Origin of the sequence: Rhodovulum kholense (assembly GCF_003053725.1) — a bacterium.
Taxonomy (GTDB): domain Bacteria; phylum Pseudomonadota; class Alphaproteobacteria; order Rhodobacterales; family Rhodobacteraceae; genus Rhodovulum; species Rhodovulum kholense.
On record NZ_QAYC01000022.1, the window covers coordinates 1 to 52,765 of the forward strand.

The 52,765-nt window shown below is 67.5% G+C and carries 57 protein-coding genes and 1 pseudogene; 38 read left to right on the forward strand and 20 right to left on the reverse strand.

Translation table 11 applies throughout. The features are described 5' to 3' along the window. Window positions 1-526: 526 nt before the first annotated feature. Window positions 527-969 (reverse strand): annotated as a pseudogene (locus C8N38_RS18970) (transposase family protein); the annotation flags it as partial. A 141-nt stretch (window positions 970-1,110) separates the two neighbouring features. On the opposite strand from C8N38_RS18970, the gene C8N38_RS18975 reads away from it, so the two are divergent. Genes C8N38_RS18975 through C8N38_RS18995 form a run of 5 tightly spaced genes read left to right on the forward strand, consistent with a single transcriptional unit; the run spans window position 1,111 to window position 6,331 of the window. Then, entirely contained in the window at window positions 1,111-1,827 is a 717-nt protein-coding gene (locus C8N38_RS18975; protein WP_342750315.1) for a response regulator, read from the forward strand. A gap of 58 nt (window positions 1,828-1,885) precedes the next feature. Continuing rightward, window positions 1,886-3,001, forward strand: coding sequence for an FIST N-terminal domain-containing protein (locus tag C8N38_RS18980; protein ID WP_245895806.1), 1,116 nt, complete (start codon window positions 1,886-1,888; stop codon window positions 2,999-3,001). After that, window positions 2,998-5,244: an ATP-binding response regulator gene (locus C8N38_RS18985; RefSeq protein ID WP_108028709.1), complete on the forward strand. Its 2,247-nt coding sequence runs from the start codon at window positions 2,998-3,000 to the stop codon at window positions 5,242-5,244. The genes C8N38_RS18980 and C8N38_RS18985 overlap by 4 nt, the downstream gene beginning before the upstream one ends. Before the next feature lie 47 nt (window positions 5,245-5,291). Continuing rightward, a complete protein-coding gene (locus tag C8N38_RS18990) occupies window positions 5,292-5,972 on the forward strand; it encodes a hypothetical protein (RefSeq protein WP_245895807.1) in 681 nt (226 codons plus the stop codon). Further along, window positions 5,969-6,331: a hypothetical protein gene (locus C8N38_RS18995; RefSeq protein WP_108028710.1), complete on the forward strand. Its 363-nt coding sequence runs from the start codon at window positions 5,969-5,971 to the stop codon at window positions 6,329-6,331. The genes C8N38_RS18990 and C8N38_RS18995 overlap by 4 nt, the downstream gene beginning before the upstream one ends. A gap of 124 nt (window positions 6,332-6,455) precedes the next feature. On the opposite strand, the gene C8N38_RS19000 is transcribed toward C8N38_RS18995, so the two are convergent. Then, a complete protein-coding gene (locus C8N38_RS19000) occupies window positions 6,456-7,271 on the reverse strand; it encodes a quinoprotein dehydrogenase-associated SoxYZ-like carrier (RefSeq protein WP_245895808.1) in 816 nt (271 codons plus the stop codon). A 140-nt stretch (window positions 7,272-7,411) separates the two neighbouring features. Here C8N38_RS19000 and C8N38_RS19005 point away from each other — a divergent pair, with 140 nt between their 5' ends. Continuing rightward, window positions 7,412-8,446: a quinoprotein relay system zinc metallohydrolase 2 gene (locus C8N38_RS19005; protein ID WP_108028711.1), complete on the forward strand. Its 1,035-nt coding sequence runs from the start codon at window positions 7,412-7,414 to the stop codon at window positions 8,444-8,446. Here C8N38_RS19005 and C8N38_RS19010 read toward each other — a convergent pair. Further along, complete coding sequence (locus tag C8N38_RS19010; RefSeq protein ID WP_108028712.1) at window positions 8,424-9,059, reverse strand: hypothetical protein; 636 nt, start codon at window positions 9,057-9,059, stop codon at window positions 8,424-8,426. The genes C8N38_RS19005 and C8N38_RS19010 overlap by 23 nt on opposite strands. Window positions 9,060-9,210: 151 nt before the next feature. Here C8N38_RS19010 and C8N38_RS19015 point away from each other — a divergent pair, with 151 nt between their 5' ends. From C8N38_RS19015 to C8N38_RS19040, 6 genes are all read left to right on the forward strand, one after another. Then, window positions 9,211-10,323: an S-(hydroxymethyl)glutathione dehydrogenase/class III alcohol dehydrogenase gene (locus C8N38_RS19015; protein WP_108028713.1), complete on the forward strand. Its 1,113-nt coding sequence runs from the start codon at window positions 9,211-9,213 to the stop codon at window positions 10,321-10,323. Window positions 10,324-10,334: 11 nt separating this feature from the next. Further along, on the forward strand, window positions 10,335-11,171 hold the full coding sequence (gene fghA, locus C8N38_RS19020) for an S-formylglutathione hydrolase (protein ID WP_108028714.1): 837 nt from the start codon (window positions 10,335-10,337) through the stop codon (window positions 11,169-11,171). Between the two features lie 318 nt (window positions 11,172-11,489). Further along, window positions 11,490-13,292: a lanthanide-dependent methanol dehydrogenase XoxF5 gene (gene xoxF5 / locus C8N38_RS19025; RefSeq protein ID WP_108028715.1), complete on the forward strand. Its 1,803-nt coding sequence runs from the start codon at window positions 11,490-11,492 to the stop codon at window positions 13,290-13,292. Window positions 13,293-13,388: 96 nt separating this feature from the next. After that, a complete protein-coding gene (locus tag C8N38_RS19030; protein WP_425440062.1) occupies window positions 13,389-13,910 on the forward strand; it encodes a c-type cytochrome, methanol metabolism-related in 522 nt (173 codons plus the stop codon). Beyond that, a complete protein-coding gene (locus tag C8N38_RS19035) occupies window positions 13,894-14,736 on the forward strand; it encodes a substrate-binding domain-containing protein (RefSeq protein WP_108028717.1) in 843 nt (280 codons plus the stop codon). Before C8N38_RS19030 ends, C8N38_RS19035 begins: the two co-directional genes overlap by 17 nt. Further along, a complete protein-coding gene (locus C8N38_RS19040; RefSeq protein WP_108028718.1) occupies window positions 14,733-15,284 on the forward strand; it encodes a PQQ-dependent catabolism-associated CXXCW motif protein in 552 nt (183 codons plus the stop codon). The genes C8N38_RS19035 and C8N38_RS19040 overlap by 4 nt, the downstream gene beginning before the upstream one ends. 9 nt (window positions 15,285-15,293) lie before the next feature. Here C8N38_RS19040 and C8N38_RS19045 read toward each other — a convergent pair whose 3' ends face one another. From C8N38_RS19045 to C8N38_RS19060, 4 genes are all read right to left on the reverse strand, one after another. Continuing rightward, entirely contained in the window at window positions 15,294-16,100 is an 807-nt protein-coding gene (locus C8N38_RS19045; RefSeq protein ID WP_108028719.1) for a quinoprotein dehydrogenase-associated SoxYZ-like carrier, read from the reverse strand. Further along, entirely contained in the window at window positions 16,100-17,053 is a 954-nt protein-coding gene (locus C8N38_RS19050) for a YncE family protein (protein ID WP_108028720.1), read from the reverse strand. Before C8N38_RS19050 ends, C8N38_RS19045 begins: the two co-directional genes overlap by 1 nt. Further along, window positions 17,022-17,507, reverse strand: coding sequence for an SRPBCC family protein (locus C8N38_RS19055; protein WP_215731180.1), 486 nt, complete (start codon window positions 17,505-17,507; stop codon window positions 17,022-17,024). The genes C8N38_RS19050 and C8N38_RS19055 overlap by 32 nt, the downstream gene beginning before the upstream one ends. 69 nt (window positions 17,508-17,576) lie before the next feature. Continuing rightward, window positions 17,577-18,101: a DUF3280 domain-containing protein gene (locus C8N38_RS19060; RefSeq protein ID WP_108028721.1), complete on the reverse strand. Its 525-nt coding sequence runs from the start codon at window positions 18,099-18,101 to the stop codon at window positions 17,577-17,579. Between the two features lie 124 nt (window positions 18,102-18,225). On the opposite strand from C8N38_RS19060, the gene C8N38_RS19065 reads away from it, so the two are divergent. The 7 genes from C8N38_RS19065 to C8N38_RS19095 are packed head-to-tail and all read left to right on the forward strand — an operon-like array spanning window position 18,226 to window position 24,276. Further along, window positions 18,226-19,410 carry an ABC transporter substrate-binding protein gene (locus tag C8N38_RS19065; protein WP_108028722.1) on the forward strand — a complete coding sequence of 395 codons (1,185 nt, stop codon included), beginning with the start codon at window positions 18,226-18,228 and terminating at the stop codon, window positions 19,408-19,410. Between the two features lie 10 nt (window positions 19,411-19,420). Further along, window positions 19,421-20,410: a YVTN family beta-propeller repeat protein gene (locus tag C8N38_RS19070; RefSeq protein ID WP_245895809.1), complete on the forward strand. Its 990-nt coding sequence runs from the start codon at window positions 19,421-19,423 to the stop codon at window positions 20,408-20,410. A 35-nt stretch (window positions 20,411-20,445) separates the two neighbouring features. Then, the gene (locus C8N38_RS19075; RefSeq protein ID WP_108028724.1) at window positions 20,446-21,414 is read left to right on the forward strand and encodes an ABC transporter substrate-binding protein; all 969 of its coding nucleotides are present in this window, start codon (window positions 20,446-20,448) and stop codon (window positions 21,412-21,414) included. Between the two features lie 6 nt (window positions 21,415-21,420). Next, entirely contained in the window at window positions 21,421-22,170 is a 750-nt protein-coding gene (locus C8N38_RS19080) for an ABC transporter permease (RefSeq protein ID WP_108028725.1), read from the forward strand. After that, window positions 22,167-22,760 carry an ABC transporter ATP-binding protein gene (locus C8N38_RS19085; protein ID WP_108028726.1) on the forward strand — a complete coding sequence of 198 codons (594 nt, stop codon included), beginning with the start codon at window positions 22,167-22,169 and terminating at the stop codon, window positions 22,758-22,760. Before C8N38_RS19080 ends, C8N38_RS19085 begins: the two co-directional genes overlap by 4 nt. 5 nt (window positions 22,761-22,765) lie before the next feature. Beyond that, window positions 22,766-23,491 (forward strand): ABC transporter ATP-binding protein, encoded by a 726-nt coding sequence (locus C8N38_RS19090; protein ID WP_108028727.1) that lies wholly within the window; start codon window positions 22,766-22,768, stop codon window positions 23,489-23,491. Continuing rightward, window positions 23,488-24,276, forward strand: coding sequence for an ABC transporter permease (locus C8N38_RS19095; RefSeq protein WP_108028728.1), 789 nt, complete (start codon window positions 23,488-23,490; stop codon window positions 24,274-24,276). Before C8N38_RS19090 ends, C8N38_RS19095 begins: the two co-directional genes overlap by 4 nt. Window positions 24,277-24,281: 5 nt before the next feature. Here C8N38_RS19095 and pqqE read toward each other — a convergent pair whose 3' ends face one another. The 7 genes from pqqE to C8N38_RS19130 all read right to left on the reverse strand — a co-directional run bounded on the left by pqqE (window position 24,282) and on the right by C8N38_RS19130 (window position 29,727). Further along, complete coding sequence (gene pqqE, locus C8N38_RS19100; RefSeq protein WP_108028729.1) at window positions 24,282-25,367, reverse strand: pyrroloquinoline quinone biosynthesis protein PqqE; 1,086 nt, start codon at window positions 25,365-25,367, stop codon at window positions 24,282-24,284. Beyond that, the gene (gene pqqD / locus C8N38_RS19105; protein ID WP_108028730.1) at window positions 25,364-25,642 is read right to left on the reverse strand and encodes a pyrroloquinoline quinone biosynthesis peptide chaperone PqqD; all 279 of its coding nucleotides are present in this window, start codon (window positions 25,640-25,642) and stop codon (window positions 25,364-25,366) included. The genes pqqE and pqqD overlap by 4 nt, the downstream gene beginning before the upstream one ends. Beyond that, window positions 25,639-26,394 carry a pyrroloquinoline-quinone synthase PqqC gene (gene pqqC / locus C8N38_RS19110; protein ID WP_108028731.1) on the reverse strand — a complete coding sequence of 252 codons (756 nt, stop codon included), beginning with the start codon at window positions 26,392-26,394 and terminating at the stop codon, window positions 25,639-25,641. Before pqqC ends, pqqD begins: the two co-directional genes overlap by 4 nt. Beyond that, window positions 26,391-27,287 carry a pyrroloquinoline quinone biosynthesis protein PqqB gene (gene pqqB / locus C8N38_RS19115; RefSeq protein WP_108028732.1) on the reverse strand — a complete coding sequence of 299 codons (897 nt, stop codon included), beginning with the start codon at window positions 27,285-27,287 and terminating at the stop codon, window positions 26,391-26,393. Before pqqB ends, pqqC begins: the two co-directional genes overlap by 4 nt. Before the next feature lie 24 nt (window positions 27,288-27,311). Beyond that, window positions 27,312-27,410, reverse strand: a complete 99-nt coding sequence (pqqA, locus tag C8N38_RS19120; protein WP_075784616.1) for a pyrroloquinoline quinone precursor peptide PqqA — start codon at window positions 27,408-27,410, stop codon at window positions 27,312-27,314. Window positions 27,411-27,522: 112 nt separating this feature from the next. Further along, on the reverse strand, window positions 27,523-28,209 hold the full coding sequence (locus tag C8N38_RS19125) for a response regulator transcription factor (protein WP_108028733.1): 687 nt from the start codon (window positions 28,207-28,209) through the stop codon (window positions 27,523-27,525). Between the two features lie 9 nt (window positions 28,210-28,218). Next, on the reverse strand, window positions 28,219-29,727 hold the full coding sequence (locus C8N38_RS19130) for a sensor histidine kinase (protein WP_108028734.1): 1,509 nt from the start codon (window positions 29,725-29,727) through the stop codon (window positions 28,219-28,221). A 252-nt stretch (window positions 29,728-29,979) separates the two neighbouring features. On the opposite strand from C8N38_RS19130, the gene C8N38_RS19135 reads away from it, so the two are divergent. The 8 genes from C8N38_RS19135 (at window position 29,980) to C8N38_RS19175 (ending at window position 36,789) form a co-directional block, all read left to right on the forward strand. Next, window positions 29,980-30,183: a hypothetical protein gene (locus C8N38_RS19135; protein ID WP_108028735.1), complete on the forward strand. Its 204-nt coding sequence runs from the start codon at window positions 29,980-29,982 to the stop codon at window positions 30,181-30,183. A gap of 376 nt (window positions 30,184-30,559) precedes the next feature. Further along, window positions 30,560-31,360 carry a S49 family peptidase gene (locus tag C8N38_RS19140; protein ID WP_108028736.1) on the forward strand — a complete coding sequence of 267 codons (801 nt, stop codon included), beginning with the start codon at window positions 30,560-30,562 and terminating at the stop codon, window positions 31,358-31,360. A gap of 192 nt (window positions 31,361-31,552) precedes the next feature. Continuing rightward, the gene (locus C8N38_RS19150) at window positions 31,553-32,533 is read left to right on the forward strand and encodes a calcium/sodium antiporter (RefSeq protein WP_108028738.1); all 981 of its coding nucleotides are present in this window, start codon (window positions 31,553-31,555) and stop codon (window positions 32,531-32,533) included. Continuing rightward, the gene (locus C8N38_RS19155; RefSeq protein ID WP_108028739.1) at window positions 32,530-33,306 is read left to right on the forward strand and encodes an SDR family NAD(P)-dependent oxidoreductase; all 777 of its coding nucleotides are present in this window, start codon (window positions 32,530-32,532) and stop codon (window positions 33,304-33,306) included. Before C8N38_RS19150 ends, C8N38_RS19155 begins: the two co-directional genes overlap by 4 nt. 328 nt (window positions 33,307-33,634) lie before the next feature. Continuing rightward, on the forward strand, window positions 33,635-35,512 hold the full coding sequence (gene uvrC / locus C8N38_RS19160; RefSeq protein ID WP_108028740.1) for an excinuclease ABC subunit UvrC: 1,878 nt from the start codon (window positions 33,635-33,637) through the stop codon (window positions 35,510-35,512). A gap of 17 nt (window positions 35,513-35,529) precedes the next feature. Continuing rightward, a complete protein-coding gene (gene pgsA / locus C8N38_RS19165; protein WP_108028741.1) occupies window positions 35,530-36,096 on the forward strand; it encodes a CDP-diacylglycerol--glycerol-3-phosphate 3-phosphatidyltransferase in 567 nt (188 codons plus the stop codon). Next, a complete protein-coding gene (moaD, locus tag C8N38_RS19170; RefSeq protein ID WP_108028742.1) occupies window positions 36,093-36,341 on the forward strand; it encodes a molybdopterin converting factor subunit 1 in 249 nt (82 codons plus the stop codon). Before pgsA ends, moaD begins: the two co-directional genes overlap by 4 nt. Before the next feature lies 1 nt (window position 36,342). Continuing rightward, on the forward strand, window positions 36,343-36,789 hold the full coding sequence (locus C8N38_RS19175; RefSeq protein ID WP_108028743.1) for a molybdenum cofactor biosynthesis protein MoaE: 447 nt from the start codon (window positions 36,343-36,345) through the stop codon (window positions 36,787-36,789). 108 nt (window positions 36,790-36,897) lie between these two features. Here C8N38_RS19175 and C8N38_RS19180 read toward each other — a convergent pair whose 3' ends face one another. Further along, window positions 36,898-38,496, reverse strand: coding sequence for a phosphoenolpyruvate carboxykinase (locus tag C8N38_RS19180; RefSeq protein WP_108028744.1), 1,599 nt, complete (start codon window positions 38,494-38,496; stop codon window positions 36,898-36,900). 330 nt (window positions 38,497-38,826) lie between these two features. Between C8N38_RS19180 and C8N38_RS19185 the strand changes: the two genes are divergently transcribed. Genes C8N38_RS19185 through C8N38_RS19215 form a run of 7 tightly spaced genes read left to right on the forward strand, consistent with a single transcriptional unit; the run spans window position 38,827 to window position 44,236 of the window. Then, complete coding sequence (locus C8N38_RS19185; protein WP_108028745.1) at window positions 38,827-39,528, forward strand: response regulator transcription factor; 702 nt, start codon at window positions 38,827-38,829, stop codon at window positions 39,526-39,528. 44 nt (window positions 39,529-39,572) lie between these two features. Continuing rightward, window positions 39,573-41,264 (forward strand): sensor histidine kinase, encoded by a 1,692-nt coding sequence (locus C8N38_RS19190; RefSeq protein ID WP_108028746.1) that lies wholly within the window; start codon window positions 39,573-39,575, stop codon window positions 41,262-41,264. A gap of 33 nt (window positions 41,265-41,297) precedes the next feature. Then, window positions 41,298-41,726, forward strand: coding sequence for an HPr kinase/phosphorylase (locus C8N38_RS19195; RefSeq protein ID WP_108028747.1), 429 nt, complete (start codon window positions 41,298-41,300; stop codon window positions 41,724-41,726). Further along, on the forward strand, window positions 41,726-42,652 hold the full coding sequence (gene rapZ, locus C8N38_RS19200; protein ID WP_108028748.1) for an RNase adapter RapZ: 927 nt from the start codon (window positions 41,726-41,728) through the stop codon (window positions 42,650-42,652). Before C8N38_RS19195 ends, rapZ begins: the two co-directional genes overlap by 1 nt. Further along, entirely contained in the window at window positions 42,649-43,041 is a 393-nt protein-coding gene (locus C8N38_RS19205) for a PTS sugar transporter subunit IIA (RefSeq protein WP_075784632.1), read from the forward strand. The genes rapZ and C8N38_RS19205 overlap by 4 nt, the downstream gene beginning before the upstream one ends. Before the next feature lie 7 nt (window positions 43,042-43,048). Further along, a complete protein-coding gene (locus C8N38_RS19210) occupies window positions 43,049-43,330 on the forward strand; it encodes an HPr family phosphocarrier protein (RefSeq protein WP_245895810.1) in 282 nt (93 codons plus the stop codon). A 21-nt stretch (window positions 43,331-43,351) separates the two neighbouring features. Further along, the gene (locus C8N38_RS19215) at window positions 43,352-44,236 is read left to right on the forward strand and encodes a lysophospholipid acyltransferase family protein (protein ID WP_425440063.1); all 885 of its coding nucleotides are present in this window, start codon (window positions 43,352-43,354) and stop codon (window positions 44,234-44,236) included. 66 nt (window positions 44,237-44,302) lie between these two features. Here the strand turns inward: C8N38_RS19215 and C8N38_RS19220 are convergent, their stop codons facing one another. Next, window positions 44,303-45,178, reverse strand: a complete 876-nt coding sequence (locus C8N38_RS19220; RefSeq protein WP_108028760.1) for a 3-hydroxybutyryl-CoA dehydrogenase — start codon at window positions 45,176-45,178, stop codon at window positions 44,303-44,305. 151 nt (window positions 45,179-45,329) lie between these two features. Here C8N38_RS19220 and C8N38_RS19225 point away from each other — a divergent pair, with 151 nt between their 5' ends. Further along, window positions 45,330-46,163: a DUF6473 family protein gene (locus C8N38_RS19225; RefSeq protein ID WP_108028750.1), complete on the forward strand. Its 834-nt coding sequence runs from the start codon at window positions 45,330-45,332 to the stop codon at window positions 46,161-46,163. An 80-nt stretch (window positions 46,164-46,243) separates the two neighbouring features. Here the strand turns inward: C8N38_RS19225 and C8N38_RS19230 are convergent, their stop codons facing one another. From C8N38_RS19230 to C8N38_RS19245, 4 genes are all read right to left on the reverse strand, one after another. Continuing rightward, on the reverse strand, window positions 46,244-47,170 hold the full coding sequence (locus tag C8N38_RS19230; RefSeq protein WP_108028751.1) for an electron transfer flavoprotein subunit alpha/FixB family protein: 927 nt from the start codon (window positions 47,168-47,170) through the stop codon (window positions 46,244-46,246). After that, window positions 47,170-47,931, reverse strand: coding sequence for an electron transfer flavoprotein subunit beta/FixA family protein (locus C8N38_RS19235; protein WP_108028752.1), 762 nt, complete (start codon window positions 47,929-47,931; stop codon window positions 47,170-47,172). Before C8N38_RS19235 ends, C8N38_RS19230 begins: the two co-directional genes overlap by 1 nt. 191 nt (window positions 47,932-48,122) lie before the next feature. Then, complete coding sequence (locus tag C8N38_RS19240; RefSeq protein ID WP_108028753.1) at window positions 48,123-48,950, reverse strand: SDR family NAD(P)-dependent oxidoreductase; 828 nt, start codon at window positions 48,948-48,950, stop codon at window positions 48,123-48,125. A 51-nt stretch (window positions 48,951-49,001) separates the two neighbouring features. Continuing rightward, window positions 49,002-49,346, reverse strand: a complete 345-nt coding sequence (locus C8N38_RS19245) for a hypothetical protein (protein ID WP_108028754.1) — start codon at window positions 49,344-49,346, stop codon at window positions 49,002-49,004. Between the two features lie 136 nt (window positions 49,347-49,482). On the opposite strand from C8N38_RS19245, the gene C8N38_RS19250 reads away from it, so the two are divergent. The 3 genes from C8N38_RS19250 to C8N38_RS19260 all read left to right on the forward strand — a co-directional run. Then, a complete protein-coding gene (locus C8N38_RS19250; RefSeq protein WP_108028755.1) occupies window positions 49,483-51,786 on the forward strand; it encodes a DNA topoisomerase IV subunit A in 2,304 nt (767 codons plus the stop codon). A gap of 70 nt (window positions 51,787-51,856) precedes the next feature. After that, window positions 51,857-52,582 (forward strand): hypothetical protein, encoded by a 726-nt coding sequence (locus tag C8N38_RS19255; protein ID WP_245895811.1) that lies wholly within the window; start codon window positions 51,857-51,859, stop codon window positions 52,580-52,582. A gap of 88 nt (window positions 52,583-52,670) precedes the next feature. Continuing rightward, window positions 52,671-52,765: GTP-binding protein (locus C8N38_RS19260; protein WP_132693438.1), on the forward strand; the 95-nt coding region annotated here is incomplete at its 3' end.

Consider the following 52,765-nt stretch of genomic DNA (forward strand, 5'->3'; position numbering starts at 1 on the left):
AAGCCCCGAAACAGGACCGACCTGACGGCGACCCAGCCTGGAGCGGTGGCGCCATGACCTTGGCCCGGGCCGCCCGCCAGCCGTGGCGAACGCCGCGGCGGAAGTCTCCGCTGCACGTCTCGAAAGGCGGGGCCGGCGCGCCCGACGATGCGTGCCTTTGTCCGACGCCGACAGCATGCTGTGGATACCGGCAGCATCACGCAGGCTGCCATTCGGCCGGTGCGGCCGACCCCGCGGCAGGCCAGTGAAGCGCATCCCGCAATCTGCGGGTAAGGCAGCGGACGGCCGGGACTTGATTCCGAAAGAGAATTTCCGGTTTCGCCGCCGTGCTCTCATGACACGGACGGTGGACTGGCCATATGGCATGTCTGGCGGTCCGCGGACCGGACGTCGCGTTCTAGGATCCGGGGCCATGGCTCGGATACGGCCGAGGGCATCGAAATGCCCGGTGCATTGGCCGCACAGGGGCAGCAAGCGATTTCGAGGATGAACTTGAGGTCCAGCTTCGAGGGCTGCCGGATCGCTGACTGTCGCAGATGGCGTGCGGCTTGGTGTTCATCCCGCCTTTGGTTCGTCCGATCAGGCGACCACGCTCCCCTTTTGGGCGGCCGTGCTGGTCGCCGTTCGATGGGCCTTGAGGTCTGTCGCGTCGAGCATCACGGTCTTCTCTTCGCCGTGTTCCGCCGCCAGCCCTCCCATCATCCGTGCGAAGGTCCTTTTTTCGCTCCATCGCTTCCAGCGGCTGTTAAGCGTTTCCAAGGCTTGCGCGGCCCCACCGCGACCACGGTCCTTTTCAACTGTGTGGACCATTGGCAGAAAGAGCATCTCGCCAGCGTAAGTCATTGCGGTTGGTGAAGAAAACCCCAATCAATACGCGCCTGCCGTCGACCTGCGGCTCACCATGAGACTTCAGAAAGAAACGGGCAGACGTGCCATCTGCGCGTCGGTCAGCCAGAAGAGATCGCTCATGTCACCTCTCCGTTATCGGAGTCGTGAGGTCATGCTGCGCGACCGAAATCAAAGCACCCTGACCCGAAACCGTTGCCTTCCCGTTGCGCGATTTGGTAGCGTCCGGGCAGGGAGGAAAGACCAATGAGCCATGAACCGGTTATGCCGGCGGTGACGGCCATAGAGTCCGTTCTGGTCGTTGACGATCACCCGCTCTATTCCGATGCATTGGCCGTCGCCCTTCGACATGCTTTTCCCGATGCCGAGATCCAGACGGCCACGACGCTCGCCGAGGGATTGGGGACGCTAGGCTCCGGGTTTCTGCCGGACCTTGTGATGCTTGATCTCAAGCTGCCAGATGTCGCGGGGATCAGTGGCTTTGCCCGGCTGCGCGAGCGACTGCCGCAGGTGCCGATTCTGGTGATTTCGGCGCTGACCTCGGTCGAGGTGGTGACGGCGCTGATGGACGGTGGTGCGGCCGGTTTCGTGCCCAAGGATGCCTCGATTGACGATCTCAGACTGGCCCTGGCCGAGATCCGCGCCGGCAACCGGTATCTGCCGCTGGCCTATCGCCGCGCCTGCAGGTCGGCGGCGCGCGCGCCGCGGGCTGCCAGCGCGCAGGAAATTGGCCGCCGCATTGCCGAACTGACGCCGCAGCAGGCCCGTATCATGCGGCTGATCTGCGCGGGCAAGCCCAACAAGCAGATTGCCTATGAGCTTTCGTTGGCCGAGGCCACCGTCAAGGCGCATATCACGGCGCTGTTGCGACGGCTTGGGGTGCAGAACCGGACCCAGGCGGCTGTGCTGATCGAAAGCGCCACGGTCGATGTCGGGGCGGGGTTCTCGGAGGCCGATGCGCGGTCCTTCCTCAGCCAGTAGCGTCCGGGATGGCGCCGCGCCGCGGCCGGACCCCGGTCCCGGGACCCCCGGCGTCGGCTTGTCGCGGTCGGCCGACCCGGCGCGTGCCGCGTCCGAGGCGGCAGCGCAGATCGACCGGACCCAGGCGCGCTTCGTGCTGGCCTTCATTCCCGACCGGCTGGCATGCGCGTCGCTGGCCGAGGCTCTGGCGCAGCAATTGCCGGGCCTGCCCGTTTTCGGATGCAGCTCGGCCGGGCAGATCACGCCCGAGGGCTATGAGGACGACGCGCTGCTGCTGCTGGCCTTTCCGCGCGCCCATTTCCGCTGTGCCACGCGACTGATCCGGCCACTCTCGCCGTTTTCGATCGAGGAGGTCTCGACCGAGGCCCGCCGTCTGGCCGCCCAATTTGCCCATAGCGCACGGTGGAACCGACTGGCGCTGATCTTCGCCGACGGCCTGTCCAAGCAGGAAGACCTGCTGGTCGCCGCGCTGGCGGCGGGGCTTGAGGACGTGCCGGTCTTCGGCGGGTCGGCCGCCGATGCGCTGCGGTTCCGGGAAACCGCGATCCTGCAGGACGGGGCGCTGCACCGCGATGCCGCCCTGCTGGTGCTGATCGAGACCGATCTGGAGTTCCGTGGCCTCGGCTTCGACCATTTTCTTCCGACCGAGCACCTGATGGTGGTGACCGAGGCCGTGCCCGAGGAACGGCTGGTGCTGGAACTGAACGGTGCGCCCGCGGCCGAGGAATACGCCCGGCTGGTCGGCTCCCCGGTCGAGGCGCTCAGCCCGCAGGTCTTTGCGGAACATCCGGTGCTGGTGCGCAACAATTCGATCTACCATGTCCGGGCGATCCAGAAGGTGACCGAGACCGGCGCGCTGTCCTTCCTGTCGGCAATCGATGACGGGCTCTTGCTGACGCTCGGACGCGGGCGCGAGATCCTGCGGACGCTTGAAGACGAACTTGCCGTGACCGATGCGGCGGGACGGGGGCCGGAGTTCATCCTGGGCTTCGACTGCTTCCTGCGAAAACTCGAGATCGGTCAGAAACAGCTGACCGCGCCGGCCTCCGAGATTCTGCGCCGCCACCGGGTGCTGGGCTTCAACACCTATGGCGAACAGCATTGCGGGGTGCATGTGAACCAGACCTTCGTGGGCGTCGCCTTCTTCGAGCCGCGCACCCGGGGTTTGGCATGATCGACCCGGACGCGCCGCCAAACGTCATCATCGCCCGGCAGGCGCGCATCATCGACGCTTTGATCCGGCGCAGCAACCGCCAGCACGACATGACCGGCAGCGCCTACGGTCTCTTCCAGTCGGCCGTCGCGCTGCAAGGGCAGGTCTGGGCCAAGACGCGCGATCTGGAACGGACCTCGACCGAGCTCGAGCGCGCCCGGGTCGACCGCGAAGAGACGCGCCTCAGGCTGAGCGAGGCGCTTGACGCGATGGAGGGCGGGTTCGCGCTGTTCCACGAGGGGCGGTTGCAGGTTTGCAACGACCTTTTCAGGTTCATCCTGCCCGATATCTCTGCCCGGATCCTGCCCGGTCTGACGGTCGAGGACTATTTCCGCGCGGTGCAGTCAAGCCGGGCGCTGGCCGATCCCGACCGCGCCTGCCGCGACCTGGCCGAGGCCATCACCCGGCGCACCGCCGAGGGCGCGAGCCTGACCTTCGTGCTGGAATTGCAGGGCGACCGCTGGTTCCAGATCGCGCGGCAGCGCACCCGGTCGGACAACCTGATCCTGACCCAGACCGAGATTACCGACATCGTCCGCAAGAACCGGATGGAAAAGGATCTGCTGATCGACATGCAGGCGCATTACCTTCAGGCCGCCTTCGATCACATGACGCTGGGGATCTGCACCTTTTCGCGAACGGGCGAGGTCACGATCCGGAACGGCCGGTTCCGCGAGCTTCTGGCGCTGCCCTACACACTGGTGCAGGACGGCACGACCTTCAGCCAGATTCTGCGCCACGTGAAGGAGAACCGCCTGGTCGCCGAGGCCGACATCGCCGATATCGACCTCTGGCTGACGCGGCTGCGGGCCGAGGGGCAGTTGCGCCGGCGCCTGCGCCACGCCAGCGGCCGGGTGCTGGACCTGCATGTGCATCTCTTGCCCGATCGGGGCTTTCTGGCCGACATCTCGGATGTGACGCTGGAATCGCGGGCGACCGAGGTGCTGGAAAAGCGGGTCGAGGAACGCACCTACGAGCTGACCGAGGCCAACCGGCGGCTGCGCGACCAGCATGCGGCGCAGACCCGGGTCGAGGAAGAACTGCGTCAGGCCAAGGCAGAACTCGAAGCCGCGATGAGTTCCAAGACGCGGTTCCTTGCCGCCGCGAGTCACGATCTGTTGCAACCGGTCAATGCCGCCAAGCTGATGATCTCGACACTGCGCGACACCGCGCGCGGCAGCGGGTTAGAGCCGATGGTCGAGCGGTTGCAGGGCTCGTTTGCCTCGATGGAGTCGCTTCTGCGGGCGCTGCTGGATCTGTCGCGGCTGGAAAGCACCGGGGCGGCGCTGACGCCGGGGCCGGTCTGTCTGGGGCCGATGATGCGGGCTCTGGGCGAGGATTACGCGATGGTCGCGGCCGAAAAGGGCATCCGGCTCGATGTGATCCCGGCCGCGCTCTGGGTCGAGAGCGATCCGCAATTCCTGATGCGGTCGCTGCAGAACCTCCTGGTGAACGCGATCCAGTATACCGAGACCGGCCGGGTTCTGGTCGGCTGCCGCCGCCGTCGCGGCCGGGCGCTTTTGCAGGTCTGGGATACCGGGATCGGCATTTCCAGCGAGGATCAGGCGCGGATTTTTGAGGAATTCACCCGGGCGGGCAACGCGCTGCCGGGCTCGGGCATGGGGCTGGGCCTGTCCATCGTCGAGCGGACCTGTCGGCATCTGGGCCATGATCTGAGCGTCCGGTCTGCACCCGGGGTGGGATCGGTCTTCTCGATCGCACTTGACCGGGTGGACCCGCCCGAGGAGGTCTGCCGGACGGGCTGCGACGAGCGGGCAGGCGGCGCGGGCGGCGGGATCGACGGGCTGATCGTTCTGGCGGTGGAGAATGACAGCGATGTGCTTTTCGCCATGACGCGCGCGCTCGAATCCTGGGGGGCGGGGGTGCTGGCCGCGCGCTCGACCGCCGAGGCGCTGGGCCTCGTGGCCGAGATCGGCATGGCCCCCGACCTGATCCTGGCCGACTATCAGCTCGACGGCGAGGATAATGGCGTCCTGGCCATCGACGCGCTGCGCCGCGCCGCGGGCGTGCGAGTTCCGGCGATCATGATCACCGCCGATGCCAGCGAGGACCTGCCGCGGATCGGGGCGGACCGGGGCTTTGCGGTGCTGAGAAAGCCCGTCGATCTGGTGCGGCTCCGGCCGCTGATCGGCCGGACCCTGCGGGAGGGCGCTCCGGTCATGGCCGACGAAAGTCTGGCGTGACAGGCAGGGCCGCGTGGGTAGGCTCGGTGGCAAAGGGAGGACAGGCGATGCGCAGCAGGATGGTGGGTCTTCTGGCCGGGCTTTTGCTGGCGGGGGCCGCAAGCGCGGTATCCGCGGCCGATACGGCGCCCGGCGAGGCCTATGACCTGATCTTCCGGACCGGCACGCTTGACGGGGCGTCCCGCGACGCGGGGCTGGTCTACCAGCGGTCCTTGCAGAACGAGGCCCTGCCGGACGAGGAGGCGGCCGAGACCGGAGAGGTGCGACTGATCTTTCCGCCCGGATCGCCCGATACGGCCGATCTGCGGCTGGTTCAGGGCGAGCGGTTTCGCGCCATCGGCAGCTTTCCGGCCAGGGTCGGCAACCCGGTCGCGATGTATTTCGTCGAGAGCGTGGTGCGCGACATGGCCCGGACCATGGGCGGCAGCCCGTTCTATATCCGCAACCGCCTGAAGGAGGCGCTGATGCGTCCGGCCGAGCGGCGCGCGGTGCAAGTGTCCTGGGGCGCGGGCGAGGTGGCCGCCGAGGTGGTGGTGCTGCATCCGTTCGAGGACGACCCGGCGCGCGCCCGGATGGGGGCCTTCGCCGATATGGAGATCGCGGTGACGGTGTCGGAGGCGGTGCCGGGCTGGTATCGCAGCCTTTCTGCGACGGCCCCTGGACCCTCGGGCGAGGTTTATGCCGCGCGGCTGACCCTGAGCGTGCCGGCCGCGGAGCCCGCGCGATGAGGCGGGCTGTGTTTCTTCTTGCGGCAGCGCTGGGCACCGGGGCGGCCGGGTCGGTGGCGGCCGAGGATGTGGCGGCCGCGCTTAACGACTATCCGACCGCAGTCCGGGCCGATTACGTCTTTGCCTGCATGGCGGTAAACGGGCAGGGGCGCGACGTGCTGCAGAAATGCGCCTGTTCGATCGACACCATCGCCTCGATCCTGCCTTACGAGGACTATGTCGAGGCCGAGACCGTGCTGTCGCTGCAGCAGGTGGGGGGCGAGCGGATGTCGATGTTCCGGACCGCGCCTTCGGCCCGGGCCTTCGTGGCCGAGTTGCGCCGCGCCCAGGCCGAGGCCGAGATCGTCTGTTTCGAGTGAGGGCGGGGCTCCCGCCCCCGGCCTGCACGGGGCTTCGCCCCGCTTGTCCGGCGTTGGGCCGGGCCGCGCGCGAGGCGCGCGGCGCCTCCGGCGGGGGTATTGGGGCCAAGAAGAAGACGGGGGATCAGATCTGGCCGTCTTTGGGCAGGTCCTGTTCGAAGACATGGCCGTCGGTATCCTCGGCCCGGACATGCAGGCTGGCGGCGCCATTATCGGAATAGGAGAAGCGGAAGACCGGGTTTTCGCTGATCGAGATGCCGCCCTCGACGCGGAACAGAAGCTCGTCGCCCTGACGCACCTCGATCCGGTCGAGATAGAGCGGCGGGATGAAGAGCTGGGTCACCTGATCGCGTTGCAGGCCGGAATAGTTCGGGTGGCGGATCATGATCTGGGTCTCGCGCCGGGGCGTTGAAAGCGCGGGGGCTGTGTCGGCGAAGGGTTTGAGCCGCATCCGGCCGATATCGGCCAGCGCCAGATCGGGGCTCTTGCTGGCCGGGGCCGAGCAGCCCCCCGAGGCCTTGACGAAGCGGCCGTCCATGAAGAGGCCGGTTTCGGTATCGGCGATCACCCGGACGTTGGAATACTGGTTGACGCGCGCCCGAAGCTCGAGATCGAGCGGCGCCATGGCCGGGCCGAAGACGATGTCGGCGGCCAGCGGCATCGGGTTTTCGTCGATCACCAGGCGGGCGCGGGAGATATGCGCCTCGGGGTCGGTCTGGCGGATCCGGATCGGGACGGTGGCGGCGTCTTCGGCGCGGTAGGGCGCCTCGATCTCGAAGGGCGCGGGACCCTGGGCGAGGGGCGCGTCCTGGCCGAGGATCTGCGGCCGGATCTCGTCCCAGACCGGGCTTGCGGTCAGCGGGTTGGCGCGGAGGCTGTCTTCGGCGGCTGCGGGCATGGCGGCCAGCGCGGCCAGCGCCGTGGCGATGACGGTCTTCATGGGAACCTCCCTTTTCCGCATGAGATGCCGTTGAGGATGCCATAGCGGCAGGGTTCTGCCCATCGGCCAATGGTCGGTGTCGATCACGGTTGCGGGATCGGGCAGGGTCGGTGCCGGAGGCCCATCGGCAGGGAGGGGGCATGTTCGAGGCGGTCATGACGTTGTGTCTGGCGCTGTCGCGCGAGGTCTGCCGCGAGGTGGTGCTGCCCGGGATCTGGGCGGCCGGGGACAAGGAGTGCCGCGCGGCGCTGGCGTCAGCGCCCGGGGCGTTTCCGGGGCTTGTGGCGGAGGGGCCGCCGCGCTGCCGGGAGGCGGGGCCCGCGCTGGCCTTCGACGAGATCGCGCCGGGGGTGCTGGTGCATCGCGGTCAGGTGGCCGAGGCCGATGGGGACAACCTTGGCGACATTTCCAATATCGCGGTGGTGATCGGCACGCGCTCGGTTGCGGTGATCGACAGCGGATCGGCGCGTTGGATCGGCGAGGCGGCCTGGCGGGCGATCCGAGCGCGGACCGCGCTGCTGGTCAGCCATGTGATCCTGACCCATGTGCATCCCGATCACGTCTTCGGGGCCACGGCGCTGACCGAGGCCGGGGCCGAGGTGGTGGCCCATCAGGGGCTGGCGCGCGCGCTGGCCGACCGGCAGGCGGGGTATCTCGAGAGTCTCGGCCGGCTGATCGGGTCTGCCGCGCTGATCGGCACCGCCCCGCCGCCGGTCGACCGCGCGGTTTCCGGCGAGGCCGAGATCGACCTTGGCGGGCGGGTGTTGCGGCTTCGGGCCTGGCCGCCCGCCCATAGCGGCACCGACCTCACCGTTCTCGACAGCGCAAGCGGCATCCTTTTCGCGGGCGATCTGGTCTTCGACGATCATCTGCCCGCGCTCGACGGCACGGTGCGGGGCTGGGCCGCGGTGCTGGAGGAGATGGGGCAGGACGGCGCCGCCTTCGTCGTGCCCGGCCATGGCGGGCCGGTGCTGCCCTGGCCCGCGGGCGGGGCCGCGACCGCGCGCTATCTGGAGGTTCTGGCGCGGGATGCGCGGGCGGCGGTCGCGACAGGCGAACGGTTGGGCGACGCGATCGGCCACATCGCCGGGGAAGAACGCGGGCACTGGCGCCTGTTCGACGCCTTCAACCCCCGGAATGCCACGGTGGCCTTCACCGAGATGGAGTGGGAGTGACCGCAGCCGCCTGCAGCATCTGCGCGATGGCATAAAGCCGCTTTTCCAGCAGCACCGGCGTTTCGCAGACATAAGTCAGCGATTTCTGCCGGTCGGTATAGATGCGTTCGTCCCAGGCGATCTGTTCCTCGAGACTGTCGGCGCGGTCGTAGTCCGGCGGGTCGGCCTCCATCGCTGCGTCCATCTCGGCGCGCGCCGCGTCGATCCGTTCGGCAAGGGCGGTCTGTTTCAGCGCGTAGGATTGGATCCCCTTCATGATGGTGCGGCGCTGGGCGGCGAGCCGGTCGAAGCTGGCCTGGAACAAAAGCCCCATAAGGTCGGGCCCGGCCGCCTGCGCGGCTGCGAAATCGGCGACCCGGGGGCCGAGGTCTTCAAGCGAGAGCCGCCGGAGCGCGAGCCGGGCGGCAAGATCGGTCACGGCCGAGCGGGTGTCGGGGTCGAGGGCGGCGAGCCCCTCGGGGTCGATCGGTTCGGGCCACATCAGGCCCGGCGAAAGCCGGTCGACCTTGCGCTGGATGCAGGGCCAGGTCGGGTCCGAGAAATCGGCCGCCGCCGCGGGCAGCGTGCCTGCCAGCGCGCACAGCGCCACCGCCATCGTCGCAATGGTCCGCATGTCAGATCCTCCCGTGAGGAACTTTATCGGACCCGCGTCGCCTGTCCACCGGGTCGCATACCAACCAAGGTCGCAATTGCCGGTGGAAGGGGGGGCTTTCATACTCGTAACATAAGAGAATTCTAAGAACCGTCTCCGGAGGAACTATCCCATGAGAACCCGTGCCGCCGTGGCCTTTCAGGCGGGCAAGCCGCTTGAAGTGACCGAGGTCGAACTGGACGGCCCCCGCGAGGGCGAGGTCCTGGTCGAGATCAAGGCGACCGGCATCTGCCATACCGACGAATTCACCCTTTCGGGCGCCGACCCGGAGGGGCTTTTCCCGGCGATCCTCGGCCATGAGGGCGCGGGCGTGGTGGTCGAGGTCGGCCCCGGCGTGAAAAGCGTCAAGCCGGGCGATCACGTGATCCCGCTTTACACGCCCGAATGCCGCGAATGCGACTATTGCCTCAATCCCAAGACCAATCTCTGTCAGTCGATCCGCACGACCCAGGGCCAGGGGCTGATGCCCGACGGCACCTCGCGCTTTCGCACGCTCGATGGCGACCCGATCCTGCATTACATGGGCTGTTCGACCTTCTCGAACTACACCGTGCTGCCCGAGATCGCGGTGGCGAAGATCCGCGAGGATGCGCCCTTCGACAAGGTCTGCTATATCGGCTGCGGCGTGACCACCGGCGTCGGCGCGGTCGTCAACACCGCCAAGGCCGAACCCGGCTGCCGGGCGGTGGTCTTCGGGCTGGGCGGGATCGGGCTGAACGTGATCCAGGGCCTGCGGATGATCGGCGCCGACCAGATCGTGGGGGTCGATCTGAACCCCTCGAAGAAGGCCATGGCCGAACGCTTCGGGATGACCGATTTCGTCAACCCCTCCGAGGTCGAGGGCGATCTGGTGCCCTATCTCGTGAACCTCACCAAGGGCGGGGCCGATTACAGCTTCGACTGCACCGGCAACGTCAAGGTGATGCGCACCGCCCTGGAATGCGCCCACAAGGGCTGGGGCGAGTCGATCATCATCGGCGTGGCGCCGGCGGGGGCCGAAATCTCGACCCGGCCGTTCCAGCTGGTCACCGGGCGCACGTGGAAGGGCACCGCCTTCGGCGGCGCGCGCGGCCGCACCGACGTGCCGAAGATCGTCGAGTGGTACATGCAGGGCAAGATCGAGATCGACCCGCTGATTACCCACACGCTCAGCCTCGACGAGATCAACAAGGGCTTCGACCTGATGCATTCGGGCGAGAGCATCCGCAGCGTGGTCCTGTACTGAGGCCGCTCGGGATGGATGTGGTCACCCAGAACAGATGCTTCGACGGGGTGCAGATGGTCTGCACCCACCCGTCCGAGGTCTGCGGCACCGACATGACCTTCGCGGTCTACCTGCCGCCCCAGAGCGGGATCGGCCCGGTGCCGGTGCTGTGGTATCTGTCGGGGCTGACCTGCACCCATGAGAACGCGATGACCAAGGGCGGCTTTCAGGAACATGCCGCCGCCCATGGTCTGGCCGTGGTCTTCCCCGACACCTCGCCGCGCGGCGACGGTGTCGCCGATGACGAGGCCTACGATCTGGGCCAGGGCGCGGGATTCTACGTGAACGCCACCCGCGCGCCCTGGGCCACGCATTACCGGATGTACGATTATGTGCTGACCGAATTGCGCGATCTGGTGATGGACCAGTTCCCGCTGGCCGACCGCCACGGGATTACCGGGCATTCGATGGGCGGGCATGGCGCGCTGACGCTGGCGCTGCGCAACCAGGACCGGTTCGACTCGGTTTCGGCCTTCGCGCCGATCGCCAATCCGACCCAGTCCGACTGGGGCCGCAAGCAGTTGAGCGCCTATCTCGGCGATGACGAATCCGCCTGGGCATGCTACGATTCGAGCATTCTTCTTGAGGAATACGGCTGGAAGGACGCCATCCTGATCGACCAGGGCGCGGGCGACCAGTTTCTCGATCTGCTGCGCCCCGAGGCGCTGGCGGGCGTTCTGGCCCGCCGCCGGCAGGCGGGGCTCGTCCGGATGCAGCCGGGCTATGACCACAGTTACTATTTCGTCGCCAGTTTCGCAGGCGAGCATGTCGCCTGGCATGCCGACCGGCTGCACCGGCCGCAAAGCTGACGGACCAGAGGGAGGAACCGGCCATGACAGGAGGGGATCGCAGCACGGGACGGCGCGCGGCCCCCGGCTCTGGTCGGCCTGCCTCTCTCGCCGCCGTCGCCGTCGATGACGGACCCGCAGCCGCCCTGACCCGGCGGCGGCGCCGGTCCCGGACCATTTCAGCAGAGGAGGGCAACGCCTGACATTTCCGAACGTGGCGTCGGAGGGAGGACCAAGACACCCGATCGCCGCGCATTCCGGTTTCGAAACGCCAGGACGCTGAGCCCGTCACGCGGCCGAGGCCGGAACAAGGACAAGACCAACGCAAGGGAGTTGAACATGAGAACGATCTACGCCTTGACGTCTGTGATCGCCCTCTCGACGGGGACGGCGGCGCTGGCCAACGAAGCGCTGCAGCAGATGATGGACGACCCGACCCAATGGGCGATCCAGATGGGGGACTACTCGAACCACCGCTATTCCGAGCTCGATCAGATCAACGCCGACAACGTGGGCGATCTGAAGGTGGCCTGGACCTTCTCGACCGGGGTCCTGCGCGGCCATGAGGGCTCGCCGCTGGTGATCGGCGACACGATGTACGTGCATACGCCCTTCCCCAACATCGTCTATGCGCTTGATCTGAACGACAATGGCCGCATCAAGTGGCGCTACGAGCCCAAGCAGGATACCAGCGTCATTCCGGTGATGTGCTGCGATACCGTCAACCGCGGCGTGGCCTTTGCCGACGGCAAGATCATCCTGCATCAGGCCGATACCACCGTCGTGGCGCTCGACGCCAATACCGGCGAGGTTCTGTGGTCGGTCAAGAACGGCGATCCCGAGAAGGGCGAGACCAACACCGCCACGGTGCTGCCGGTCAAGAACAAGGTACTGGTCGGCATCTCGGGCGGCGAGTTCGGGGTTCGCGGCTCGGTCACGGCCTATAACCTGGAAACCGGCGAGCGGGAATGGCGTGCCTATTCGATGGGCCCGGACAGCGACACACTGATGGACCCCGAGAAGACCACCATGCTGGGCAAGCCGGTCGGCGTCGATTCCGGCACCGCGACCTGGGAAGGCGACCAGTGGAAGATCGGCGGCGGCACCACCTGGGGCTGGTATTCCTACGACCCCGAGCTGAACCTCGTCTATTACGGCACCGGCAACCCCTCGACCTGGAACCCCAGCCAGCGCCCGGGCGACAACCGCTGGTCGATGACCATCATGGCCCGCGATCCCGATACCGGAATGGCGAAATGGGTCTATCAGATGACGCCGCATGACGAATGGGACTTCGACGGCGTCAACGAGATGATCCTGACCGATCAGGAAATCGACGGGCAGATGCGCAAGCTGCTGACCCATTTCGACCGGAACGGCCTGGCCTACACGCTTGACCGCGAAAGCGGCGAGTTGCTGGTGGCCGAGAAATACGATCCGGCGGTGAACTGGACCACCGGCGTCGACATGGACCCGAATTCCGACACCTATGGCCGCCCGGCCGTGGTGGCGGAATATTCGACCTCGCAGAACGGCGAGGACGAGAACACCACCGGCATCTGCCCGGCGGCGCTGGGCACCAAGGACCAGCAGCCCTCGTCCTATTCGCCCAAGACCGGGCTCTTCTACGTGCCGACCAACCATGTCTGCATGGATTACGAACCGTTCCGCGTCAGCTACACCGCCGGCCAGCCCTATGTCGGCGCCACGCTGTCGATGTATCCCGCACCCGACAGCCATGGCGGCATGGGCAACTTCATCGCCTGGGACAACATCAAGGGCGAGATCAAGTGGTCGATCCCGGAACAGTTCTCGGTCTGGTCGGGGGCGATGGCCACGGCGGGCGACATCGTCTTCTACGGCACGCTCGAAGGCTATCTGAAGGCGGTCCGGGCCGATACCGGCGAAGAGCTTTACCGCTTCAAGACGCCCTCGGGCATCATCGGCAACGTGATGAGCTATGAACATGGCGGCAAGCAGTATGTCGCGGTGCTGTCGGGGGTCGGCGGCTGGGCCGGGATCGGGCTCGCGGCGGGGCTGACCAACCCCAATGACGGGCTCGGCGCGGTGGGCGGCTATGCGGCGCTCAGCGACTACACCGCACTTGGCGGCCAGCTGACCGTGTTCACCCTGCCGGATTGATCCGGCAGCGCTTGCCACAGGGACCGGCGCTGCCATGCATGCGCTTCGGGCGCGCCGGTCCCGACGATAACAGAACAGGGTGCGAAGATGACGAAGATGAAACGCCTGCTTCTCGCGGGCCTTGTGACCGGGATCGCCAGTGCGGGCGCCGCGACCGACAATGCGGCGCAGGAGGCCCGCGGCGACAGTGCCGCCGTCACCGAAGAGAACGGCCGCTATTTCACCGCAGACGGGATTCCCACCTACAAGGTGGCGGCCGACGGCACGGTCGACTGGATGACCTATTCGGGCTTCCGGCGCTACCATTCGGAATGCCATGTCTGCCATGGCCCCGACGGCATGGGCTCGACCTATGCGCCGCCGCTGAAGGATGCGGTCGAGCAGATGGATTATTACGATTTCGTGTATACCGTCTCGAACGGGCGCGAGAATGTCGATGTCTCGCATCAGAAGGTGATGCCCTCCTTCGGGCACAACAAGAACGTGATGTGCTATCTCGACGACATCTACGTCTATCTCAAGGCGCGCGGCGACGGCGCGATCCCGCGCGGCCGACCGGCCAAGAAAGAGGCGAAATCCGATGTCATCGCCGAGGACGTGAATGCCTGCATGGGCTGACATTTTCGCGGCAGCGTCCTGCGCGGCCCTGCTTTGCTCCCTGGCGGGCGCCGGGCAGGCGCAAACCTCGGACCTGGTCTCGAAGACCGCGTTCCGGGTTTGCGCCGATCCGGCCAATCTGCCGGTGTCGGACGATCAGGGCGAAGGCTACGAAAACCGGCTGGCCGACCTCTTCGCCCGCGAGCTGGGGCTGCCGGTGGACTACACCTGGTATCCGATGGCGACCGGGTTCATCCGCAACACGCTTCGGGCCAATCGTTGCGATGTCGTGATGGGCTATGCCCAGGGCGACGAGATGGTGCTGAACACCAACCATTACCTGACCTCGTCCTATGTGCTGGTGGTGCCGCGCGCGGGGCCGCTGGCCGGGGTCGAGACGCTGTCTGACCCCGCGCTGCAGGGCCGCCGGATCGGCATCGTCGCGGGCAGCCCGCCCGCCACCCATCTGGCGCGCGCCGGGCTGATCGGCAGTGCGCATTCCTATCCGCTGATGGTCGACCGGCGCTATGAATCCCCCGCCGAGGACATGCTGAACGATCTTGCATCGGGCGAGACGGCGGCGGCGATCCTCTGGGGACCGATCGGCGGGCCTCTGGTCAAGGCGGGCTATCCCGGGCTGAAGGCGGTGCCGCTGATCCATGAAGAGCTGCCGCCCCGGATGGTCTACCGCATCACCATGGGCGTCCGCCCCGGCGAGAAGGTCTGGCAGCGCAAGCTGAATTCGCTGATCCGCCGCAATCAGGGCGAGATCGACGCGATCCTGCGCGAGGCCGGGGTGCCGCTTCTCAACGACATGGGAACGGCGGTTCTGGACGCAAGCCAGTGAGACGCGGCGCGGCCGCTGTCCTGCTGGCTGCGCTGGCCCTGCCCGCGCTGGCAGGCGTGCGGGAACCGTCCGGCTACAGGATGGACGACTACCGCGCGCCGGTGCCCGACACGCTGCAAGGCGCCCGTGTGGTTGGCCCCGAAGAGGCGCATGCGCTTTGGGCCTCGGGCGAGGCGGTCTTCGTCGATGTGCTGCCGCGCGCGCCCCGGCCCGCGAACCTGCCCGAAGGCGCGTTCTGGCGCGACCGCCCGCGGCTCTCGATCCCCGGCGCGGTCTGGTTTCCGAATGCCGGCTATGGCGCCATCGCCCCGGTGACCGAGACCTGGTTTCGCGACGGGCTGCGCGCGGCCACCGGCGGCGACAGCGCCCGGCCGCTGGTCTTCTTCTGTCTCGACGCCTGCTGGATGAGCTGGAACGCCGCGAAACGGGCGCAATCCTACGGCCATACCCAAGTGATCTGGTTTCCCGAGGGCTCCGATGGCTGGACCTTCATGGATTACCCGGTCGAGGCGCTGACCGCTGCGCCGGGCGAGCCCGTCACGCAGTGACCGCCCCCCTCAATAGCCCGGGAAATCTTTCCCCGCATGGGTGATCGTGCCCTCGGTATCGGTCATGGTCGCCTCGGCGTGCCGGGTGCCCGCGGGGACGTTCAGCCCGATCTCGGGGTTTTCCGACAGCGAGATCGATCCGGTGAGCGCAGCGTAAGGCTGGCCGTCAAGTTCGACCTCCAGCCGTTCGACGTAGCGCATCGGAATGAACAGAAGCGTCACCTGATCGCGTTGCAGCCCCGAGAGGCTCGGATGGCGTATGCCGATCCCCAGCCGCGCCTCCGGCCCGGCATGGGCGAGCGCGGCCAGCCGCCCGGCGGCGCCAAGGGGCGTCATCTCGAGGCTCATCTCGCCCAGCCGGGCCAGCGCTGCCTCGGGGTCGGTGCCGGGCGGCGCGGCGCAGGCGCCTTGGCCCGAGGTCTTGACGAAGCCTTCGGCCAGATAGACCTCGCCATCGGCGGTTTCGGCCAGCACATGCAGGGGTGTCGGTCCGTTGATGCGGAAGGTGACGTCGAAGGCCAGCCGGGGTTCGGGCCGGGCCAGCTCCAGCACCGCCGAGACCGGCATCGGGTTCTCGTCAAGAACGACCGTGACGCGTGCGATCAGCCGCCCGCCCGGGGCTTCGGCCTCGATCCCGATCACGGTGCGGGCGTCGTTCTCGGTGCGGTAGGGGCTGGCGATCCGGATCGCCTCGCCCGCGGGCAGGGGCGTGCGACCCTCCAGCAGCATCGGCGCGATGGCATCCCAAGCGGTCTCGGCGGTCTGGGCCGGGACGGGCGCCGCGGCCAGCAGAAGGCACAGCAGGATCGGGCGCATCAGGGAGCCTTTGCGACAAAGCGCCCGAAGGCGCGGGGGCCGTCGCCGGTTTCGATCTCGCCGGTGGCGGTCAGGGTTTCGGCGTCGATCAGGCTGACGCTGTTGGAAAACCAGTTGGCCACGACGACGGTGCGGCCGTCGCCCGTGCTGTCGATGCCCTCGGGGTATTCGCCGACCGCGATTTCGGCCAGGGGCGCCAGCGTGGCAAGGTCGATGACGCTGACCGTATCGGCATACTGGTTGGTGACGAAGGCGCGCCCGGCCGCGAAGGCCACCCCATAGGGGCGGGCGCCGACCGGCAGCGTCGCGAGGACCTTGCCCGCTTCGGGGTCGAGGACGCTGACATCGTCCGAGCCGACATTGCCGGCGAAAAGCCGCCCGTCGGGGGCAAAGCCCAGCCCGAAGGGGCGGCTGCCGACCGGGATACGGGCGTGAAGCCCCAGTGTCGCCAGATCGAAGACCGAGACCTGGTCGGCATCGCGGTCGGCCGAGGCAAGCCAGCGCCCGTCGGGCGAGACCGCAAGCCCGGCGGGCGCGCTGCCCGTGACAAGCTCGGTCGCGACCGTCATCGCGGCCCCGTCGACCGCCCAGATCCGGGCATTGTACCAGTCCGACACGAAAACCCGTCCGCCCGCCACGGCAACGCCCATCGGCCCGCCCTCGAGCGCAAGCCGCCCGGTCTCGGCGCCCGCCGGATCGAACCGGCGCAGCGTCTTGCCCTCGGGCGAGACGACGAAGACCGCGCCGGGCGCCACGGCCACCCCGGCTGGCTTGCCGGGCACGTCGATCCGGGCGCGTTCGGTCCCGGCCGCGAGATCGAGGATCGACAGCCCGTTGCCGTTCTGCACCGTGACATAGGCCAGATCCTCCGCCGCGGCCGGGACGGCGAGGGCCAGCAGGGCCGCAAGGGCGGCAAGGGGCCTAGGGCGCGCCAAACCGCGCGACCAGCGCATCGAGCCCCGCCTGATAGACCGCCGAGACGGCGGCGATGGCGGCCTCGTCGTTCAGCTCGGGCGGCGGGTCGTTGTTGGGATAGCCGCGGTAGAAGGCACCGCGCCATTCGACCTCGGACCCGCCGCCCTCGCGCGGCTTGACCGTCAGATGCGAGGAATAGTTGGTGACCGGCAGAACCTCGACCTTCACGTCGGTGATCCGGTAGGAATAGCTCATCTTGGTGGCGTCGTACTTGTAAAGCACCTCCGAGATCGTCGGCCCGTCGGCCGTGCCCAGATGCAGAACGCGGGTCGCGTCGATGGCATTGCCGCCCTCGCCGTCGGTGGTGGCGACAGCCGGATGCCAACTCATGTCCTGGAAATTGCCGATGGCGGCCCAGACCTCTTCGGGCGGGGCGGCCAGGTCTGTCGTCAGGGTGATCTTCTGGCGCGTCGGCCCATGGGCCAGTGCCATGGCGGGTATCAGGGCGACAAGGCCCGCCAGGGCCGCGCGTCTTGCGATGGATGTCACGAGTTTCCTCCCTCACTCTTTCCCGAAATAGTGGTTGTCCAGAATGTAGCGGATGCCGCGCAGCCAGGACTCGTCGGTGTTCGACCGGATATCGACCGACCGGCCCCGGACCATCCGGCCCTCGGGCAGCTCCAGCAGCACAAGATTCATCGACAGGATCAGGTTCGAGACCTTCTGGACCTCGCCCTCCAGCACATAGGCGGCGCCCAGCTTCCGCCCCATCCGCAGATCGCAGCCATAGCATTTCGCCGGGTTGACCGTGGCCTCCAGCTCGGCGGCGACCGGGGGCAGGTCCATCAGGGTGAAGCCCTCGGAGCGGAAGCGGCGCGCGACCTCGTCCCGCAGCAGGGCGAGCCGGGCCGTTTCGTCCTCGCGAGCGCCGAAATAGGCGCCCTCGGTCGAGGTATCGAGGAAGGCCAGCCCCAGAAAGGCCACGGGCCCCTTGCGGTCGAGCGGCGGCGCCTCGGGTGCCCCGGCATGCGCTGCGCCGAAGGGCAGGGCGGCAAGCAGGATGGTCAGGGCGAGGTGGCGCAGCATCGTCCCAGCTTAGGAAGGGCCGGAACCGCTTCAATGCGCCTTTAGTATCGGTTTCCCCCGGCCGGGATCGTCTGCCACAGTCGGGCTGCGGGGCCCGCCAAGAGGCCCGACCGGGAGGATACCCATGCTGCGCCCGATCTGCCTGCTGCTTGCGGCGGCGCTTGCGGTCCTGTCCGCGGGCGGTGCCTTTGCACTTGAGGTCCGGGTGGGCGTGATCCGTGTCGACCGGCCGCAGCTGGCGCCGATCTCGCGCCTTGAAGCATGGCCCCGCGACCTCGGCTTTGCCGGGGGGCGGCTTGCCGACGAGGACAACGCCACCACCGGCCGGTTTCTCGGCCATGCCTATATCACTGAAACAGAAGCGGTTGTGCCGGACGCGGCCCTGGCCGCGCTCGACCGGATGCTGGGCGAGGGCCTTCGGCTGTTCGTGGTGCTGGGGCAGGCCGACGATCTGCTGGCGTTGGCCGACCGGGCCGGGGACGGGGCCTTGGTGCTGAATGCGGGCGCGCGCGAGACACGGCTGCGCGATGCCGATTGCCGGGCCAATCTGCTGCATGTGGCGCCGAGCGAGGCGATGCTGGCCGATGCGGTGGCCGAATTCGCGATCTGGAAGAAGTGGACGCGCTGGGCGCTGATCTCGGGCTCGCATCCCGAGGACCGCGCGATGGCCGAGGCCTATCGCCGGGCGGCCGCGAAATTCGGTGCAAAGATCGTCGAGGAGCGGGTCTTCGAGGATACCGGCGGCGGGCGGCGCACCGATACCGGCCATGTCCTGGTGCAGCGCCAGATCCCGGTCTTTTCCGAGGGGATGAGGGACTACGATCTGGTGATCGCGGCCGATGCCTCGGACGTTTTCGCGCCCTATCTGCCGTTTCACATGTGGGACCCGCGCCCGGTGATGGGCGCGGCGGGGCTGCGCCCTGTCAGTTTTCACGCCGCCACCGAGGCCTGGGGCGCGACGCAGTTCCAGCGCCGCTTCGAGGCGCTCACCGGCCGTCAGGTCCGCGAGGAGGATTATCAGGTCTGGCTGGCGCTGCGGGTCGTGGGCGAGGCCGTGACGCGGACCGACAGCGCCGATCCGGTCGCACTGCGCGACTACATGCTGGGCCCGGGGTTCGAACTGGCCGCCTTCAAGGGCCAGAAGGTGACGTTTCGCGACTGGAACGGCCAGCTGCGCCAGCCGATCCTTCTGTATGACGGGCGGATCAATGTCAGCGTCTCGCCGCAAGAGGGCTTTCTGCACCAGCGCTCGCCGCTTGATACGCTGGGGCTCGATGCGCCGGAATCGACCTGTGCGGCATTCAGATAGGGGGATGGACATGAGAGCGATACCGATCGCGCTGGCGCTGGCGCTGGCGCTGGGGGCAACCGGCGCCGAGGCCAACAAGGTCTTCGTCTCGAACGAGAAGGGCAACACCGTCACGGTGATCGACAGCGACAGCTGGCAGGTCATCGACGAATTCGCCGCCGGCAACCGCCCGCGCGGCATCACTATCAGCCCGGACGGCACCAAATTGTACGTCTGCGCCTCGGACGATGACACGGTGCGGGTCTTCGACACCGCCACCCATGACGAGCTTTATACCCTGCCCTCGGGCCCCGACCCCGAGCTGTTCGTGCTGAACCACAGCGGCAACCCGCTTTACATCGCCAACGAGGACGACAACCTGGTGACCGTGGTCGATACCGAAACCCATGCCGTGCTGGCCGAGATCCCCGTGGGGGTCGAGCCCGAGGGCATGGCGATCAGCCCCGACGGGCGGGTCGTGGTCAACACCTCGGAAACGACCAACATGGCCCATTTCATCTCGACCGAGGATTACCAGATCCACCACAATATCCTGGTCGATCAGCGCCCGCGTTATGCCGAATACACCGCCGACGGCCGCAAGCTATATGTCAGCGCCGAGATCGGCGGCACGGTCAGCGTGATCGACATCGCCGAGGACGGCACGCCCGCGCTGGTCGATACCATCCGCTTCGACGTGCCGGGCGTGCTGCCCGAATGGCTGCAGCCGGTGGGCATCCGCGTGACCTCGGACGGCAAATGGGTCTTCGTGGCGTTGGGCCCCGCCAACCGGGTTGCGGTGATCGACGCGGCGACCGACGAGGTGGTCGATTACATCCTGGTGGGCCAGCGGGTCTGGCAGATGGCCTTCACCCCCGACGAGGCTTTCCTGATCACCACCAACGGCAATTCCAACGATGTCACCGTCATCGACGTGGCGCGCCAGAAGGCGGTGCGCTCGATCCAGGTGGGCCAGCAGCCCTGGGGCGTGGCGGTGACCCCGGACGGAACCCCCGACTGAGCATGTGGAAACGCGCAGCGAGAGGGAGGAGAACGATGCTGAAACGACTGACCGGCGCGGCGCTGGCGGTTCTGGCGCTGCTGGGACCGGCCCGGGCCGAGGATCTGCCGCAGCTGCGCGCGGCGGTGCTGAAGATCGGCACCGTGACCTGGGAGCTTGAGACGATCAAGGCCCATGGCTTCGACCGGGCGCATGGCTTCGAGCTGGTGCTGGCGCCCTATGCCGACAATGGCGCGACCCGGGTCGCCTTCGAGGGCGGCGCGGCCGAAACCATGGTCGCCGACTGGATCTGGGTCGCGCGTCAGCGCGCCGCGGGCCGACCCTATGTGGCGATCCCCTATTCCACAGCGGTGGGCGGGCTGGTGGTGCCTGCGGACAGCGATGCCGAAACGCTGGCCGATCTGGCGGGCGGCAAGATCGGCATCGCAGGCGGGCCTTTGGACAAGTCCTGGCTGATCCTGCGCGCCTATGCGCAGGCCGAATACGGCATGGATCTGGCGGCCCGGACAGAACAGGTCTTCGGCGCGCCGCCGCTGATCTTCAAGGCCGGGATGTCGGGCGAGCTGCAGGGCGCCATCAACTTCTGGCATTTCCTCGCCAAGATGCGCGCGGGGGGCATGCGCGAACTGGTTTCGGTGTCGGAGGCCTCGGCCGCGCTGGGGCTCGATCCGGGCACGCCGCTTCTGGCCTATGTGCTGGACGAGGGCTTCGTCGCCGCCCATCCCGGGATCGACCGCGCGCTTTATGCGGCCTCGCGCGATGCCAAGGACCTGCTGGCGACCGACGATGCCGCCTGGGACGAGATCCGGCCGCTGATGAACGCCGGGACCGACGCCGAATTCGAGGCGTTGCGCGCGGACTGGCGCGCAGGCGTTCCCGCGCCCGGCAATGTTGCGCCCGAGGCCGCAGACCGGCTGCTGCGGCTGATGGCCGAGCTTGGCGGCGCCGATCTGGTGGGGGAGGCGACGACGCTGCCCGAGGGCACCTTCGCCGTGGTCGAGTGACCCGCGATGCCGGACCGGATCGTCGTGCCCCTTGTCTCGATCCTGGGGCTTCTCGCGCTTTGGGCGGGGGCGGCCGCGCTGACGGCCGACCCGCAGATCCTGCCCTTTCCCTGGGCGCTGGCCGAGCCCTTCGGCCAAGCGATCCGGTCGGGCGAGCTGCCCTATCATCTGGGCCGGACGCTGACCCGGGTGGCCTGGGCCTTCTGTCTGGCGATGGGGGGCGGGGTTGCGCTGGGGCTGGCGATGGGGCGGCTGCCCCGGCTCGACCGCTGGCTCGATCCGTGGCTGGTGGTGTTCCTGAACCTGCCTGCGCTGGTCCTGATCGTGCTGTGCTACCTCTGGATCGGGCTGACCGAGACCGCGGCGATCGTCGCGGTGACGCTGAACAAGATCCCGCAGGTGACGACGGTGATCCGCGAGGGCGCGCGGGCGCTGTCGCGCGATCTCGACGCCATGGCGCAGGTCTACCGGATGCCGCCTCTGGCACGGCTCCGCCATGTGGTGTTGCCGCAGCTGGCGCCCTTCATGGTGGCGGCGGCACGGTCGGGCATCGCGGTGATCTGGAAAATCGTTCTGGTGGTCGAGTTTCTCGGCCGCTCGGACGGGATTGGGTTTCAGATCCACCTGTATTTCCAGCTCTTCGACGTGACCAGGGTGCTGGTCTACGCGCTTTCTTTCGTGGCGGTGATGCTGGCGGTCGAATGGCTGTTCCTGCAACCCTGGGAACGCCGCATCCGGCGCTGGCGCGCGGCATGATCCGTCTGCATCTTCTGTCGAAACGCTTCGGTCCGGCCGAGGTTCTGGGCCGGATCGACCTGCAGATCGCGGCGGGCGAGACCGTCGCGCTGCTGGGGCCTTCGGGGATCGGCAAGTCAACGCTTTTGCGGATCGTGGCCGGGCTCGATTCCGATTTCGAGGGCCGGGTCGAGCGCCCCGGGCGCATCGCCATGGTGTTTCAGGAGCCGACCCTCCTGCCCTGGCGGACGGCGCTTCAGAACCTGCGGCTGGTGCATCCGGGCCTGAGCCGGGCCGCGGCGCAGGACATGCTGGCGCGCGTCGGTCTGACAGACAAGGGGCGGGCCTATCCGGGGCAGCTGTCGCTGGGCCAGCAAAGGCGGCTGGCGCTGGCGCGGGCCTTTGCGGGGCAACCGCAAGCGCTGGTGCTGGACGAACCCTTCGCCTCGCTCGACCCCGAGACCGCCGAAGCGATGCTGGCCCTGACCGAACGGCTGATCGCCGAGGCGCGGCCCGCGACGCTTCTGGTCACCCATGCCCGGGCCGAGGCCGAGCGGCTGGCCTCGCGCATTCACGTCCTTGACGGCCAGCCGGCCGTGCTGCGGCGGTGAGTGCGATGGCCGAGGCGCTGCGGCTAGAGAATGTGAGCCTCTCCTACGGGGCGCGGCAGGCGCTGGACGATGTGTCCTTTTCGGTCGCGCCGGGGCGGTTCTGCGCGCTGCTGGGGCCGAACGGGGCGGGCAAGTCGACGCTGTTCGGGCTGATGACCCGGCTTCTGGTCACCCGCACCGGCCGGATCGAGATCGCGGGCCATGACATCGCCCGCGCGCCGCGTCAGGCGCTGGCCCGGATCGGGGTGGTGTTCCAGCAGCCGACGCTGGATCTCGACCTCACGGTCGCGCGCAACATGCGCTATTTCGCGGCGCTGCACGGGCTGTCGGGGCGCGAGGCCGCGATCCGGATCGACGCCGCGCTCGACCGGCTGGCGATGCGCGAGCGGGCGGGCGAGAAGGCCCGCGCGCTCAATGGCGGGCACCGGCGGCGGATGGAGATCGCGCGCGCGCTGGTGCATGAACCCGACCTTCTGCTGCTGGACGAGCCGACGGTGGGGCTCGATGCGATGAGCCGCAAGGCGATCACCGCCCATGTCCACGATCTGGCCGAGGACGGGCTGAGCGTGCTGTGGGCCACCCATCTGGTCGACGAGATCGCGCCCGGGGACGATGTCGTCGTGCTGCATCGGGGCCGCGTGCTGCGGCAGGCCCAGGCCTCGGACATCGCGGGGCCCGCGGGTCTGGCCGAGGCGTTTCTGGCGATGACCGCCGAGGGGGGCGGGGCATGAGCGGCTGGTTTTCTGCGCTCAGGGCCATCGTCGGGCGCGAGGCGTTGCGCTTTCTGCATCAGCGTGGGCGGTTCCTGTCGGCGCTGGTGCGGCCTCTGGTCTGGCTGGTGGTCTTTGCCGCCGGGTTTCGCGCGGCGCTGGGCCTGTCGATCATCCCGCCCTATCAGACCTATATCACCTACGAGGTCTACATCGTTCCGGGTCTTTGCGGGATGATCCAGCTTTTCAACGGGATGCAATCCTCGCTGTCGCTTGTCTACGACCGCGAGATGGGGTCGATGCGGCTTTTGATGACCTCGCCCCTGCCGCGCTGGTGGCTGCTGTTCTGCAAGCTGACGGCGGGCGTCGCGGTGTCGATCCTGCAGGTCTATGCCTTTCTGGCCATCGCCGCCGGTTTCGGCATCGTGCTACCGCCCCTGGGCTATCTCTGGGCCTTTCCGGCGCTTGTTCTCAGCGGGCTGATGCTGGGCGCGCTGGGGCTTTTCATCTCGTCGACGGTGCGCCAGCTGGAAAACTTCGCGGGCGTGATGAACTTCGTCATCTTCCCGATGTTCTTCCTGTCGACCGCGCTTTATCCGCTGTGGAAGATGGCCGAAAGCTCGCGGCTTCTGCGCGACATCTGCGCGCTGAACCCCTTTACCCATGCGGTCGAGTTGATCCGGTTTGCCCTCTACGAAAGTCTGAATGGCTGGGCGCTGCTTTGGGTGGCCTCGGGCTTTCTCGTCTTCTTCCTGCTGGCGCTTTGGGGCTACGACCCGGCGCGCAGCCGCCCCGGGCGGGACTGAGGCGGTCAGCCCGCCGCCGCGCGCCAGAGGATCTCGGAGGCTTCCGCGGTGGCGAAGGCCTCGGCCCGGGCCTGAAGCGCTGCGTGATGCGGTGACTTGATGCAGACCGGGTCGGCCGCCGCCGGATCGCCCGCCAGCGCCATCGCCTGACAGCGGCAGCCGCCGAAATCGACGGTCTTGCGCTCGCAGCCCGCACAGGGCTCGCGCATCCAGTCGGTGCCGCGATAGGCGGCGAAGGCGGCGCCCTCATACCAGATTTCGGCCAGCGGACGGTCGCGGACACTGTCGAAGACCAGGCCCGGGATGGTCTGGGCGGCATGGCAGGGCAGCACCGTGCCTTCGGGCGTGACGTTCAGCCCGGTCGTCCCCCAGCCGCCCATACAGCGCTTGGGATAGTCCGAATGGTAATCGGCCCGGACATAGTCGATGACCAGCACGCCCTTCAGCCGGGCGCGGGCCTCGGCCACGGTGGCATCGGCGGCGCGGGCCTGGGCGCGGGTCGGCATCAACGCTTCGCGGTTCTTCAGCGCCCAGCCGTGGAACTGGACGGTTGCGACCTCGATCCGGCGCGCGCCCATCTCGACCGCCATCTCGATGGCGCGCGGCAACTGGTGCAGGTTCTGGCGGTGCAGCACCGCGTTCAGGGTCAGCGGAAAGCCGATCTTGCCGATCAGCCGCGCGACCTCGAGCTTGCGGTCGAACCCGCCGCGATAGCCGCCGATCCGGTCGGCCATGGCGGCATCGGTGCCCTGCAGCGACAGCTGGATATGGTCGAGCCCGGCCGCATCGAGCGCGCGCAGCCGCTTTTCGGTCAGCCCGATCCCCGAAGTGATGAGGTTAGTGTAAAGCCCCGCCGCCCGGGCCTCGGCCACCAGCTCGGTCAGATCGCGCCGGGTCGCGGGTTCGCCGCCCGAGAGGTGCAGTTGCAGGACCCCCAGATCGGCCGCCTGCCGGAAGATCCCGGCCCAGGCGGCCGTGTCGAGTTCGCTGTCCTTCCGGGTCAGCTCCAGAGGGTTCGAGCAATAGGGGCAGGCCAGCGGACAGCGGTGGGTCAGCTCGGCCAGCATGGCGATGGGGGGCGGAACACTCACCGGCGGATCTCCAGAAAGCGGCGGTCGAGAAGCGCGCCCAGAAAGCCCTGGCTGTCGGCGGCGATGGCGGCCTCGGGGGCGTCATAGGTTGCCGCCAGCGCGGCCGCGATGGCGGCGAAGCTGCGGATGCCGTCGATTTCGGCCAGGATCGCCCGGCCGGTCTCGTCAAGCGCCAGCGTGCGTTCGGGCGCCAGCAGCACCCAGCCGCCCCGCACCCGGTCCCGATGCAGACGCACGCCCCGCGGCAGGACGGGAATGTCCTCGGGTCCGATCATGATGCCCGCGCAAGTGCCAGCCCCTCGCCCGGCCGCCAGGCGCCGGGCGGGATGCGGGCGGGTGCGACATAGGCCGAATGCAAAGCGTCGAGCTGCGACCAAAGCACATCGGTCTTGAAGATCAGCGCATTGGCGGCGGCATCCTGACGGTCTGCGGTATCGGCGTGATCCAGCACCCAGGCCAGCCCGAAGGCCACGTCCTTCGGCGCCTCGGTCAGGCGCTTGCGGAAATAGGACAGGCTGCTGTCATCGGCAAACTCGTAGTTCCGCAGCAGGCCCTCGATCCGCTCGGCATGGATCTTCGGCGCGAACAGTTCGGTCAGCGACGAGGCCACGGCTTCGAGCAGGGTGCGTTCGCGCACGAAGCGCACATAGGCATCGACGGCAAAGCGGGTGGCGGGCAGCACGCCCGCGCAGGAGGCAACGTAGTCGGGGTCGAGCCCCACGGCCGAGGCCAGCCTGAGCCAGCGCGCGATGCCGCCCTCGTTGCCGTCGCTGCCGTCGTGATCCTCGATCCGCGAGCGCCAGGCGCGGCGCAGCGCCGGATCCTCGACCCGCGACAGGAAGGCCGCATCCTTCATCGGGATGCGGGACTGGTAGTAATAGCGGTTGATGACCCAGGCGCGCACCTGATCGGGGCTGCACTGGCCCCCATGCAGAAGGCCGTGGAACGGGTGCAGGTCGTGATAGCGCTCGGCGCCGATCCGGCGCAGCCGGGCCTCGAAGGCATCGCGTGTCGCGGGGGTGTTCATGGGACGATCTCCAGTCCATCCTGTCCGACGATCCAGCCCGCCGCCTCTGCCTCGGCCCGTTCGGGGCTGGAGGGATCGAGCACCGGATTGGTGTTGTTCATGTGCACGAAGACCTTCTGTCCCACGTCGAGTCCGGCGAAGGCCCGGATCGACCCCTCGGGACCGCTCATCGAGATATGGCCCATCCGCCGTCCGGTCTTCTCGCCAAGCCCGGCCCGGATCATCTCGTCGTCGCGCCAGAGCGTGCCGTCGAAGAAGACCAGCGCCGCGCCGGCCAGCCGGGCCGCCAGATCGGGGGGGACGGCGGCGCAGCCGGGGATGTAGAAGGCCTTGGTTCCGCCTGCCTCGAGACGGACGCCCACGGTCTGTTCGCCGACGAGGTCGGTCTCGACCCTGTCGCCCTCGAGATAGAGCGGCACCTTGCCCGGCACCGGGAACAGCTCGGCCGTGAGGCCGGGTGCCAAAGGGAAGGGGCGGTCAAGTGCCACCGTCTCGCGCCGGACGAGGCCGGGGTTCAGCGCGCCGAAGATCGGGTTGGCGTCCAGCACCTCGTGGATCGCGGCCGTGGCCATCAGCGCGAAGGGCTGCGCCTCGCGCAGGGTCAAAAGCCCCGCGACATGGTCGATATCGCCGTTCGTCACCAGCACTGACCGCAGCGGCATCTCGCGCAGCCCGGTCGGATGCAGGTCGGGGCAGTTGGCCAGTTGCTGGCGGATATCGGGCGAGGCGTTCAGCACCGCCCAGTCGCGCCCGTTGCCGGTCACCGCCAGCGAGGACTGGGTCTGGGACGGAATCCGGCCCGCGCGGGCCGCATCGCAATTCGGACAGCCGCAATTCCATTGCGGCAGCCCGCCGCCGGCGGCCGCCCCGAGAATGCGCGCGCGAAGCGCCATCGTCGCGCTCCGCGCGCCGTCGGGTCAGAACAGGACGCCGTCGTCTTCGCCGCTGTCGGGGCCGTACATGTTGATTTCCATTCCGCATTCGATTTCGCGGATAACAGGGGTCTTCCAGCTCATGTGATCTCCTCCCAGAGTCGGTCTTGGAACAGATCCAGAGTGTCCGGCGGAACCGCATGCCGGTCAAAGACTATGTTCTAAGAAAAATTAAGGATCGGGCGCCGACAGCGGCTTAGTCCGAGGTCAGCTGCAATATAAAGCCGCGATTGCGGAGGGTCTTGATCTCGAGCCCGTAAGTGGCGGCCGGGGCGAGCTTGCGGCGCAGATAGCCGATATAGACATCGACCACGTTTTCCGAACTGGTGCCCTCGCGCGCCCAGAGCCGGTCGAACAGGGCGGCGCGGGGCAGGACATGGCCGCGATGGGTCCAGAGATATTCAAGCAGCGCGAATTCCCGTTCGGTCAGCGCGACGCTGCCCTCTGGGCCGTGCAGGCTGCGCGTGGCCGGATCGAGCCGCGGCACCGGATCGCGCCGCGCCCCGGCGGCACGGCGTTCCTGCACCTTCAGCCGGGTCACCAGCTCGTCGAAGGAAAACGGCTTGGCGATGTAGTCATCGGCCCCGGCATCCAGCCCGGCGGCGCGATCCTCGACCTCGCTCAGGGCCGACAGCATGACGACCGGGATCCGGTTCCCCGCAGCCCGAAGCGCGCGCACCAAGGCGATGCCGCTGTCGGCGCCGATGCTGACATCGACAATGGCAGCGGCGAACGGGGCGGCGTCGAGCCTCGCCCGCGCCTCGTCGGCGCGGTGGGTGCAGACCGCGTCATAGCCATGCAGGGCCAGCCCGCGCGCAAGCGCCGAGGTGATTTCGGGGTCGTCGTCGACAATCAGGACAGAGGGCCGGGAGGTGGCGGTCATCGGCGGGGCTCAGTCGGCAAGGGGCACATAGGCGCGGATCAGCGTACCCGGGGCCGTTCCCAGGCGAAAGCCGTCCGGCACCGGGCTTTCGATCGCGATCCGGCCGCCTTGCTGGTCCAGCACCCAGCGGGCCAGCGCCAGACCGATGCCGAAGCATTCGCCGGGCGCGGCAGCGCTGCCGCGGCCGAACCTTTCCAGAACACGGGTGCGCTCTTCTTGCGGGATGCCGGGGCCATTATCAACCACCCGGACGCAGCCAAAGCCCGCCTCGGTCCCGACCGAGACCGCGATCCGGCCGCCCTCGCGGGCGTGGTGCAGGACGTTGCGCGCAAGACCCGCGATCACCTGGCGCACCCAGTTGGGATCGCCCGTCACCTGAAGCGCCGGGCCCGACGTCACGGTCACCTCCAGCCCGGCTGCCTCAAGCTCGGGCCGGGTTTCTGCCAGCGCTTCGGCCAGCGCGATCCGCAGATCCATCGGCTCGGGGCACAGCTCGATCCGGCCGCTTTCGGACCGCGCGACCCGCAGCAGATCGTCGATTCGTCGGCTGAGCCGCTGCGCCCGCCCCTGGATGGTGGCGAAGGCGTCCTGCGGGGCAGCCCCCTTCAGGCCCAGTTCGGCCTCCATCAGGATCACGGTCAACGGCGTGCGCAGCTCGTGGCTGATATCGGCAAAGAACCGGCGGCGGTCCTCGTCGATGCGGGCCAGCGCGGCATTGGCGGTGCGCAGGTCCTCGGTGCGGGCGCGGATCGTGTCGTTCAGTCGGGCGCGGTCGCGGGCCAGCGCTGTCGCCGCGCGGTTGGTCTCGGCGAAAAGCTGGCCGATCTCGTCGGCGGTGCGTTCCGGCAGATCGGCGGCGAAATCGCTTGCGCCGATCCGGCGGGTCGCATGACGGGCGCGGTCGAGCCGGGCGAATTGCGGGCGCAGCAGGCCCAGATAGAAGCCGCCCACCATCACCGCCGCCAGTGCCGCGACCGCGAGGGCAAGCCCGGTCAGTGTCCGGCGCAGGGCGGCGATCCGGGTCAGGATCGCGTCGCGGGTGCGGATCTCGTCGCCGACGGCCTCGTTCAGCAGCGGGTCGAACGCATGGGCAAAGCCGTTCAGGACGCCCTGCAGCCGCTCGCGGTCCCGGGTCTCCGAGGTCAGCCCGGCGCGGGCCGTCCGGAAGAGGGCATCCATCCGCGCGATGGCAATGCCCTGGGTGGCGCGGCGCGATTGTTCGGCAAGCCCGAGTGCTGCGGCCTCGTCGACGGCCGCCGCAAGGTCCTTGCGCATCAGGTCGAACGTCCGGTCAAGGTCCGCGGACACCGGCGAGAGCCGGGCCGCGCGGGCCTCGGGGGGCAGGCCGGACTGGATCGCCTCGGCCGCCACGACGAGGAAGGTCGAGACCTCGGTCGACAGCACCGCGTAGCGGGCGATCCGGCGTTCAGCCTGCAACGATGCCGCGATCCGGTCGCCGACCCGGTCCATGCCGACTACGGTCAGCGCGCTCGACAGAAGCGCGACCATTCCGATCATGCCGGCCCCGGCCGCGAGTCTCGTTTTCAGCGAAACAGCCCGGCGCGGCGGCGCGGCAGGATCATGCTGCGTCGCAGCGAAAGCGCCCGAAGATGAGGCAGGCGCCGGGCAAAGAGGCGCGTTTTCGGGATTCTCCGCGATTTGCGCAGTCGGAGACACCGGCTTCTCCTGGAACGGTCCGGCTGGAACTTTAACCGTTCCAAAATGGAAAGATGCAATACCAAGGGCTGAATTGACAATCGAGGTCCCGCCATGGTCGAATTGCTGTTTGTTGCGTGCATGAGCCTGTCGCAGACCAATTGCGAAGAGCGCAGCCTGATCTTCACCGATGTCTCGCCGATGTCCTGTATGATGGGCGCCCAGCCCGAGCTTGCGAAATGGGTGCGCGACCATCCGAACTGGACGGTTTCTCGGTGGCAGTGCCGGTACCTGAACCGGACCGAGCGCAAGGCCTGATCGCGAGTTTCCGGTGGAACAGGGGCAAACCCGGTGCCCTCCAACGTCGCCCTGCAGCCAGATCGGTCGTCCAAAGCCCCCCGTCAGGTCCCGGTTCGCCGGGCATCCCTTTACGGCGCCGCGTCCGGCCGGGCGTGCCGCGCCCATCGCCGGGATGGCACCGAGGTCTTTGGCCGTCCGCAGCCCTGAAAGGGTCTGACGCTTGCCGCCGGGCCGGGCAGGGCGGTCAAAGACGGTCTGGCGCCGTGCGTGCGGCCGGGAATGGCACAGATTCCGGGGGCAGGTGCCCGACTGACGCCAAGGCGTGCCGCTGCAATCGCAGCACAATTGCGGCCATCTCTTGTTCGCCGCTTTCCGCCGCTCTACATGCGAAGACATGAAACGGTGGCTTCCCTTCGTCAAATCAGATCCGCTCGTCTCGGTCGTCCGTCTTTCCGGCACGATTGCCGCTTCGACTCGCGGAAACACGCTGTCCGATGCCGCGCTCGGTCCGGTGATCGAGCGGGCCTTCAAGAAGGGCAAGCCCGAAGCGGTCGCCCTGATCGTGAATTCGCCGGGCGGGTCGCCCGCGCAAAGCGCGCTGATCGCCGCGCGCATCCGGCGGCTGGCCGAGGAACGCAACACGCCCGTCATCAGCTTTGTCGAGGACGTGGCCGCCTCGGGCGGCTACTGGCTGGCCTGCGCGGGCGACGAGATCTGGCTTGATGCCTCGTCGATCGCGGGATCCATCGGGGTGATCTATGCCGGGTTCGGCTTTCAGGACCTGATCGCGCGGTACGGGGTCGAGCGGCGGGTCCATACGGCGGGCGAAAGCAAGAGCTTCCTCGATCCGTTCAAGCCCGAGAAGCCCGAGGATGTGGCCCGGCTGATCCAGCTGCAGGAGCCCATTCACGAGGCCTTCAAGGCACATGTGCGGGCCCGGCGCGGCGCCAGGCTGAAGACCGACCGCGATCTCTTCACCGGCGATGTCTGGGTCGGGCAACAGGCCGTCGAGGTCGGTCTGGCCGACGGCATCGGGCATCTGGTGCCCAAGATGAAGGAGCGCTTCGGCGACAAGGTGCGCTTTGCGCTGCATACGCCGCGGCGGGGGCTCCTGTCGCGGCTGGGCGCCCCGGGCGTTGCCGCCGTGGTGGACGAGGTCGAGGCGCGGCTTCTCTGGTCGCGGTACGGTCTCTAGCCCATGCTGCTGAAGGTCGCGCTACTGTTTCTCGTCGGAATGGCCGTTCTCGGCATGTTCGGAAAGCTGCGTCTGCCGCGCCCGCGCGGCGGGGGGCTCGCCCTGGGGCGCCGCCGCCCCGCTCGATGTCCGCACTGCGGGCGGTTCAGGATCGGCAGCGGGCCCTGCCCCTGCGGCAAGGGGTAGGGCCGGATGGCAGGCGATCTGCTGAACGCGGGACTGGGGCTGGCCTTGTTGCTGCTGGCCGGGGACAGTCTGGTCAAGGGCGCAGTGAACCTGTCGCTGCGCCTTGGGGTTCCGGCGCTGATCGTCAGCCTGACGATCGTGGCCTTCGGGACCTCGGCGCCGGAACTCCTGATCTCGATCAAGGCCGTTCTGGACAATTCGCCCGGCATCGCCATGGGCAACGTGGTCGGGTCGAACATTGCCAATGTGCTGCTGGTGCTGGGGATACCGGCCCTGATGACCGGCATTCGCACCGATGAATGCGACACGCGGCGCACCTATGCGCTGATGGTCGGATCGACGCTCTTCTTCCTCTTCGTCTGCATGATCGGGCCGATCACCTGGATCCACGGCATCGGGCTGATGCTGGCGCTGGGCTTCGTGCTGGTCGATGCGTTCCTGTCGGCGCGCAACCATCGGCGCGAGGCCGCGGTCGCCGCCGAGGCCGCCCGATGCGCGGCCGCGGACGAGGCCGAAGAGGTGGAGGGCGCCGACCCGTCGCTGGGCTGGTTCAAGATCGGCATGTTTCTGGTGCTGGGGCTTCTTGGCCTGCCGCTGGGGGCCGATCTGCTAGTCGATGCCTCGATCAGCATCGCGCACGAAATTGGCGTGTCCGACACGGTGATCGGCCTGACGCTGGTCGCGGTCGGGACCTCGCTGCCCGAACTGGCGACGACGGTGATGGCGGCGTTGCGCCGCCAGGCCGACGTGGCGATGGGCAACGTGATCGGGTCGAACATGTTCAACCTGCTGGCCATCATCGGCATGGCCAGCTTCTTCGGCGATATCGCGGTGCCGCCCGAGATGCTGCGCTTAGATTTGTGGATCATGCTGGGGGCGGCGCTTCTGCTGACCCCCTTCGTGGTCTGGAAGCTGGCCCTGGGCCGCGCCTGGGGCGCGGTGTTCTTCCTGCTTTACGCGGCCTATGCCGGGGTGCTTCTGCTGTGACCGGCCGGGCGCTCGTCACCGGCGGCGCACCGGGGCTGGTCGCGGCGCTGGCGGTGCACCTGGCCAGAGACGGCCATGACGTGGCGCTGCACTGCGCAGGCGGCGCGGAGGCCGCCGCCCGGACAGTCGCCGAGATCCGCGCCCTCGGGCGCGTCGCGGTGGCACTGGAGGCCGATCTTCTCGACGAAGCTGCGGCCTCTGCCCTGGTGCCCCGCGCGGCCGAGGCGCTGGGGGGGCCGCTGACCGTGCTGGTGACTGCGGCCTCGGTTTTCGAGCATGACACGTTTCCGACCGCGACCCGCCAGAGCTGGGACCGCCATATCGGGGCCAATCTGCGAGCGCCCTTCGTGCTGATGCAAGCCTTCGCCGCCCAGGCGCCGGAGGCCGGACGCGACGCGGCGGGCGAGCCGCGGGCCGAGGCGCTGGTCGTCAACGTCATCGACCGGCAGGTTCTAAGCCCCACGCCGGATTTCATGACCTACACCATCGCCGAGACGGGACTTTGGGCCCTGACCCGGACGGCTGCCCAGGCGCTTGCCCCCGCGATCCGGGTGAATGCGATCGCCGTGGGCGAGGCCCTGCGCGGGACCCGGAACGCCGACGACCCCTACGCGGGGTTCCGGGCCAACGCGATCCCGGTCACGGGGCGGGGCCGCGCGCCGAAGGGGCTTGCGGGCGGCGGAGATGCCGCTGCCGCGCTCGGCTATCTGCTGGCGGCAAAGGCCGTCACGGGGCAGGTGATCTGCGTCGGGGACCGTGATCTTCCGGGGTGATCCGGGGCCGAGGAACTTGCGTCGAAAGACCCTTGCAGGACGCCGCCGCGTCAGCTTTTCCACGCGTCATGCGAGCGTCACAGTTTCGTAATGATTTCTTAAACAATATCAACGTTTTGCCGTGGCGCCAAATAATTTCATTTGGAATCAATGCCTTGAAAAGCTGCCCAAAAAGCGGGCAAACCGAGGAGTTGGGCGGAAAACAATGAAAATTTCGAGACGCCCGCAGCTTATCCGCAACCTTATCCACAGAAGTCGTGGATTTGTTTCCCCTTGCCTCCGGCCGATGCCCGTTGCAGGCAGTCTCCGGAATCACGATCTCTGAGCGATGACCCCGACCGCCGACCCCGATACCGCCCCGCGCCCCCGAGGCCATGCCTGCGTCCAGTCCTATCTGGCGACGCTGGACAATTCGCCGGGCGTCTACCGGATGCTCGATGCCGAAAGCCGGGTGCTTTACGTGGGCAAGGCGCGCAACCTCAAGAAGCGGGTCTCGAACTACGCCAAGCCGTCGGGCCATAGCGGCCGGATCGCGCGGATGATCTCGGAAACCGCGTCGATGATGTTTCTGACGACGCGCACCGAGACCGAGGCGCTGCTTCTGGAGCAGAACCTCATCAAGCAGCTCAAGCCGCGCTACAACGTGCTTCTGCGCGACGACAAGAGCTTTCCGAACATCCTGGTGGCCAAGGATCATCCGTTCCCGCAGATCCGCAAGCATCGCGGCGCCAAGACCGAGAAGGGGGCCTATTTCGGTCCCTTCGCCAGTGCGGGCGCCGTCAACCGTACCCTGAACCAGCTTCAGCGGGTGTTCCTGCTGCGCAACTGCACGGATTCGGTCTTTGCAAGCCGCAGCCGTCCCTGCCTGCTGTTCCAGATCAAGCGGTGCAGCGGCCCCTGCGTCGGGCGGATCTCGGAGGCGGACTATGCGGCCTCGGTGCGCGATGCCGAGGATTTCCTGAAAGGCAAGTCCTCGGGCCTGCAGGAGGCGCTGGCGGTAGAGATGCAGGCGGCGTCCGAGGCGATGGAGTTCGAACGCGCGGCCGGGTTGCGCGACCGGATCAGGGCGCTGACGCAGGTGCAATCGGCGCAGGGCATCAACCCGCGCGGCGTGGCCGAGGCCGATGTGGTGGCGTTGCACATGGAAGGCGGGCAGGCCTGCGTGCAGGTCTTCTTCATCCGGGCGCACCAGAACTGGGGCAACCGCGACTATTACCCGAAGACCGGCAGCGGCGCCGAGGCGCCGGAACTGCTGCAAGCCTTCCTCGGCCAGTTCTACGACAACAAGGAGCCGCCCCGGCTGATCCTGCTGTCCCATGACATCGAGGACCGCGAGCTGATGGAAAAGGCGCTGTCGCAGAAGGCCGGGCGCCGGGTCGAGCTGGCGGTGCCCCAGAGGGGCGAGAAGGCCGAACTGGTCGAGAACGCGACCCGCAACGCCCGCGAAAGCCTCGGGCGGCGGATGGCGGAAAGCGCGGCCCAGGGCAAGCTGCTGGCAGGGCTTGCCGAGGCCTTCGGGCTCGACGCACCGCCAAAGCGGGTCGAGATCTACGACAACTCGCATATCCAGGGCAGCCATGCGGTCGGCGCGATGGTCGTGGCCGGTCCCGAGGGGTTTCTGAAAAGTCAGTACCGCAAGTTCAACATCCGCGGCGACAGCCTGACCCCGGGCGACGATTTCGGCATGATGAAGGAGGTTCTGACCCGCCGCTTCCAGCGCCTTCTGAAGGAAGACCCCGACCGCGCGGGCGAAACCTGGCCCGATCTTCTGCTGATCGACGGCGGCGCCGGGCAGGTAGGGGCTGTGGCCGAGATCATGGCCGATCTGGGCGTCGAGGATTTGCCCGTCGTGGGTGTCGCCAAGGGCATCGACCGCGATGCCGGCAAAGAGGAATTCCACCGCCCCGGCGAACGCCCCTTCGCGCTGAGGCATAACGACCCGGTGCTTTACTTCGTGCAGCGCCTGCGCGACGAGGCGCACCGCTTTGCCATCGGCACCCACCGGGCGAAACGCGCGAAAGCGATGGGCGCAACGCCCCTCGACGAGATCCCGGGCGTCGGTGCCACCCGCAAACGCGCGCTCCTGACCCATTTCGGCAGCGCCAAGGCCGTCAGCCGCGCTGGCCTCGCCGACCTCAAGGCGGTCGAGGGAATTTCCGATAGCCTTGCCGAAACCATCTACGGCTTCTTCCATGAGCGCGGCTGACGCGCTATGACCCGGCCATGAGATGGACTCTCCCCAATATCCTGTCGGTGCTGCGCCTCGCGGCCGCGCCGCTGTTCCCTCTGGTCTATTTCCTCTGGGACAGCCCTGTCGCCGACTGGGTGGCGCTGGTGCTTTTCGTCGGGGCCTCGGTCACTGACTGGGTTGATGGCTATGTCGCCCGGCGCTGGCAGTTGACCAGCCGCTTCGGCGCCATGATCGACCCCATCGCCGACAAGGCAATGGTGTTGGCGGCCCTTCTGGTGGTGGTGGCCAAGTTCGGCATGCCGACCTGGCTGACGCTGGCCGCGACGGTGATCGTCTTCCGCGAGGTGTTCGTCTCGGGCCTGCGCGAGTTTCTAGGTGCCCAGGCCGGACGGCTGAAGGTCACGAAGCTCGCCAAATGGAAGACGACGGTACAGATGATCGCGATCTCGGTGCTGATCGCCCATGGCATCCTGCCTCATGCGGCCATCGAGGGGCTGGGCACCGCGCTGCTGCTGGCCGCTGCGGCGCTGACCCTGATCACCGGGGCCGACTATTTCGCCAAGTCCTGGCCCTATCTGAGGGATGAAAAGGCGCGATGATCGACGTGCTCTATTTCGCCTGGGTCCGCGAACGCATCGGCCTGCCGAAAGAGCGGATCGAGACCGCGGCCCCGACCGTCGCGGCGTTGGTCGAGGAACTCTCCGCCCGCGAAGACCGCTATGCCGCCGCCTTTGCCGATCTCTCGGCGCTGCGGGTCGCGGTCGATCAGGATCTCGCAGATTTCGATGCGCCGCTTGTTGGCGTGCGCGAGGTCGCCTTCTTCCCGCCGATGACCGGCGGCTGAGATGGACATTCGCGTCCAGGCTGCCCCCTTCGATTTCGGCGCCGAGGCTGGCGCCTTCGCCCGGGGCCGCCGCGACGCAGGCGCTATCGTCACCTTCGCCGGGATCGTGCGCGACGATGGCGGGCTCGCTCGGATGGAGCTTGAGCATTACCCCGGCATGACCGAACGCTCTCTCGAGACCATCGCCGCCGAGGCGACGAGGCGTTTCGGGCTTCTCGACTGCCTCGTCATCCACCGCCATGGCAGCCTGACGCCCGGCGAGACCATCATGATGGTCGCAACCGCGGCGCCGCACCGCGCCGATGCCTTCGCCGCGGCCGAATTCCTGATGGATTACCTCAAGTCCCGCGCCCCCTTCTGGAAGAAGGAATTCGGCGCTGACGGCGCAGCCTGGGTCGCGGCGAAAGACGGGGACGAGGACGCGCTCGGCCGCTGGTCGCAGGACTGATCTTCTTCTTGGGTCAAATACCCAATCCAGGCCGCGACGCGGCCAAGGGATACGGCAAAGGCCCGGTCGCGAGACCGGGCCTTTTCATTTGACTTCAGAACCGAAGGGTCAGCCGATGGCGGCTTCTTTCACATCCTCGTCGATGAAGGGCAGGTACTGGGCGAAGTTCTCCGAGAACATCCTGACCAGTTTCTGCGCCTGTGCGTCATAGGCCTCGGGATCGGCCCAGGTGCGGCGCGGGTCCAGCAGGACCTCGGGCACGTCATGCACCGCCAGCGGCACCTCGAAGCCGAAATTCGGGTCCTTGCGGAACTCGGCGTCGTTCAGCGAGCCATCGAGCGCTGCGGTCAGCAGGGCGCGGGTGGCCCTGATCGGCATCCGCGAGCCGGTGCCATGGGCGCCGCCGGTCCAGCCGGTATTGACCAGCCAGCAGGTCGCGCCATGCTTGGCGATCTTGTCGCGCAGGAGGTTGCCGTAGGCCTCGGGGCGGCGCGGCATGAAGGGCGCACCAAAGCAGGTCGAGAAGGTGGGCTCGGGCTCGGTCACGCCTTTCTCGGTGCCCGCAACCTTCGAGGTGAAGCCCGACAGGAAGTGGTACATCGCCTGCGCCGGCGTCAGCCGGGCGATCGGGGGCAGCACCCCGAAGGCGTCGCAGGTCAGCATGATGATGTTCTTCGGATGCCCGCCCAGCGAGGTCTCGGACGCGTTCGAGATGTAGTCCAGCGGATAGGCGCACCGCATGTTCGCGGTCAGACTGTCATCCTCGAAATCGAGTTCCTTGGTATGCGGGTCGAACACCATGTTCTCGACCACGGTCGAGAATTTCGACGTGGTGGCATAGATTTCCGGCTCGGCCTCGGGGCTCAGGCTGATGGTCTTGGCATAGCAGCCGCCTTCGAAGTTGAAGGTGCCGTTATCCGACCAGCCGTGCTCGTCGTCGCCGATCAGGGTACGGGCCGGGTCGGCCGACAGGGTGGTCTTGCCGGTGCCCGACAGGCCGAAGAAGATCGCGGTGTCGACCGGATTGTCCTTGGCGTGGTTGGCCGAGCAGTGCATCGCCATGATGCCCTTGCCGGGCAGGATGTAGTTCATCAGGGTGAAGACCGATTTCTTGATCTCGCCCGCATATTCGGTATCGCCGATCAGGATCAGCTTCTTGGCGAAGTTCAGCGCGACCACGGTCTTGGTGCGGCAGCCATGGCGCTCGGGGTCGGCCTTGAAGCTGGGGCAGTTGATGATGGTGAATTCGGGCACGAAGCTGTCGAGCTGGTCCAGCGCGGGGCGGCGCAGCAGGTGGCGCGAGAACAGGCCGTGCCAGGCCATCTCGGTGACGATCCGCACATCCAGACGGTTGTCGGGATCGGCGCCGGCATAAAGATCCTCGACGAACACCTCGCGGCCCTTCAGGTGCGCCAGCATGTCGGCATGCAGGCGGTCGAAGGCCTCGGGTTCCATCGGGCGGTTGTTTTCCCACCAGATGTGGTCGACCACGTCCGGCGTGCGCACGACGTGCTTGTCCTTGGGCGACCGGCCGGTATGGACCCCGGTGGTCACGAGGAAGCTGCCGCCCTGGCCCAGCGTGCCTTCGTTGCGCTTGAGAGCCTCTTCGACCAGCGCCGGTTCCAAGAGGTTGTAATAGACCTTGTTCAGCCCTTCGATGCCCTGGGTCTCAAGGCGCTGATTGGGGTTCACACGTCCGAATTCCATGGTCTGTGCTCCTTGCCACCGCACTTCGGTCGGCGCGGCTATAACATGACGCTTCCATGAAACAACAGGGACTGGAGAGGCGTTAGCGCAATCATAGTTCGATTTTTTTACTGATAGCGCAACCATTTTGCGTGGCCTGGTAAAATTCGTTCGCGACTTGCACGGAACAGGCCCCGAAGGGTGTTAGCGGTTGGGTAAACGTTTTCCGGCTTCAATGTGCCGCAATGTAATGCTGCGATTCGCAACGGGCCTGCGATTCGAGCTGTGGCGTGAGTAAATGTTGCGTAGAATCAATTGGTTCCGCTTGCGGACAGGATAAGGAACTCTCCCATGTCTAGGATTGCGCTCGTCGACGATGACCGGAACATCCTCACCTCCGTTTCCATGACGCTCGAGGCCGAAGGGTTCGAGGTGGAAACCTACAATGACGGCCAGGCGGCGCTCGACGCGTTCAGCAAGCGCATGCCGGACATGGCGGTGTTCGACATCAAGATGCCCCGGATGGACGGAATGGATCTGCTGCAGCGGGTGCGCCAGAAAAGCACCATGCCGGTGATCTTTCTGACCTCCAAGGATGACGAGATCGACGAGGTTCTGGGCCTTCGGATGGGCGCCGACGATTATGTCAAGAAGCCCTTCTCGCAACGGCTTCTGGTCGAACGGATCCGCGCGCTTCTGCGTCGGCAAGAGGTCATCGCAGCCGATGCCGGGCCCACGCCCGAGGAAAGCAAGTCGATGGTCCGCGGCCAGCTGACCATGGATCCGCTGCGCCATTCGGTGACCTGGAAGGGCATGGATGTGTCGCTGACGGTAACCGAATTCCTGCTGCTGCAGGCGCTTGCCCAGCGGCCCGGTTTCGTCAAGAGCCGCGACCAACTGATGGATGTGGCCTATGACGATCAGGTCTATGTCGACGACCGCACCATCGACAGCCACATCAAACGGCTGCGCAAGAAGATGCGTCAGGTCGATTCCGACTTCTCGGCGATCGAGACCCTGTACGGCATCGGCTACCGCTACAACGAGGAATAGGCCGACGGTTCGGGGGGGCAGGGCCTGTGCGAGACAGCAAGCGGATGGCGGTTGACGAGGCCGGGTTCGGCGATGATCCCTATGGCTGGGTCGGCGGCCGCGAGATCGACCGCCGCCGGTCGCCCCTGCCGAGCCGCGGCCTCATTTCGCTGAACCGCTCGCCGCTGGCGCGCCGGATCATTGCCGCCAACCTGATCGCCCAGATCGTGCTGATCTCGGGCGTTCTCTATCTCAACCCCGCCCGCGACAGCCTGCTGAGCCTGCGCGAAAGCGGGATGGTGGCCGAGACCAAGCTGGTCGCCGATGTCTTCGAGGCTCGGATCCCCCGGGGTGCCGCAGTCGACCTTGCCGCGTCGGACGGGCTCGATGTTGCGGCCACGCTCGACGCGCTGGAACTGGCGCCGGGGGCCGAGCTTTATGTCTTCGACACCACGCAGGGCCTCGTCGGCCGGGCGACCGGGGTCAGGCGGGCCGACTGGCCGGTGGACGCCTACGACGATGACGGCCGGATCACGATGATCACCGACGCGCTCTACCGGGTCTGGGAAACGATCCTGAGCCTCGCGGGCCCCGACCGCCTTGCCTCCCCGGATACCGCGGACCCGCGGGCCAGGCTGAAGGATCAGGTCGCGGCCACCCTGACCGAAGGGCCGCAGCTCGAGACCGGGGTCGATTCCGAGAACCGCACCACCTTCACCGTCACCGCCCCGATCCTGCAGGAGGGCCGCGTGGTCGGCGTGGTCGCCATGGTCTCTGCCAGCGGCGAAATCGACTGGCTGGTGCGGATCGAGCGCGAGCAGGTGCTTCAGGTCTTCGTGATCGCCCTTCTGGTGTCGATCGGGCTCAGCCTCGTGCTGGCCTCGACCATTGCCAACCCCTTGTCCGAACTCGCTGCCGCGGCCGAGATCGGACAGGATCGCAATGCCCGCTCGATGAGCCCCGGGCGCGTGCGGATCCCCGATCTCAGCGCCCGCCCGGACGAGATCGGTCGCCTGTCGGCTGCGCTACGCGGCATGGTGGCCGCGCTTTACGACAGGATCGACGCCAACGAACAGTTCGCCGCCGATGTGGCACACGAAATCAAGAACCCGCTGGCCAGCCTGCGCTCGGCCACCGGAACGCTGCGTGTCGCCCGGCGCGAAGACCAGCGCGCCAAGCTGCTCGACGTGATCGAACATGACGTGCGCCGTCTCGACCGTCTGGTCAGCGACATCTCGAACGCCTCCCGGCTCGACAGCGAACTGGTCAAGGAAGAGGAAACCACGGTCGATCTGGTGCGGCTGCTGCGCGGGCTTGCGGACCATCTGGGCCAGCAGGCGCGAGAACGCGGGATCGATTTCATCGCCGACCTGCCGCCCGAGCCGATCCAGATCCAGGGGCTCGAGGCGCGGCTGGCTCAAGTGTTTGTCAACCTGATCACCAACGCGATCTCGTTCTGCGAAACCGGCGATGCCGTCCGGATCTGGGCGCGCAAGCGCGACAACCGGGTTCTGGTGGTGGTCGAGGATACCGGGCCCGGCATCCCTGAACAGGCTTTGACCAAGATTTTCAACCGGTTCTATTCCGAACGGCCGGCCGGTCAGTTCGGCAACCATTCCGGCCTGGGGCTTGCCATCTCGAAACAGATCGTCGAGGCCCATGGCGGTGTGATATGGGCCGAGAATATCCGCCCGACCGAGGCCGATCTGACTTCGGAACAGCTGGGCGCCCGTTTCGTCGTGGGTCTGCCGATCTGACGCCCGCGCCCGCCGGAGACCGCCGCACCCGTCATGCCCGACCCCGAGACCTGCATCCTCCATGCCAGCACCGTGGCCTATCGCGGGCGCGCCGTCCTGATCCGGGGCGCCTCGGGGTCGGGCAAGTCGGCCCTGGCGCTGCAGTTGATGGCGCTGGGGGCGAGTCTGGTCGCCGATGACCGCACGGTGCTGACCCGCGGCCCCGAGGGCCTTGTCGCCTCCGCTCCCGAAACGATCCGCGGCCTGATCGAGGCGCGGGGCGTGGGACTTCTGCGCGCCGAGACGGTCGCCGCCGCGCCGGTATTCCTGGCAATCGATCTCGACGCGGACGAAACCGAGCGGATGCCGCCGCCGCGCGAGGTCGAGATCCTCGGTGTGCCGCTGCCCTTGCTTCGCCGCGTGGATCGGCCATATTTTCCTGCAGCTATCCTGCAGTTCCTCATCGCCGGACCCCGCTTCTGATGTCCAACGCCGCAGAGACCGATCCGGGCCCCCGCCCTCAGCGCATCGTGCTGGTGACGGGTGCGTCCGGGGCCGGGCGGTCGACCGCCCTGAACGTGCTGGAGGATCTGGGGTTCGAGGCCATCGACAACCTGCCGATTTCGCTGATCCCGCGCCTCCTGGACGGCCCCATGCCGGGTCCCTCGCTGGCGCTGGGCGTCGATATCCGCACCCGCGACTTTTCGGCCCGGGCGCTGGCCGATCTGATCCGCGCGCTGGCGGCGGCCCCGGGGCTCGAGGCCGATGTCCTGTATCTCGACTGCCGGCCCGAGGTGCTGCTGCGCCGCTTTTCCGAAACCCGGCGGCGGCATCCGATGGCTCCGGCCGAAAGCCCGGCCGAGGGGGTTGCGCGCGAGCTCGATATCCTCGGTCCGATCCGCGAACTGGCGAGCAGCCTGATCGACACCTCGGATCTCACGATCCATGAGTTCCGGGCCGAGATGACCGCGCGTTTTGCCCCTGGCGGCGCCGCGCCGCTGGCGGTTTCGCTGCATTCGTTTTCCTACAAGCGCGGCCTGCCGCTGGGGCTCGACATGGCCTTCGATTGCCGCTTTTTGCGCAATCCCTACTGGAACCCGACCTTGCGCGCGCTCGACGGGCGCGATCCGGCGGTCGTCGCCCATGTTGCGGACGATCCGCGCTTTTCGGCCTTTCTCGACCGGATCTCGGATCTCGCAGCGCTCGTGCTGCCGGCCCATCGCGACGAGGGGCGCAGCCATATCTCGATCGGCTTCGGCTGTACCGGAGGGCAACACCGTTCGGTCGCCGTGGCCGAGGCCGTGGCAAAACGGCTTGCGGCAACGGAATGGCAAGTGTCTATAAGGCATAGGGAACTGGAGAGGCGGGCGCAGGGCGCGCCCGCAAGGCGAGCGGGAACGGGCGCGTGATCGGAATCGTCATCGTCGCGCATGGGGGGTTGGCGCGAGAATACCTGGCTGCGGTCGAACACGTCGTGGGCCCGCAGCCCGGCGTGCGCGCCATCTCGATCGCACCCGACGACGATCGCGCTGCCAAGCAGGACGAGATCTGCCGCGCCGCGGACGAGGTCGACGAGGGCGGCGGGGTGGTAGTGGTGACCGACATGTTCGGCGGCTCGCCCTCGAACCTCTCGATCCGCGCCTGCGCGCCCGGCGACCGGCGCATCCTTTACGGCGCCAATCTGCCCATGCTGATCAAGCTGGCCAAGTCGCGCCGGATGAGCGTCAGCGATGCCACCGCCTCGGCGCTGGCGGCCGGGCGCAAGTATATCGACAGTTTCGACGCAGGCGGCCTGTGAGGACCCATTGACCAGCACCAGTGTGACCCGAGTGTTCGAGATCGTAAACGAAAAGGGGCTGCATGCCCGGGCGTCGGCCAAGTTCGTGGAATGCGTCGAAGAGCACGATGCCAGCGCCGAGGTGTCCCGCGACGGGATGAGTGCGTCGGGCGATTCCATCATGGGCCTGCTGATGCTGGCGGCCTCGAAAGGCACCACTATTCAGGTCGCGACCCGCGGTCCCGAGGCCGCCAAGCTCGCGGATGCGCTGGAACGCCTGGTGGCGAACCGGTTCGGCGAGGACATGTGACGCGAGCCCGCGATGCAGGACATGGCTGACCACCGCGCGTCGATGGCCGCGCCCGTCCGGACCGAGCCGCACGCGGACGCGTCGGCCGAACCGCCTTACGACGCGCGCGAGCTGTCCTACGCCCGGACCTTCCCCGACCCGCTCCGTGCTCAGGCGATCCGCGCCATCGAGATCCTGACCGGCAAGCTGACGCTCTTGCGTCTCGTGCGGGAATTCGAGGCGCGGGGCGTTCCCCGGGGCCAGGCCTTCTGGCGTCAGGCGCTGGATGTGATGGGCATTGCCGTCGCGACCCCGCCCGACCAGGTGGCGCGGATCCCGCGCGAGGGGCCGCTGGTGATCGTCGCGAACCATCCTCACGGGCTGGTCGACGGCATGGTGCTGGCCGATCTCGTCGGCCGGGTGCGGACCGATTACAAGATCCTGACGCGCTCGCTGCTGACCGGCGTCGCCGAGGTCGCCGAGTTCATGATCCCGGTGCCCTTTCCCCATGCCGCGGAGGCGCGCGAACAGAACCTCGAGATGCGGCGCGCCGCGATGGCGCATCTTGGCCAGGGCGGCGCCGTGGTGCTGTTCCCGGCCGGGGTCGTGGCCTCGTCGCCGACCTTCTTCGGCCCCGCAATCGAGGCTGGCTGGAATCCCTTCACTGCCAAGCTGATCCAGCGCTCGGGCGCCCGGGTCCTGCCGGTCCGGTTTCCCGGCGCCAATTCGCGCTGGTATCAGATCGCCAACCGGCTGTCGCCGACACTGCGCCAGGGGCTTTTGTTGCACGAGGTTGTTCACGCCCTGAACCGGCCCCAGTCCCCCGCCGTGGGCGAGCCTATCGACCGCGACGTGATCGAGCGCTGGGTGGGCGATCCGCGTGGCTTCGTCGCCTGGCTGCGCGAACGCACGCTGGCCCTGGCCTGACCTAGCCCCACTTCTTCTTGGAAAATACCCATGTCCCGACGGGCGCCGTCCGCCCGCGGCGCGTGTTCAGCGCGTGGGAACCGGCGTCTCGCCCCGGTAGTCGTAGAACCCGCGATGGGTCTTGCGTCCCAGCCAGCCCGCCTCGACATATTTGGTCAAAAGCGGGCAGGGGCGATACTTGGTGTCGGCCAGCCCCTCATGCAGGACATTCATGATCGCAAGGCAGGTGTCGAGCCCGATGAAATCCGCAAGCTCCAGCGGCCCCATCGGATGGTTCGCCCCAAGCTTCATCGACTCGTCGATCGACCGGACCGAGCCCACGCCTTCGTACAGCGTGTAGACCGCCTCGTTGATCATCGGCATCAGGATGCGGTTGACGATGAAGGCCGGGAAATCCTCGGCCGAGGCGGCGGTCTTGCCCAGCGACTCGACCACTTTCAGCAGCGAATGGTAGGTCTCTTCGTCGGTGGCGATGCCGCGGATCAGCTCGACCAGCTGCATCACCGGCACCGGGTTCATGAAATGGAACCCCATGAATTTCTCGGGCCGGTCGGTGCGGCTGGCCAGCCGCGTGATCGAGATCGACGAGGTGTTCGAGGTCAGGATCGTGGTCGGTTTCAGATGCGGCTGCAGATCCTCGAAGATCGCCGTCTTGACCGTCTCGCGTTCGGTCGCGGCCTCGATGATCAGGTCCGAAGACCCCAGATCGGTCAGTACCGTGGTGGTCGAGATCCGGTCCATCGCGGCCTGCTTCTCGGCCTCGGTGATCTTTTCGCGGCTGACCTGGCGGTCGAGGTTCTTGCCGATGGTGCCCAGCGCCCGGTCCAGCGCTTCGGCCGAGATGTCGTTCAGCTTGACCTCGTACCCGGCCAGAGCAAAGACATGGGCGATGCCGTTGCCCATCTGGCCCGCACCGACTACCCCGACCGTCTTGACGTCCATCTGCATCCCCCGCCTTGCTGGCGGCACATTGGCCGATGCGGCGCTGCCGCACAAGGGCGACGTTATCCATAGAATGCGAACTTTAGCGACTTCGAAACGCCGCATGCCCAACCTGAAAAGCGGTGAGTCGCAAGACGCGAGTGGGTGCAAGATGAGCTTCGATAACATGGGCAGCGGATCGCTGTCCTACTTCCCTTGCCGTTACGGCAATTCGAGATTGCTGTTCAGGGGGCCAAGGAGATCGCTGGACCAGCCCTATTGTGCCGTGGTGGGTGGCACCGAGACCTATGGAAAATTCGTGCCGAAGCCGTTTCCGGCGCTGATCGAAGAGGCGACCGGGCTGCAGATGGTCAATCTGGGCTGCGTCAATGCCGGGATCGACGTCTTCCTGAACGACGTCTCGCTGATGGACGTGGTGGCCGGGGCCAAGGTCTCGATCTTTCAGGCGCTCGGGGCCCATAACATGTCGAACCGTTTCTACGTGGTGCATCCGCGCCGGAACGACCGCTTCCTGCGCGCCTCGGCGATGCTGAAGGCGCTCTATCCCGGCGTCGATTTCACCGAGTTCCACTTCACCCGTCACATGCTGAGCGTGCTGAAGCAGAAATCGCCCTCGGCCTTCGAGATTGTGGTGGCCGAATTGCAGATGGCCTGGCAGGCGCGGATGCGCAAGCTTGCGGGGCGCATCCCGGGCGACAAGATCCTGCTCTGGCTGTCGGGTCACGCGGCGGAAGACGATCAGCCGTCCGACGGGCTGGGCGAGGACCCGCTGTTCGTCACCCAGCACATGCTGGATACGGTGCGGTCCTATTTCACCCGGGTCATCGAGTTCGAACCCAGCCCCGAAGCGCTTGCCCAGGGCACCGAGGGCATGGTGCATGGCGAGATGGACCAGGCCGCGGCCGCGTCGCTGCCCGGACCGGCGGTGCATGAAGAACTTGCCGAAGTGCTGACCGTGGCGCTGCACGAGTTGCGCGTGCTCTGACCCCGACCCACCCCGCTTGCCGACATGAAAAGGCCCGCCGGTGCGATCCGGCGGGCCTGTCGTTCCTTGGCGGCGGGGCCTCAGAGCTTGGAGACCAGCTCTGGCACCGCATCGAAAAGATCGGCGACAAGGCCGTAATCGGCGACCTGGAAGATCGGCGCCTCTTCGTCCTTGTTGATCGCGACGATGACTTTCGAGTCCTTCATCCCGGCGAGGTGCTGGATCGCGCCCGAAATCCCCACTGCGATGTACAGCTCGGGGGCCACGACCTTGCCGGTCTGGCCGACCTGCCAGTCGTTCGGCGCAAAGCCGCTGTCGACCGCCGCACGCGACGCGCCGACCGCCGCACCCAGCTTGTCGGCCAGGTCCTCGATCAGCTTGAAGTTCTCTTCCGACCCGACGCCGCGGCCGCCCGAGACGATCACGCCGGCCGAGGTCAGTTCGGGCCGGTCGCTTTTCGCTTCGGTATCCGAGACCCATTCCGACAGTGCGGGGTTGCCCGCAGCCGCCACGTCCGAGACCGGGGCGCCCGCGCCTTCGCCCGCCGCCTCGAAGGTCGAGGTGCGGATGGTCAGGACCTTCTTGGCATCCGAGGACTTGACGGTCTGGATCGCGTTGCCGGCATAGATCGGCCGGTCGAACGTATCGGCATCGACCACGCCCACGACATCGGTGATGACCATGACGTCCAGCAGCGCGGCGACGCGCGGCATGATGTTCTTGGCGTCGGTCGTCGCGGGGGCCGCGATATGGTCATAGTCGCCCGCCAGCGACACGATCAGATCGGCGGTCGGTTCGGCCAGTCGGTGGCCGTAGATCGCATCCTCGGCGACCAGAACCTTCGCCACGCCCTCGATCCTGGCGGCGGCCTCGCCCGCGGCCTTGGCATGTTCGCCGACGCAAAGCGCGGTCACCTCGCCCAGTGCCTTGGCGGCGGTCACTGCCTTGGCGGTCGCGTCAAGTTGCAGTTCGCCCCCGGTGACTTCGGCAAGCAGCAGAACGGCCATCAGAGCACCCCCGCTTCGTCTTTCAGTTTCGCGATCAGCTCATCGACCGAACCGACCTTGACGCCGGCCTTGCGCTCGCGCGGTTCGGCGGTCTTCAGCACGGTCAGGCGCGGCGCGGTGTCGACGCCGTAATCGGCGGGCGTCTTCTCGTCGAGCTGCTTCTTCTTGGCCTTCATGATGTTGGGCAGCGAGGCATAGCGCGGCTCGTTGAGGCGCAGGTCGACCGAAACGATGGCCGGCAGCTTGACCTTGATGGTTTGAAGGCCGCCATCGACCTCGCGGGTGACCTCGGCCATGTCGCCGTCGATCTCGAGCCCCGAGGCGAAGGTGCCCTGGCTCCAGCCCAGAAGCGCCGACAGCATCTGGCCGGTCGCGTTCATGTCGTTGTCGATCGCCTGCTTGCCGCAAAGCACCAGACCCGGCTGTTCCTCGTCGACCACGGCCTTGAGGATCTTGGCGACGGCCAGCGGCTCGATGTCGTCATGGATGTCCTCGGCGGCGACGATCAGAATCGCCCGGTCCGCGCCCATGGCCAGCGCCGTGCGCAGGGTTTCCTGGGCCTGCTTGACCCCGATCGAGACCGCGACGATCTCGGTGGCCTGACCCTTTTCCTTCAGGCGGATCGCCTCTTCGACGGCGATCTCGTCGAACGGGTTCATTGACATCTTGACGTTGGCGAGATCGACCCCCGTTCCGTCCGCCTTCACGCGGACCTTCACGTTGTAGTCGATCACCCGCTTAACAGGCACAAGGACCTTCATCGGCGTGTGTCTCCCTTGCAGTCGCGCCCCCGTCCGGGGGCAAGTCAAACGTTCCGGGCAGTGTTAGCGAGTCTCAAACCGAGGGAACAGACCAAAAGCGTCGGGAAAGTATATTTCGTCAGGGAAGGTTGCTGCGGCCGTTTTGTTGCGCGCTGTGCCTTGGGGCGCGTGGTCCGGGCGCCGCGTCCCGCCTAGCCCTTGTCGATCAGCCAGTCGAGCGCGGGCGTGGGCAGCACCCGCCGCGCGATGTTCATCAGGTAGGTGGGCGTCGTCACGAAATAGCGCGGGCGCGGGTGTCGCGCTTCCAGCGCATGGACCAGCTTGCGGCTGACCGCCGAGGGCGGCAGTTCGAACCTGTCGCGGCCGCGATCCTCGTAAAGCCGTTGCAGAAGCGAGGTGCGGTACTGATCGGCCCGGGCGCTGGCCGTCCAGTCGACCCAGCGTTCGAAGTGCGGGATCGAGTTCACCCGGATCTTCGAGGTCACCGGGCCGGGCTCGATCAGGATCACCCGGATCGGGGTGTCGCGCATCTCAAGCCGCAGCGTGTCGGTCAGCCCTTCCAGCGCGTATTTCGTCGCCGAATAGGCGCCGCGCCATTTCAGCGGCACGAGCCCCAGCACCGAGGAACAGTTGACGATCCGGCCATGGCCCTGCGCGCGCATCGCGGGGATCACCCGCCGGGTGAGGTCGTGCACCCCGAAAAGGTTGGTCTCGAAAATCTCGCGCAGCGCGCCGCGAGGCAGGTCCTCGACCGCGCCGGGACAGCCGAAGGCGCCATTGTTGTAAAGCGCGTCCAGCGTGCCGCCGGTGCGCGACAAGGCCTCGTCGACCGCGGCGGCGATGCTTTCTTCGCTGGCATAGTCGAGCGGGAAGCTTTCCAGCCCCTCGCTGCGCAGGCGCGCGCAATCGGCTTCCTGGCGGCAGGTGGCGAACACCCGCCAGCCCCGCGCGGCGAGCGCATGGGCGGCATCATGGCCGATGCCAGAAGAACAGCCGGTGATCAGGACGCTGCGTGCCATGACGCGCTGTTGGCATCCGGCGCGCGCCCTGTCCAGCCCCGAGCTGTCCTGCTAGTTCACCGGGCAGCCCGAAAGATCGTCGGCGCAGGTCACCAGCGTGCCGGAACAGCTGACCGGTCCGACTTCGGTGCAGCCCGAGCAGGACACGCCCCCCGGTCCGCCCGGGTCGCTGCTGCAGCCGTCGCAGCAGAAGGACCGCGACTCTGCCCCCATGTCGATTATGGCGAATCCGGTCCCGACCGAAACGCGGGGGCCGCCGCCGGGATTGGCCCTGAGCGTGCCATGGCTGCCGGCCTGTGTGCCGGCCGACATGGACTGGTTCTGGGCGAGGGCGGGATCGGGAAGGGCGGCAAGGACAAGAGCGGTGCCCAAGGCGATTGGTGCAAAAAGTTTCATTGGGGTTCTCCCTGAAAAGAAGGGGAGTATACCCTTTTCGCGTCCAAATTGCCACGCGCGGGGCGGCGGCCGGGTCGGGGGCGGCAGGCGGGTTCCGCCTCTGGACTTGTCTGCCTGCCTTATCTAGACGACACACATGTCAGACGCCACCGAAACCCCCAAGATGGACGCCGTGTCCGAACCGCTCCGCCGTGCCATCGGCGACCGGTATCTGACCTATGCGCTGTCCACGATCATGGACCGGGCGCTGCCCGACGCGCGGGACGGGATGAAACCCGTGCACCGCCGGATCCTGTTCGCGATGCGCGAACTCAAGCTGACCGCGACCGGAGGCTTCCGCAAGTCGGCCAAGATCTCGGGCGACGTGATGGGCAACTATCACCCCCATGGCGATGCCGCGATCTATGATGCGATGGCGCGGCTGGCGCAGGATTTCAACGTCCGCTACCCGCTGGTGGACGGGCAGGGGAACTTCGGCAATATCGACGGCGACAACCCCGCCGCCAGCCGCTACACCGAGGCCCGCCTGACCGCCGCGGCCGAGGCCCTGATGGAGGGGCTGTCGGAAAACGCGGTCGATTTCCGCCCCAATTACGACGGCACGCTGGAAGAGCCCGTCGTGCTGCCCGCGGCCTTTCCGAACCTGCTGGCCAACGGGTCGAGCGGCATCGCGGTGGGGATGGCCACGAACATTCCGCCCCACAACATCGACGATCTGGTCGGCGCCTGCCTGCATCTGATCAAGTCGCCCGAGGCCCATGACGACACGCTGCTGCAATATGTGCCGGGACCCGATTTCCCGACCGGCGGCGTCATCGTCGAGCCGCGCGACAGCATCGCCCAGGCCTACCGGACCGGGCGCGGCAGCTTCCGGCTGCGCGCCCAATGGGCGGTCGAGGATCTGGGGCGCGGCCAGTGGCAGATCGTGGTCACCGAGATCCCCTATCAGGTGCAGAAATCGAAGCTGATCGAGCGCATCGCCGACCTGATCCAGACCAAGAAGATCCCGATCCTGGCCGATGTCCGGGACGAAAGCGCCGAGGACATCCGGCTGGTGCTGGAGCCCCGCTCGCGCAATATCGACCCCGAAGTGCTGATGGGCACGCTGTTCCGCAACTCGGATCTCGAGATCCGGTTCAGCCTCAACATGAACGTGCTGATCGACGGGCGCACGCCGAAGGTCTGTTCGCTGAAGGAGGTGCTGCGCGCCTTCCTCGATCACCGGCGCGACGTGCTGATCCGCCGGTCCGAGCACCGTCTGGACAAGATCGACCACCGGCTCGAGGTGCTGGAGGGGCTGCTGATCGCCTTCGTCAACCTCGACCGGGTGATCGACATCATCCGCTATGACGACGAGCCGAAGGCCGCGCTGATGGCCGAGGACTGGGCGCGGCCGCGCGCCAAGGCGATGTCTGACCGCGACTATGTCTCGCCGCTGCCTGCCGACGGGCCGGGAACGCTCAGCGAGGTTCAGGCCGAGGCGATCCTGAACATGCGGCTGCGCTCGCTCCGGCGGCTCGAAGAGATGGAACTGACCGCCGAGCGCGACCGGCTGACCGAGGAACGCGCGGGCCTGCGCGATCTGCTGGACCACGAAGACCTGCAATGGAAGCGGATCGCCGAGGAACTGCGCGAGGTCCGCAAGACCTTCGGGGCCAAGGCGCCGGGGGGCGCGCGCCGGACCCGGTTCGCCGAAGCCGCCGAGGTAGCCGAGGTGCCGATCGAGGCGATGATCGAGCGCGAGCCGGTGACCGTCGTCTGTTCGAAGATGGGCTGGATCCGGGCGATGAAGGGCCATCTGGCCGACGGCTCGGCGCTGAAGTTCAAGGACGGCGACGAGGGCCGTTTCGTGATCCCGGCCGAGACCACCGACAAGCTGATCCTGTTCGGTGCGAACGGGCGGTTCTACACCCTGCCGGTGGCCCAGCTTCCCGGCGGGCGCGGCATGGGCGAGCCGGTGCGGCTGATGGTCGATCTGCCCAATGAAAGCGAGATCGTCGCGCTCTTCATCCATCGCCCCGGCGAAAAGCTTCTGGTGGCCTCCAGCGCGGGCGACGGCTTTGTCGTCGGCGCCGACGAGGTGCTGGCCCAGACCCGCGCGGGCAAGCAGGCGCTGAACGTCAAGGCGCCGGTTGCGGCCAGGGTCTGCGTGCCGGTCTCGGGCGATCACGTCGCCTGCGTCGGGCAAAACCGCAAGGTGCTGGTCTTCCCGCTGGAGGAACTGCCCGAAATGACGCGCGGCAAGGGCGTTCGGTTGCAGAAATACAAGGATGGCGGTCTGGTCGATGCCACCACCTTCACCCTGGCCGACGGGCTCAGCTGGCGCGATCCGGCCGGGCGCACGCGCACCGAGACCGACCTCTCCGAATGGCTGGGCAAGCGCGCGGGCAGCGGGCGGATGGCACCGCGCGGCTTCCCAAGGGACAATCGCTTCACCTGAGCGCGAGCGTTGCGTGATCGCGGCCCTTGGGCTATTCCGGGGCGGCGATACAACATCTTGCGGGGACTCCATGAGCCGTCTGTTCACGACCCTGAAGCCCGTTCTGCTTGTCGCGGCGCTGGCGTTCGTTTCGGCTTGCGGTGCCAAGGACGATCTCGACGAGCCGCCGGTGCCGCTGGGCGATTTCAGGCTGGGCTATGCCATCGTCGTGGCCAAGAACGCCAAGGACATCCCCCCCTCTCGACAGGCGACTGCGCAAGAATGGGAGACGGTGCTGAAGGAAGAGCTGGAACGCCGCTTCGGCCGCTATGACGGCGACAAGATCTACCATCTGGGCATCGCGGTCGACGGCTATGCGCTGGCAGTGCCGGGCGTTCCGGTGGTGCTGGCCCCGAAATCGATGCTGGTCATGTCGGCCAATCTCTGGGACGACGCGGCGGGCAAGAAGCTGAACGCCGAATCCGAGCAGCTGTCGGTGGGCGAAGGTCTGAACGGGGCCACCCTTATCGGCACCGGGCTGACCCGCACCAAGGAGGAACAGATGCGCGCGCTGGCCCGGAACGCGGCCAAGCGGATCGAGCGCTGGCTTGTCGAGCACCGCGAGGACTGGCTGAACTACGATCCCGATGCTGCCGTGTCCGACGTGGGCCTGGCCGGGGTCGAGGCCGGATCGGCGGTCGACCCGCTGGCTGCCGCAGCGCCCGCATCGGCAGACGAAATCGTGACGCGTCCGCTGGATGCGACCGCGGAACCGCCCTCGACGACCCCGGCGGCGGACCCGTCCCGGGCCAACTGACGCTTGATTTCCGGCGGGCCAGAGACTAGAGAGCCCGCGATGTTGAATCGGGCCCGGAGGCGGCCCCCTAATCCATGAGGCGCCCAAGATGGGTAAGGCAAAGTTCGAACGGACGAAACCGCACGTTAACATCGGCACGATCGGCCACGTTGACCACGGGAAGACGACGCTGACGGCTGCGAT

Coding starts and splice junctions, on each gene's coding strand:
- C8N38_RS19065 (WP_108028722.1), top strand. CDS start 18,226: ATGCTGCGCCCGATCTGCCTGCTGCTTGCGGCGGCGCTTGCGGTCCTG.
- C8N38_RS19225 (WP_108028750.1), top strand. CDS start 45,330: ATGAGCTTCGATAACATGGGCAGCGGATCGCTGTCCTACTTCCCTTGC.
- C8N38_RS18990 (WP_245895807.1), top strand. CDS start 5,292: ATGCGCAGCAGGATGGTGGGTCTTCTGGCCGGGCTTTTGCTGGCGGGG.
- C8N38_RS19005 (WP_108028711.1), top strand. CDS start 7,412: ATGTTCGAGGCGGTCATGACGTTGTGTCTGGCGCTGTCGCGCGAGGTC.
- xoxF5 (WP_108028715.1), top strand. CDS start 11,490: ATGAGAACGATCTACGCCTTGACGTCTGTGATCGCCCTCTCGACGGGG.
- C8N38_RS19135 (WP_108028735.1), top strand. CDS start 29,980: ATGGTCGAATTGCTGTTTGTTGCGTGCATGAGCCTGTCGCAGACCAAT.
- pqqB (WP_108028732.1), bottom strand. CDS start 27,287: ATGGCGCTTCGCGCGCGCATTCTCGGGGCGGCCGCCGGCGGCGGGCTG.
- C8N38_RS19050 (WP_108028720.1), bottom strand. CDS start 17,053: ATGCGCTGGTCGCGCGGTTTGGCGCGCCCTAGGCCCCTTGCCGCCCTT.
- C8N38_RS19180 (WP_108028744.1), bottom strand. CDS start 38,496: ATGGAATTCGGACGTGTGAACCCCAATCAGCGCCTTGAGACCCAGGGC.
- C8N38_RS19130 (WP_108028734.1), bottom strand. CDS start 29,727: ATGATCGGAATGGTCGCGCTTCTGTCGAGCGCGCTGACCGTAGTCGGC.
- C8N38_RS19185 (WP_108028745.1), top strand. CDS start 38,827: ATGTCTAGGATTGCGCTCGTCGACGATGACCGGAACATCCTCACCTCC.
- fghA (WP_108028714.1), top strand. CDS start 10,335: ATGGATGTGGTCACCCAGAACAGATGCTTCGACGGGGTGCAGATGGTC.
- C8N38_RS18975 (WP_342750315.1), top strand. CDS start 1,111: ATGCCGGCGGTGACGGCCATAGAGTCCGTTCTGGTCGTTGACGATCAC.
- C8N38_RS19045 (WP_108028719.1), bottom strand. CDS start 16,100: ATGCGCCCGATCCTGCTGTGCCTTCTGCTGGCCGCGGCGCCCGTCCCG.
- C8N38_RS19080 (WP_108028725.1), top strand. CDS start 21,421: ATGCCGGACCGGATCGTCGTGCCCCTTGTCTCGATCCTGGGGCTTCTC.
- C8N38_RS19090 (WP_108028727.1), top strand. CDS start 22,766: ATGGCCGAGGCGCTGCGGCTAGAGAATGTGAGCCTCTCCTACGGGGCG.
- C8N38_RS19245 (WP_108028754.1), bottom strand. CDS start 49,346: ATGAAACTTTTTGCACCAATCGCCTTGGGCACCGCTCTTGTCCTTGCC.
- C8N38_RS19060 (WP_108028721.1), bottom strand. CDS start 18,101: ATGCTGCGCCACCTCGCCCTGACCATCCTGCTTGCCGCCCTGCCCTTC.
- C8N38_RS19010 (WP_108028712.1), bottom strand. CDS start 9,059: ATGCGGACCATTGCGACGATGGCGGTGGCGCTGTGCGCGCTGGCAGGC.
- C8N38_RS19075 (WP_108028724.1), top strand. CDS start 20,446: ATGCTGAAACGACTGACCGGCGCGGCGCTGGCGGTTCTGGCGCTGCTG.
- C8N38_RS19255 (WP_245895811.1), top strand. CDS start 51,857: ATGAGCCGTCTGTTCACGACCCTGAAGCCCGTTCTGCTTGTCGCGGCG.
- C8N38_RS19030 (WP_425440062.1), top strand. CDS start 13,389: ATGAAACGCCTGCTTCTCGCGGGCCTTGTGACCGGGATCGCCAGTGCG.
- C8N38_RS19035 (WP_108028717.1), top strand. CDS start 13,894: ATGCCTGCATGGGCTGACATTTTCGCGGCAGCGTCCTGCGCGGCCCTG.
- C8N38_RS19195 (WP_108028747.1), top strand. CDS start 41,298: ATGCCCGACCCCGAGACCTGCATCCTCCATGCCAGCACCGTGGCCTAT.
- pgsA (WP_108028741.1), top strand. CDS start 35,530: ATGAGATGGACTCTCCCCAATATCCTGTCGGTGCTGCGCCTCGCGGCC.
- C8N38_RS19175 (WP_108028743.1), top strand. CDS start 36,343: ATGGACATTCGCGTCCAGGCTGCCCCCTTCGATTTCGGCGCCGAGGCT.
- C8N38_RS19230 (WP_108028751.1), bottom strand. CDS start 47,170: ATGGCCGTTCTGCTGCTTGCCGAAGTCACCGGGGGCGAACTGCAACTT.
- C8N38_RS19240 (WP_108028753.1), bottom strand. CDS start 48,950: ATGGCACGCAGCGTCCTGATCACCGGCTGTTCTTCTGGCATCGGCCAT.
- C8N38_RS19095 (WP_108028728.1), top strand. CDS start 23,488: ATGAGCGGCTGGTTTTCTGCGCTCAGGGCCATCGTCGGGCGCGAGGCG.
- uvrC (WP_108028740.1), top strand. CDS start 33,635: ATGACCCCGACCGCCGACCCCGATACCGCCCCGCGCCCCCGAGGCCAT.
- C8N38_RS19215 (WP_425440063.1), top strand. CDS start 43,352: ATGGCTGACCACCGCGCGTCGATGGCCGCGCCCGTCCGGACCGAGCCG.
- C8N38_RS19220 (WP_108028760.1), bottom strand. CDS start 45,178: ATGGACGTCAAGACGGTCGGGGTAGTCGGTGCGGGCCAGATGGGCAAC.
- C8N38_RS18995 (WP_108028710.1), top strand. CDS start 5,969: ATGAGGCGGGCTGTGTTTCTTCTTGCGGCAGCGCTGGGCACCGGGGCG.
- C8N38_RS19125 (WP_108028733.1), bottom strand. CDS start 28,209: ATGACCGCCACCTCCCGGCCCTCTGTCCTGATTGTCGACGACGACCCC.
- pqqD (WP_108028730.1), bottom strand. CDS start 25,642: ATGATCGGACCCGAGGACATTCCCGTCCTGCCGCGGGGCGTGCGTCTG.
- rapZ (WP_108028748.1), top strand. CDS start 41,726: ATGTCCAACGCCGCAGAGACCGATCCGGGCCCCCGCCCTCAGCGCATC.
- pqqC (WP_108028731.1), bottom strand. CDS start 26,394: ATGAACACCCCCGCGACACGCGATGCCTTCGAGGCCCGGCTGCGCCGG.
- C8N38_RS19190 (WP_108028746.1), top strand. CDS start 39,573: ATGGCGGTTGACGAGGCCGGGTTCGGCGATGATCCCTATGGCTGGGTC.
- C8N38_RS19235 (WP_108028752.1), bottom strand. CDS start 47,931: ATGAAGGTCCTTGTGCCTGTTAAGCGGGTGATCGACTACAACGTGAAG.
- C8N38_RS19140 (WP_108028736.1), top strand. CDS start 30,560: ATGAAACGGTGGCTTCCCTTCGTCAAATCAGATCCGCTCGTCTCGGTC.
- C8N38_RS19250 (WP_108028755.1), top strand. CDS start 49,483: ATGTCAGACGCCACCGAAACCCCCAAGATGGACGCCGTGTCCGAACCG.
- C8N38_RS19055 (WP_215731180.1), bottom strand. CDS start 17,507: ATGGCACTGGCCCATGGGCCGACGCGCCAGAAGATCACCCTGACGACA.
- C8N38_RS19000 (WP_245895808.1), bottom strand. CDS start 7,271: ATGAAGACCGTCATCGCCACGGCGCTGGCCGCGCTGGCCGCCATGCCC.
- moaD (WP_108028742.1), top strand. CDS start 36,093: ATGATCGACGTGCTCTATTTCGCCTGGGTCCGCGAACGCATCGGCCTG.
- C8N38_RS19085 (WP_108028726.1), top strand. CDS start 22,167: ATGATCCGTCTGCATCTTCTGTCGAAACGCTTCGGTCCGGCCGAGGTT.
- pqqA (WP_075784616.1), bottom strand. CDS start 27,410: ATGAGCTGGAAGACCCCTGTTATCCGCGAAATCGAATGCGGAATGGAA.
- C8N38_RS19070 (WP_245895809.1), top strand. CDS start 19,421: ATGAGAGCGATACCGATCGCGCTGGCGCTGGCGCTGGCGCTGGGGGCA.
- C8N38_RS19015 (WP_108028713.1), top strand. CDS start 9,211: ATGAGAACCCGTGCCGCCGTGGCCTTTCAGGCGGGCAAGCCGCTTGAA.
- C8N38_RS19150 (WP_108028738.1), top strand. CDS start 31,553: ATGGCAGGCGATCTGCTGAACGCGGGACTGGGGCTGGCCTTGTTGCTG.
- C8N38_RS18985 (WP_108028709.1), top strand. CDS start 2,998: ATGATCGACCCGGACGCGCCGCCAAACGTCATCATCGCCCGGCAGGCG.